The 57,671-nt window shown below is 60.5% G+C and carries 49 protein-coding genes, 2 pseudogenes and 1 riboswitch (1 of these 52 cut by a window edge); of the genes and pseudogenes, 20 read left to right on the top strand and 31 right to left on the bottom strand.

Annotated features, from left to right (window positions below):
• The first annotated feature begins 245 nt into the window (after positions 1-245).
• Positions 246-428 (top strand): hypothetical protein, encoded by a 183-nt coding sequence (locus tag F4U94_RS02465; RefSeq protein WP_120252926.1) that lies wholly within the window; start codon positions 246-248, stop codon positions 426-428.
• Positions 429-490: 62 nt separating this feature from the next.
• Here the strand turns inward: F4U94_RS02465 and F4U94_RS02460 are convergent, their stop codons facing one another.
• The 3 genes from F4U94_RS02460 to F4U94_RS02450 form a co-directional block, all read right to left on the bottom strand.
• Positions 491-679: a helix-hairpin-helix domain-containing protein gene (locus F4U94_RS02460; protein ID WP_120252927.1), complete on the bottom strand. Its 189-nt coding sequence runs from the start codon at positions 677-679 to the stop codon at positions 491-493.
• Positions 676-1,170: a nucleoside deaminase gene (locus F4U94_RS02455; protein WP_120252928.1), complete on the bottom strand. Its 495-nt coding sequence runs from the start codon at positions 1,168-1,170 to the stop codon at positions 676-678. The genes F4U94_RS02460 and F4U94_RS02455 overlap by 4 nt, the downstream gene beginning before the upstream one ends.
• Positions 1,171-1,249: 79 nt before the next feature.
• Positions 1,250-1,591, bottom strand: coding sequence for a PilZ domain-containing protein (locus F4U94_RS02450; protein ID WP_161600433.1), 342 nt, complete (start codon positions 1,589-1,591; stop codon positions 1,250-1,252).
• 460 nt (positions 1,592-2,051) lie between these two features.
• Here F4U94_RS02450 and F4U94_RS02445 point away from each other — a divergent pair, with 460 nt between their 5' ends.
• On the top strand, positions 2,052-2,459 hold the full coding sequence (locus F4U94_RS02445) for a BLUF domain-containing protein (RefSeq protein WP_120252930.1): 408 nt from the start codon (positions 2,052-2,054) through the stop codon (positions 2,457-2,459).
• Between the two features lie 425 nt (positions 2,460-2,884).
• On the opposite strand, the gene F4U94_RS24725 is transcribed toward F4U94_RS02445, so the two are convergent.
• Positions 2,885-3,085: a hypothetical protein gene (locus F4U94_RS24725; RefSeq protein WP_211363291.1), complete on the bottom strand. Its 201-nt coding sequence runs from the start codon at positions 3,083-3,085 to the stop codon at positions 2,885-2,887.
• 437 nt (positions 3,086-3,522) lie between these two features.
• On the opposite strand from F4U94_RS24725, the gene F4U94_RS02440 reads away from it, so the two are divergent.
• Entirely contained in the window at positions 3,523-4,644 is a 1,122-nt protein-coding gene (locus F4U94_RS02440; RefSeq protein ID WP_161600432.1) for a sensor domain-containing diguanylate cyclase, read from the top strand.
• A gap of 74 nt (positions 4,645-4,718) precedes the next feature.
• Positions 4,719-4,925 (top strand): hypothetical protein, encoded by a 207-nt coding sequence (locus F4U94_RS02435; RefSeq protein WP_120252932.1) that lies wholly within the window; start codon positions 4,719-4,721, stop codon positions 4,923-4,925.
• 60 nt (positions 4,926-4,985) lie between these two features.
• Here the strand turns inward: F4U94_RS02435 and F4U94_RS02430 are convergent, their stop codons facing one another.
• The 5 genes and pseudogenes from F4U94_RS02430 to F4U94_RS02405 all read right to left on the bottom strand — a co-directional run bounded on the left by F4U94_RS02430 (position 4,986) and on the right by F4U94_RS02405 (position 8,467).
• Complete coding sequence (locus F4U94_RS02430; protein WP_120252933.1) at positions 4,986-5,537, bottom strand: opacity protein; 552 nt, start codon at positions 5,535-5,537, stop codon at positions 4,986-4,988.
• A gap of 377 nt (positions 5,538-5,914) precedes the next feature.
• A complete protein-coding gene (locus F4U94_RS02425; protein ID WP_145986301.1) occupies positions 5,915-6,286 on the bottom strand; it encodes a PilZ domain-containing protein in 372 nt (123 codons plus the stop codon).
• A 544-nt stretch (positions 6,287-6,830) separates the two neighbouring features.
• The gene (locus tag F4U94_RS02415; RefSeq protein ID WP_161600431.1) at positions 6,831-7,184 is read right to left on the bottom strand and encodes a helix-turn-helix domain-containing protein; all 354 of its coding nucleotides are present in this window, start codon (positions 7,182-7,184) and stop codon (positions 6,831-6,833) included.
• Positions 7,185-7,414: 230 nt separating this feature from the next.
• On the bottom strand, positions 7,415-7,750 hold the full coding sequence (locus F4U94_RS25305) for a Fic/DOC family N-terminal domain-containing protein (protein WP_281347247.1): 336 nt from the start codon (positions 7,748-7,750) through the stop codon (positions 7,415-7,417).
• Positions 7,734-8,467, bottom strand: a pseudogene (locus F4U94_RS02405) (IS5 family transposase). Before F4U94_RS02405 ends, F4U94_RS25305 begins: the two are co-directional and overlap by 17 nt.
• 162 nt (positions 8,468-8,629) lie before the next feature.
• On the opposite strand from F4U94_RS02405, the gene F4U94_RS02400 reads away from it, so the two are divergent.
• The gene (locus tag F4U94_RS02400) at positions 8,630-8,836 is read left to right on the top strand and encodes a hypothetical protein (RefSeq protein WP_120252936.1); all 207 of its coding nucleotides are present in this window, start codon (positions 8,630-8,632) and stop codon (positions 8,834-8,836) included.
• Positions 8,837-8,876: 40 nt separating this feature from the next.
• On the opposite strand, the gene F4U94_RS02395 is transcribed toward F4U94_RS02400, so the two are convergent.
• Complete coding sequence (locus tag F4U94_RS02395) at positions 8,877-9,707, bottom strand: MBL fold metallo-hydrolase (RefSeq protein WP_232016207.1); 831 nt, start codon at positions 9,705-9,707, stop codon at positions 8,877-8,879.
• Between the two features lie 286 nt (positions 9,708-9,993).
• Positions 9,994-10,749 carry an SDR family oxidoreductase gene (locus tag F4U94_RS02390; protein ID WP_120252938.1) on the bottom strand — a complete coding sequence of 252 codons (756 nt, stop codon included), beginning with the start codon at positions 10,747-10,749 and terminating at the stop codon, positions 9,994-9,996.
• Positions 10,750-10,820: 71 nt separating this feature from the next.
• On the opposite strand from F4U94_RS02390, the gene F4U94_RS02385 reads away from it, so the two are divergent.
• A complete protein-coding gene (locus tag F4U94_RS02385) occupies positions 10,821-11,462 on the top strand; it encodes a TetR/AcrR family transcriptional regulator (RefSeq protein ID WP_120252939.1) in 642 nt (213 codons plus the stop codon).
• Positions 11,463-11,498: 36 nt separating this feature from the next.
• On the opposite strand, the gene F4U94_RS02380 is transcribed toward F4U94_RS02385, so the two are convergent.
• Together F4U94_RS02380 and F4U94_RS02375 are read right to left on the bottom strand one after the other, a co-directional pair.
• Entirely contained in the window at positions 11,499-11,960 is a 462-nt protein-coding gene (locus F4U94_RS02380; RefSeq protein ID WP_120253531.1) for a GNAT family N-acetyltransferase, read from the bottom strand.
• Positions 11,961-12,014: 54 nt separating this feature from the next.
• Complete coding sequence (locus F4U94_RS02375) at positions 12,015-12,353, bottom strand: hypothetical protein (RefSeq protein ID WP_120252940.1); 339 nt, start codon at positions 12,351-12,353, stop codon at positions 12,015-12,017.
• Between the two features lie 132 nt (positions 12,354-12,485).
• Here F4U94_RS02375 and F4U94_RS02370 point away from each other — a divergent pair, with 132 nt between their 5' ends.
• Positions 12,486-12,845, top strand: coding sequence for a hypothetical protein (locus F4U94_RS02370; RefSeq protein WP_120252941.1), 360 nt, complete (start codon positions 12,486-12,488; stop codon positions 12,843-12,845).
• 250 nt (positions 12,846-13,095) lie between these two features.
• Here the strand turns inward: F4U94_RS02370 and F4U94_RS02365 are convergent, their stop codons facing one another.
• Positions 13,096-14,676 (bottom strand): prolyl oligopeptidase family serine peptidase, encoded by a 1,581-nt coding sequence (locus F4U94_RS02365; RefSeq protein WP_120252942.1) that lies wholly within the window; start codon positions 14,674-14,676, stop codon positions 13,096-13,098.
• Between the two features lie 482 nt (positions 14,677-15,158).
• On the opposite strand from F4U94_RS02365, the gene F4U94_RS02360 reads away from it, so the two are divergent.
• The gene (locus F4U94_RS02360; protein ID WP_197716505.1) at positions 15,159-15,608 is read left to right on the top strand and encodes an SDR family oxidoreductase; all 450 of its coding nucleotides are present in this window, start codon (positions 15,159-15,161) and stop codon (positions 15,606-15,608) included.
• 72 nt (positions 15,609-15,680) lie between these two features.
• Here the strand turns inward: F4U94_RS02360 and F4U94_RS02355 are convergent, their stop codons facing one another.
• The 3 genes from F4U94_RS02355 to F4U94_RS02345 all read right to left on the bottom strand — a co-directional run bounded on the left by F4U94_RS02355 (position 15,681) and on the right by F4U94_RS02345 (position 20,496).
• On the bottom strand, positions 15,681-16,901 hold the full coding sequence (locus tag F4U94_RS02355; protein WP_120252943.1) for a Ca2+-dependent phosphoinositide-specific phospholipase C: 1,221 nt from the start codon (positions 16,899-16,901) through the stop codon (positions 15,681-15,683).
• A 23-nt stretch (positions 16,902-16,924) separates the two neighbouring features.
• Positions 16,925-19,204: a TonB-dependent receptor gene (locus tag F4U94_RS02350; protein ID WP_150411828.1), complete on the bottom strand. Its 2,280-nt coding sequence runs from the start codon at positions 19,202-19,204 to the stop codon at positions 16,925-16,927.
• Between the two features lie 119 nt (positions 19,205-19,323).
• Positions 19,324-20,496: a TetR family transcriptional regulator gene (locus F4U94_RS02345; protein ID WP_120252945.1), complete on the bottom strand. Its 1,173-nt coding sequence runs from the start codon at positions 20,494-20,496 to the stop codon at positions 19,324-19,326.
• Positions 20,497-20,533: 37 nt separating this feature from the next.
• Here F4U94_RS02345 and F4U94_RS02340 point away from each other — a divergent pair, with 37 nt between their 5' ends.
• The gene (locus F4U94_RS02340) at positions 20,534-21,856 is read left to right on the top strand and encodes an MFS transporter (protein WP_170271894.1); all 1,323 of its coding nucleotides are present in this window, start codon (positions 20,534-20,536) and stop codon (positions 21,854-21,856) included.
• A gap of 58 nt (positions 21,857-21,914) precedes the next feature.
• On the opposite strand, the gene F4U94_RS02335 is transcribed toward F4U94_RS02340, so the two are convergent.
• Positions 21,915-22,643, bottom strand: coding sequence for a FadR/GntR family transcriptional regulator (locus tag F4U94_RS02335; protein WP_120252947.1), 729 nt, complete (start codon positions 22,641-22,643; stop codon positions 21,915-21,917).
• Positions 22,644-22,840: 197 nt separating this feature from the next.
• On the opposite strand from F4U94_RS02335, the gene F4U94_RS02330 reads away from it, so the two are divergent.
• The 9 genes and pseudogenes from F4U94_RS02330 to F4U94_RS02290 all read left to right on the top strand — a co-directional run bounded on the left by F4U94_RS02330 (position 22,841) and on the right by F4U94_RS02290 (position 36,244).
• A complete protein-coding gene (locus tag F4U94_RS02330) occupies positions 22,841-25,513 on the top strand; it encodes a TonB-dependent receptor (RefSeq protein WP_120252948.1) in 2,673 nt (890 codons plus the stop codon).
• Positions 25,514-25,536: 23 nt separating this feature from the next.
• Positions 25,537-27,216 (top strand): GH39 family glycosyl hydrolase, encoded by a 1,680-nt coding sequence (locus F4U94_RS02325; RefSeq protein ID WP_150411827.1) that lies wholly within the window; start codon positions 25,537-25,539, stop codon positions 27,214-27,216.
• Between the two features lie 18 nt (positions 27,217-27,234).
• On the top strand, positions 27,235-28,500 hold the full coding sequence (locus F4U94_RS02320) for an MFS transporter (RefSeq protein WP_232016211.1): 1,266 nt from the start codon (positions 27,235-27,237) through the stop codon (positions 28,498-28,500).
• Positions 28,497-29,675, top strand: a complete 1,179-nt coding sequence (locus tag F4U94_RS02315; RefSeq protein WP_120252950.1) for an L-rhamnonate dehydratase — start codon at positions 28,497-28,499, stop codon at positions 29,673-29,675. Before F4U94_RS02320 ends, F4U94_RS02315 begins: the two co-directional genes overlap by 4 nt.
• Positions 29,672-30,544, top strand: a complete 873-nt coding sequence (locus tag F4U94_RS02310) for an NAD(P)-dependent oxidoreductase (protein ID WP_120252951.1) — start codon at positions 29,672-29,674, stop codon at positions 30,542-30,544. Before F4U94_RS02315 ends, F4U94_RS02310 begins: the two co-directional genes overlap by 4 nt.
• 41 nt (positions 30,545-30,585) lie before the next feature.
• On the top strand, positions 30,586-32,163 hold the full coding sequence (locus tag F4U94_RS02305) for an alpha-N-arabinofuranosidase (RefSeq protein ID WP_120252952.1): 1,578 nt from the start codon (positions 30,586-30,588) through the stop codon (positions 32,161-32,163).
• 606 nt (positions 32,164-32,769) lie between these two features.
• The gene (locus F4U94_RS02300; RefSeq protein ID WP_170271893.1) at positions 32,770-33,498 is read left to right on the top strand and encodes an energy transducer TonB; all 729 of its coding nucleotides are present in this window, start codon (positions 32,770-32,772) and stop codon (positions 33,496-33,498) included.
• A gap of 113 nt (positions 33,499-33,611) precedes the next feature.
• A riboswitch (cobalamin riboswitch) is annotated at positions 33,612-33,833 on the top strand.
• A gap of 289 nt (positions 33,834-34,122) precedes the next feature.
• A pseudogene (locus F4U94_RS02295) lies at positions 34,123-35,151 on the top strand (DUF1852 domain-containing protein); the annotation flags it as partial.
• Positions 35,152-35,215: 64 nt separating this feature from the next.
• Positions 35,216-36,244 carry a methionine synthase gene (locus F4U94_RS02290; RefSeq protein ID WP_120252954.1) on the top strand — a complete coding sequence of 343 codons (1,029 nt, stop codon included), beginning with the start codon at positions 35,216-35,218 and terminating at the stop codon, positions 36,242-36,244.
• 303 nt (positions 36,245-36,547) lie between these two features.
• On the opposite strand, the gene F4U94_RS02285 is transcribed toward F4U94_RS02290, so the two are convergent.
• The 3 genes from F4U94_RS02285 to F4U94_RS02275 form a co-directional block, all read right to left on the bottom strand.
• The gene (locus F4U94_RS02285; protein ID WP_120252955.1) at positions 36,548-37,438 is read right to left on the bottom strand and encodes a tetratricopeptide repeat protein; all 891 of its coding nucleotides are present in this window, start codon (positions 37,436-37,438) and stop codon (positions 36,548-36,550) included.
• The gene (locus tag F4U94_RS02280; RefSeq protein ID WP_120252956.1) at positions 37,435-38,316 is read right to left on the bottom strand and encodes a hypothetical protein; all 882 of its coding nucleotides are present in this window, start codon (positions 38,314-38,316) and stop codon (positions 37,435-37,437) included. Before F4U94_RS02280 ends, F4U94_RS02285 begins: the two co-directional genes overlap by 4 nt.
• Positions 38,317-38,534: 218 nt before the next feature.
• Positions 38,535-39,560, bottom strand: coding sequence for an extracellular catalytic domain type 1 short-chain-length polyhydroxyalkanoate depolymerase (locus F4U94_RS02275; RefSeq protein WP_120252957.1), 1,026 nt, complete (start codon positions 39,558-39,560; stop codon positions 38,535-38,537).
• 139 nt (positions 39,561-39,699) lie between these two features.
• Between F4U94_RS02275 and F4U94_RS02270 the strand changes: the two genes are divergently transcribed.
• Both F4U94_RS02270 and F4U94_RS02265 read left to right on the top strand, forming a co-directional pair.
• Complete coding sequence (locus F4U94_RS02270) at positions 39,700-40,533, top strand: diacylglycerol/lipid kinase family protein (RefSeq protein WP_120252958.1); 834 nt, start codon at positions 39,700-39,702, stop codon at positions 40,531-40,533.
• A complete protein-coding gene (locus F4U94_RS02265) occupies positions 40,530-41,255 on the top strand; it encodes a metallophosphoesterase family protein (RefSeq protein WP_120252959.1) in 726 nt (241 codons plus the stop codon). Before F4U94_RS02270 ends, F4U94_RS02265 begins: the two co-directional genes overlap by 4 nt.
• 22 nt (positions 41,256-41,277) lie before the next feature.
• On the opposite strand, the gene F4U94_RS02260 is transcribed toward F4U94_RS02265, so the two are convergent.
• The 10 genes from F4U94_RS02260 to F4U94_RS02215 form a co-directional block, all read right to left on the bottom strand.
• Positions 41,278-41,673, bottom strand: coding sequence for a barstar family protein (locus tag F4U94_RS02260; RefSeq protein WP_197716461.1), 396 nt, complete (start codon positions 41,671-41,673; stop codon positions 41,278-41,280).
• Positions 41,674-41,863: 190 nt separating this feature from the next.
• A complete protein-coding gene (locus F4U94_RS02255) occupies positions 41,864-42,823 on the bottom strand; it encodes an alpha/beta hydrolase (RefSeq protein WP_120252960.1) in 960 nt (319 codons plus the stop codon).
• Positions 42,824-42,865: 42 nt separating this feature from the next.
• Positions 42,866-44,434 carry an alpha-N-arabinofuranosidase gene (locus F4U94_RS02250; RefSeq protein WP_120252961.1) on the bottom strand — a complete coding sequence of 523 codons (1,569 nt, stop codon included), beginning with the start codon at positions 44,432-44,434 and terminating at the stop codon, positions 42,866-42,868.
• Between the two features lie 32 nt (positions 44,435-44,466).
• A complete protein-coding gene (locus tag F4U94_RS02245; RefSeq protein ID WP_120252962.1) occupies positions 44,467-47,106 on the bottom strand; it encodes a glycoside hydrolase family 3 C-terminal domain-containing protein in 2,640 nt (879 codons plus the stop codon).
• Positions 47,107-47,226: 120 nt separating this feature from the next.
• Complete coding sequence (locus F4U94_RS02240) at positions 47,227-48,354, bottom strand: glycoside hydrolase family 43 protein (protein ID WP_120253534.1); 1,128 nt, start codon at positions 48,352-48,354, stop codon at positions 47,227-47,229.
• Between the two features lie 271 nt (positions 48,355-48,625).
• Positions 48,626-50,950, bottom strand: a complete 2,325-nt coding sequence (locus tag F4U94_RS02235; protein ID WP_120252963.1) for a glycoside hydrolase family 127 protein — start codon at positions 50,948-50,950, stop codon at positions 48,626-48,628.
• A 16-nt stretch (positions 50,951-50,966) separates the two neighbouring features.
• The gene (locus tag F4U94_RS02230) at positions 50,967-52,880 is read right to left on the bottom strand and encodes an NPCBM/NEW2 domain-containing protein (protein ID WP_120252964.1); all 1,914 of its coding nucleotides are present in this window, start codon (positions 52,878-52,880) and stop codon (positions 50,967-50,969) included.
• Complete coding sequence (locus tag F4U94_RS02225) at positions 52,877-55,219, bottom strand: glycoside hydrolase family 95 protein (RefSeq protein WP_120252965.1); 2,343 nt, start codon at positions 55,217-55,219, stop codon at positions 52,877-52,879. Before F4U94_RS02225 ends, F4U94_RS02230 begins: the two co-directional genes overlap by 4 nt.
• Entirely contained in the window at positions 55,216-56,784 is a 1,569-nt protein-coding gene (locus F4U94_RS02220) for a glycoside hydrolase family 43 protein (RefSeq protein ID WP_120252966.1), read from the bottom strand. Before F4U94_RS02220 ends, F4U94_RS02225 begins: the two co-directional genes overlap by 4 nt.
• An 11-nt stretch (positions 56,785-56,795) precedes the next feature.
• Positions 56,796-57,671: the 3' portion of a glycoside hydrolase family 43 protein gene (locus F4U94_RS02215; protein ID WP_120252967.1), read on the bottom strand. Its footprint extends 795 nt past the window's final position; 876 of the gene's 1,671 nt are visible here — the last part of the coding sequence; its start codon lies beyond the right edge, outside the window — the gene reads right to left on this strand; it ends in the stop codon at positions 56,796-56,798.

Here is a 57,671-nt window from a genome sequence, read left to right as displayed (position 1 = left end):
TGCAAACACCGGCGCTTGCACCGGTGCCATCTCGAAATATCAGCCGATCACCGCAAGGCGGCCCTCACCGGAGCGATACGTCGAAGCCGACGAGGGTATCACTGATTTTGGCAAGCCGTTCATCAAGGCAGCGGCAACCCGCGTCTGGGCACGCGAACCAAGCGTGCGCATGCTGGCATAAGTGCGTTCGGGAACACTGCTCACAGCCACGTGTTCTACAAATATTCCAATTGTAGGAGAGCATCATGAGCATCGAAGGCAAAGCCAAGGAAGCTGCCGGTTTCGTCAAGGAAGAGCTGAACGAGCACGGCGATACCCCTGAAGCGAAGAAGAAGGCTCAGGAAGGCCGTGATCTGCGCAATGAAGGTCGCATCGAGGACGGCAAGGCCCCCAAGACGACCGAGCCGGGCACCGGCGCCAAGGAATAAGGCTCATTCGAGCTTCAGGACGCCGCCCTTAACAGGGCGGCGTTTTTGCATCCAGTGATCGGCTAGATCGTCAGAACGCCCTTAAGCCCTTCGGCATTGCCTGCCATTCCCGGTACTTCCTCAAGCTGCCGCAGCGCTTTGAAGGCGCCGCGATCGTCTCGATAGCGGAAAATCTCGAAACCATGCCCCTTGAGCTGCGGAATGGTATCCAGCTCCTCGGCCGTTGCCATATTCAAGTTTATCGGTGTCATAGGTTGGCCTGTTCTTCGAGAGGCAGATCAGCATCTGGCGGGTAATAGAGGGCAGCACATTTCTCTCGCAGGCATCCCCCTTCGATCATGATATCGTCGCGGTAGGCGTCAGCGATAAAGGCCAGCGTATCGACATGCTTGGCCTCGAAATACATCGCATGCACGTCGTCGCGCCCTGCGCCATAAACGACCCTGCCCACCTTCGACCAGATCAAGGCCATCGTACACATGCCGCAGGGCTGAAGCGTCGAATAGAGCGTCGCGCCGCGCAGCTCCATTTCGCCTGTGCCTTCGCAGCCTCGCCGGATCGCCATCATTTCGGCATGGGCGGTCGCGTCGGGAAGTTCTTCAGTCTGGTTACGCTCGCCAGCTATGATCTTGCCGTCGAGCACGATCACGCACCCCAAGGGTGACGTGGAAGGATCGGAGCCTTTGGACCGCGCAATCTCGATCGCCTTGCGCATCCACGCTTCGTCTTCAGCTTGTGGCATGGGCAGTCTCCTAGGAAAAGATGACGATTGTCGACAGCATGAAGGCACCTATTGGAGGCCTTGCAATCCTGCCAGCCGGTCACGACCTATCGGACTGGGCAGATGAAAGAGGCGGCTCCTCCATCATATTGCCCTTCACATCCCCTCCATTGGCAGCGATTACAGCGAAGGGATCGACCGGCTTGGAAAAGGCGACGCCACAGAGGCGATCATTTCTCCATCGGATCTCGCCGTTCACGTCCAGATTTCTCGCCTTGAGTGAAAGCTTGCAGCCTGGCCAAAGATCATTTTGAGCTTCAAGCATCGCTCCGCCTGCTGAGATATCTCCAACAACGACGACCCTGCTCCCGGTGTCCAAAGTGAGCGTGGCTCTAAAGGACGTGGCGAACCGTGCATCGCGACGTCGGTCAGCTTTGCGCATTCGTTCATATAGCGATGGTAGCATGGTCTTCACTCTCGAAAGGAGGGGCGTCCCGACGCCATCACCTGAGCAGAAACAATTTCCGGGTTAAGAATTTAGGCGATGGATGTGCGTGCATGAGCCCGAAAGGCCGCAGGTTAAACCTGGCTGGTGACCAAATGGTTAACCTGAGACAATAATGAGCGTATATTGCCCGTCTAACTCATCATGAATCTTGGCATTGTCCCGCGATCTTTTCCGCCTGGCTACCTCGGATACATATCAGCAGTCGTTTTTGTTGGTGCTTTGCCACGGTGACCAATCTAGCCCATGCGTTGTCAGTGGATTGCCAGCTGGTTGCATCGAATTTTCGGACGCTGCAAGCCAATAACTGGCATGAGGTTCAACCTAAGTTAAACAGGCTGTTAATCCTTTTTTTTATGTCCTTCCATAGATTTGCCTCCATTATGCGGAGATCGAAATGAAACGGTTGCTCTATATCAGCACAGCTCGCTCCATTCTGGACGCATCAGAACTTGAAGAGCTGCTCTCTAAGTCGCGTGCGGCGAACACCAAGGCAGACCTTACGGGATTGCTAGTCGTAGGCGGGCGACGGTTCTTACAAGTGCTTGAAGGCCCCGACGAGGCAGTGATCCGGACATATGAACGGATCAAAAGTGATCCTCGCCATTTTGCTCTAGTCAAGCTTCACGACAAGGCGGTCGAAGGAAGGGCTTTCGGTTCATGGTCAATGGGATATGAGCAAGGCGGCGAAGCCGCAGCTTCAGCTTCGCTAGCAGATCAAGTGAACGCTATGGTAGCGTCAATAGCCGATCCCACGCTGCGCGCCTACTTTATCGGTTTTGCTGAAACCCACGCCGGAACATAGCTAAATGTCGGCGTTTCAAAATGAAAACCGCACATGATCTAAGTCGGCAGGTGGGGCATCCTGGTCGACTAGAACGGTTCTTTGGAGAAACATCGGGGCTTTCGCGAAGCGCTAAATGAAAGGTCGCTAGGTGCCGATCAGGATACTGCAACATCGGCACTCGACCCTGGGATGATTGATGCGCTCAGTAGAGCGCCAATAGACTGCTTGGCGTGCGACTTGGTGCGACGACATTGGGTCGCCCTTATCAAAAAAAGGCCCCGCCTCGGGGTCACAAGGTAGGGCAATATGCGTTGGGGACGCAGCCTTAATACGATATTTGTTGGGTGATGGTTCCGATCGCGTGCTTGGGATTTCCAAGCCATTTCCGCATCATCCAATGTCTTAAAACTATCGCCCTTTGCGCCCGCTTCCTGGAGCTTCTTTCAAAGATTATCGGGGGTCATTGCGGCGCGGAAACGGAGGTCCACCTTGGCCTGCTTGGCGAGTGTACCGATCCAGTCATCCCGCCCTATTTGCTTCAATAGCCATGCGCCAAACGCCTCGCCCTGTTCGTTCGGTTCCATTATAATCTCGCATCGTCGCGCGATATTAGGCCGGAACGTTACTTCAGCAAACTGACGCATGTATCTCTGCCAATGTGACCGGCTCCCATGAGCGCTACGCAGCACATCGGGCAATTGCCGCCATGTGCTTCACATCTCCCAAGCGATATCTTCGATCACCCGATTGCGCTCACTGGCCCTGCGCATCCTGCAGCGCATCATTTCAAGCCTCGCATTCACAACGGGTCGGGATATAGGTTATCATCCTGCGCCGCACATCGGGTTCACCCATTTTAGGCCTCTAGCGAAGTACGACATCGCGCCCTTCGTCTTCCGAATATATGATGTCCGTCCTCAGAGCTTTTATCATAGTCGGAGGTGGCACAAAGACACGTCGATCAGCCGCAGGGAGAAGCTCTACCCACCCAGAAAATTTGGGTTTTGCGACAAATAGTCTACAGCTCGTCCCGGCATTAAGGAATCTTCAAAAGGCGCGCATTAGCTGGCGGTTGACGGCTATGCTTCATTCCCTTGATCTCTTCACGCTGCAAATGGCCAGCATTCTGGCAAGTACTGCATTCGGCCTCGTTTTCGCGGGCCTATGGCGGGGCCGCCTGGACGACAAGAATCTGCTATATTGGTCAGCTAGCTCGTTGTTGTACGCGGCGGATCTGATCGCTTTTATGGCCGTAGATCTTTTGCCGCTACCTGTTGGCTGTTGCCTTTATGGCCTCCTCACCGTCTCAAATATCCTTGGCCTCTCAGGCCTGAGGCTTATCGAGAGACGCAAGCCATTCGCCTTGTGGATGTTAGGGTTGGTCGCCATTACGATGACTGCCTATGCGGCCCCGGTTTTCGCCCAGGCCTATTGGCCCACGATCCCATCATCATGTATTCCCATCTCCAGAGCAGTCGGATTAATCATATCCATGACCGTGGTGGGGACAGCTTGTATCCGAAGCGGGCGGCGCTGCGCGTCACGAGGCGGCGCGATCGCTGGAATTGCGACCCTCGGCTATATTCCCGGCTACCTCGTCTCCATCGCTGCGGAGTTGGGCTGGCCTATGGGCAATGATTGGCTGGCTCTCATCCCCATGATCTCGGACCAGTTGCTGCTCGGCCTTCTTAACTTGGGCCTTCTGGCTATCCCTATCGAGCGCGCCCAAGCCCGACTGCGTGAGATGGCGCTGCGTGACCCACTAACCGGCTGTTGGAATCGTGCAGGCTATGAGAATCTCTCATCCCGGAAGTCCGATAACGATGGAATGATCGTTGCGATCGACATCGACCATTTCAAACAGATCAACGACCACTGGGGTCATGCAGCCGGGGACGACGCCTTGGTTGCGCTGGCCCGCGCCGCCAGGACGTTAGCCGAGCCGTTGGGCGGCGACGTCGCGCGCATGGGAGGAGACGAATTCCTTATCCTGCTGCCCAACCGTTCGGAACTCGATGCACGAGGCTTCGCAAATCAGCTTCGCAAAGCGCTGGCCAAGACTCCTGCAAGCGAGCCATGGACGATCAGCCTCGGCCTCGCCCGGTTCAATGCCGGAGAAGCAGATTATGCAGCAGCAGCGCGCAGAGCGGACGCATCGCTTTATCAGGCAAAGCATCAGGGGCGCGATCGTGTCGCTGCATAAACGCACATCCTGTGCGGACGGAACATGCTCCCCCCTCACCGGTTGGCTTAGTTCATAGCTGATAGGAGAGAGCCATGATCCCCGAACAAATTCCAGGCGAGAATGACCAGGCTGACATGCAGGGTACATCGATGGATGATCTGCCCGGCACCGACGATGGTACGGACGAGGACGTTGATGTCGACGTTGATGCCGACGAAGAAGACCAGGACGCCGATGCGCTGGAAGATGCGCAAAAGGATGCCGCAGAGCAGCGCGAGCAGGAAGGCGGCTATCAATAGACATAATGAACCCCGCCAGCGATGGTCGCTGACGGGGTTCATTTTGGTCACATCACATTTTTAGAAGTGGAAGATGACACCAGCCATCGGGCGGAAGCTGTCCCAGTCATAGGTGTCGACCTGCACGCGCAGGCGAACGCCGCTGTTACCGGTGACGCCGCCAAGACCAATTTCCTTGGGTCCTACTTCAACGCCGGCGCCGTACATCCAGTCCTTGCGGTCGGGCCAGCCGCCCTTGCCATTCACCCACTGATAGCCGGCCGACGCATAGATCAGGCCGCTTTCACCAGCACGCGCACCGAAGCGGCCCTTGACGCCATATTCCCAGTCGATGTCGCTAAAGCCCTTGGTGGCGTTGCCTTCAACACCAACAAAGACCGGGCCGAGCGGAACATTGACACCGGCGATGCCGCTGATCAGAGCGCCATTCATGATGGTTTCGCCAGGGATGGCGCCGAATTCGGAGCCACGGTCAAAGGTGTGATAGCCGCCAAGCACGCCGACATAGGGCTCGACGCCAAAAGCGTCGGTGCCATCAGGCGCGGTTTCCTGCGCAGAAGCGATGGCAGGCAAGGCAGCCAGAATGGCTGCGGCGGCGAGAAACTTCTTCATATGAACCCCTGTTAGTGTCGATTAGGTCGACGGCAGAACAAGCCGGTTCGTGTCGAGTTTCACAGAAATGTCATTAAACTGAGAGAGTTGCATATATGCAACGGCAGTTTGAGGGGAACCCGGGGCGTATAGCATCGTATTATGGGAGCAAGCGGCTCCCCCTCCCTTGCAGTCTTCATGACTGCCCACCCCCGGCCTGCCGGGGGTGGGCTTCTTGATAAGCGTAGCGGCGCGTAACGAAGATTTCACCTTGTCGCGGCAGTCAGGGTGCGGACGAAGCATCGTCGCGAGGGGCTGCACCCTGATGAGCTTCGTTCAACCGTCGCTTGCCAGCGTATCTTTTCAGACAGGAACGGTGAAGAGGCTCGTCCGGCCCTTCAGCAAACACCACGCGGTAGAAGATGCGTGATCGTGCAGGCGGGTGGCAGGTCATGCCCCAAAGGCCGGATGGAATGTTCACGGATAAAGGCGGCAGGATCGACATCATGTTCCAGCAGCACGCCGCACTTCTCGCCGTCAGCCCAGATTATCGACGCGCAGAGTTCGACCTGATTGACGACGATCGTTACGGGCGTTCCTGCTCGCGGAAACACGAAACCTTCCAACTGCGCGCCGTAGATCGACATGTTCTTGATCGTGGCAAATTCATAAAGACCAGACCAATTGACCGTGCAAGGCACGTTGGCGGCCTCGCGTGGCTGGTGGCGGCGCTCCGGGGTGCGGGCAAGTGCGTTCAGCATCATTGTCATCCTGTTGTCCCCATATGTAGACCAACCTGCGCGTGAATTGTTCCCCACTCGCTGCTACCAGAGTGACCGGCATCGGATGATCGAAACTGTGAACTGATTCCAGTCGGGCAATATCAAGATCATGAATATCGAGTGAGCGACCCTCATCCCGATCGAAAGTCTGCAGAAATAGCCCTGTCGCGACCGGCTTTGATTGCGCAGTCCGGCACCGCACTATCTTGTTACGCAGTGCCGCAACTGTGCTTTATCGCGGTCTGCATCCGCCCCGGCCTGATCGCTGAAAGTCGATCATAATTGAGACAAAAACGTGGCGCTTGATGGCTGGAATGCGCTAAGGATGGGCGAGGCACATATCTTGTCCGGGTGGAAGAACAAGGTGCAGGCGTCGTCGCGCATGTTACGCCGGCCTCGGTGCTGCCGGAACGGAATCGTGAGATGGCGGAACCGGGGTCGGCCGACGAGTCGAGGAAGCGTAGGCCAAAAAAATCTCGGCCGCCCTGGCAGCATTGCGCCGCTTGGAAGCCGTTCTGATACAGCGCTTGGATCAATTGGCGAACCTGACCAGCGCGGAAACACCGGCACGGGCTGTCGACTCTCCATTGTAGATTTCAGCAAGGCGATCCAGCAGGGACTCGATCAGGCCTTCGCCGTTATCGGTCAGCGTAACCACTACGCCGCGACGATCGCGATAGGCCGTGTTTCGCCTGACAAGGCCAATTTCTTCCATCTCGGTGACTTTGCGACAAGCCGTCGAGAACGGGACATTGGCAAAGCTGCACAGGGACCAGAGATAGACGACCCGTCTCTCTCGTTCGGCAATATAGAGTTCCATGAGCATGTCCCATATTGGGTTGGCACAGTGGCGATAGCCCAAGGCATCGCCAAGTGCCTTGCGCATTGTCACCAGCTTCCGGCAGATTTCCATACGAGCGAACGAGCGATGGGGCACAGCATATCTCCCTATGCTTGAACGGCGCGGCGCGCGGCTCAACCTGCCGTTCGCGCGCGATTTGGCTTACAAAAGTCCCTGTCTACGGAAGCTCAGGCTGCCCTCTTGGGCGATCAGGATATGGTCAGCAGTCCGCCTAGTCGGCGCTGTTCATTGAAACCATGGTGAAGCGCATCGCGTTAGAGAGCCAATTCCTTTGTCGCAGGTGGTCCCGGATTTTCAGGAAAGGCGTTCATCTGGAATATCTCGTCCTGGGTGGTTACGATATTCTCGATTTCGGAGCTGGCCTTCGCTTCCTGAAGTGACAGTGTATCGATTAAAATTCCTTGGTTGGGAATTGTCCTGGCTCGGCCTTTCAGTTCGGCCAGATAGCGATGAGCGCGGGTTAGCGCCTTGAGAACCGCAGCTGTTTCGATCGCTCCGGGGGGAGGCAGATCGGGCAGGGCGTAGCTGGGTCGGAGCAAGTCGGTCGCCTTGAGTAAAGAAATCGTCTGATCCTTAGGCCGCGTGGACAAATTTGAGCCAGTATCTGACGGTGGCGATGTGCACCATGCCGAGGAAGCTGTTGGCCAGTTGATCGTAGCGGGTAGCGATGGCGCGGTTGATCTTGAGGTGACCGAACATCCGCTCGATGCGATTGCGCTGTTTATAAAGCGCACGGTCATGCTCGATCTTCACGCGGCGGTTTGATCTGCCGGGGATGACGGCCTCGATTTTCCGCACGGCAAGGTCGGCGCGGATGGCGTCGGCGTCATAGCCCTTGTCGGCGAGCAACGCGTCAGGTGCACGCTCGGGCAGGTCGATCAAATCCTCATAAGCTTTGCAGTCCGCCGCTTCGCCAACTGTCAGATGGAAAGCGAGCGGTCGTCCGAGGGCATCAGCCAGGCAGTGAAGCTTACGGGTGAACCCGCCCCGCGAGCGGCCAAGAGCGCGTCGATGAGTCCCCCTTTTCCGCCCGCTGCCGAGACGTGGGCGCGGACTGTGGTGCTGTCGATGCTGTAATGGCCGTTGTCCGCCATGATCTCGGCCAGCGTTACCGCCACGGTCTCCCATACCCCAGCTTCGCTCCATCGCCGGAATCGACGATAGATCGTGTTCCAACTGCCGTATTTGGGCGGGACGTCACGCCACGGAGCACCGCATCGAAGCCGCCAGAGGATGCCGTTGATGATGAAGCGGTTCTGCTCGGGACGCCTGCCTCGGCCACGGTTCTCGGGCTCGATTGGCAGCAAGCCCTTCAGAATACGCCATTCCCCCTCGGTGAGATCGCCTCTGCACAAGCCTGCCTCCAAAAAGCAGCCTTGAATCAAGCGATATGCTCCACGTCAATCATCTCAACGCAAGTGGTTGTCGAAGCCGGCTGACATTGCAATCATGTCCGCCTGGAGGATTCGATGGCTTTGGTGGAAGTGCTTGAGGGCGAGGATTTGGAAAAGCTGCTGTTCGTGGCTGAGTTCGACTTCCTGCCGCGTGTTGGCGAACACCTTGCCCGAGATATAGATGGCTATTTTCGCTATTATCACATCGTCAAAATCTGGCACCGGCAAGACGCAACGGACGGCGTGTTTCGGGCATGTCTGCTCGTCACGCTCGACGATTGATGATCCCGAATTTGTCCACGTCGCCTAGTCTCGATCCGAATTAGCCAAACTCCTTTGTCTCAGCAGGGCGCATCGCGACGAACTTGCCCGCTTCGATACCGCGCGCCTTCATGCCGGCCGCAAGCCGCATAGCGGGATCTTCCCAGTGTTCGTCCGTCAGCTTGAACGTACCCCAATGCATGCCGATGGCAGCCTGTGCGTCAAGGTCGACCATGATCTGGATAGCGTCTTCGGGATCGGTATGCTGCGCCGCCATGAACCAGCGGGGATCATAGGCGCCGATGGGAAGAAGGGCGAGATCGACCGGCCCGAAACGCGCCCGCAGATCGCGAAAGATCGCGCCCGTACCATAGCCTGTGTCCCCGGCGAAATAGACCAGCCTGCCACCGGCTCGCACCATGAAGCCACCCCACAAGGCCATGCGTCGGTCCCGCGGCCCGCGAGAGGACCAGTGTAGCGCGGGAACGATATGGGCCTGTGCACCCTCTGCTATCTCGAAGCGGTCGAACCAGTCGCCCGTCTCGACACGGGCATTTGGAATATGCCGATGAATGATGCTGTCATTGCCCAGAGGCGTGATGATCCTGGGATCATGCCGTGCGTGCAGCGCCCGAAGCGTCGCGATGTCGAGATGATCATAATGATTGTGGGACAACAGGATCGCATCGATCGGCGGCAGGTCGTCCATCGCTATGCCCGGGGCGGTCACGCGGCGCGGACCGGCAAAGGCGATAGGGCTGGCGCGGTTGGACCAGACCGGATCCGTCAGGATGTTGAGCCCGCCGGTCTGGATCAGCACGGAGGCGTGGCCGACCATGGTGATCCGCAACCCCTCGACCCTGGCGGCTGGCACGATGGGGGATACCGGCACATGTTTCGGCCATGGCGTTTTGGGTGCCGTGCGATACCAGCGAAATATCTCACGCAGGGACCGATCCGTTTCCGGCTCACCCTCCACGTTTTGAAATCGATGCCCGTCGAAATGGGAGGTGACGGGGCCGTGATAGTAGCGATTGTTCGATGACATTATGGCCAATACCAGATTTGGGTGCGGTCGATGCCCGCTACGCCGATGATATAGTGGGCACCCGGAGCGGTTGAAGGGCTAGGTCACCATCGGCGCATTACAAGGAAAACTCCGCCGCTGATCGCCGTCGTTACCTACCCACCGCCCAAGCGATCGCATCTTCGCCGGCTGGCAGGACCGTGGGGCAATTCGGATCGGTCGCCGCGCGGAAGATGGCCTCTGCCACGTCCTGTGCGCTAGTGACCGGACCGGCCTCGGCGCTTTGCATCATGGCCATCGTCTGTTTCGCAAATTCGGCATAGGGGGCGGGAAAGCCGCCAGCCTCCATGATATGCCCCTGGGCCGTGGAGGCAAAGCTGGTCGATGGCGCCATGCCCGGCACGACCACACGGGCCTTGATACCGAATTGCGCAAGTTCAAGCGCCGCCGACTCCGTCAGTGCGGTCATGGCGGCCTTGCTCGCGCGATAGACTGACAGCAGGGGTAATGGCTTGTAGGTCGAACTGGAACTGATGTTCACGATCGTCCCTGCACGCCGCTCACGCATGCCGGGCAGAACTGCCTGCATCATCGCGATGGTGCCGAAAAGATTGGCTTCGAAGATGCCCCGCACCGTTTCCATGGGCGTGCCCTCAATAGCGTTCAGCCAGCCGATGCCGGCATTGTTGACGAGGACGTCGATGGGGCCGGACTCGGCAACGGCCGCAGCGACGCTTTCGGCAACCGTCACGTCGAGCGGCAATATCCGCATCCGATCCGAAATCGGCAGGCTGCTGGCAGCGGGATTGCGCATGGTCGCAATGACGTTCCAGCCGCCTTCCAGGAAATGAAGCGCGGTATCGCGGCCGAAGCCGGTCGAACAGCCGGTGATGAGAACGCTACTCATGGTGAAACTCCTTGCGAGGCATCGTTGAGGTCGCCAAGATATGAATAATCCTTCAGTTTTGGAATTCGCATATGAACCGGCCCGCCCCATCGCTTCTCAAGCCCCGCAAAGCGCCGCAACAGGCGCGCTCTACCGCAACGATCGAGGCGATACATATCGCCACCATTCAGGTTTTGCTGGCCGATGGCGTTGGGCGGCTCACGACCACGCGCGTGGCTGAGCGGGCGGGCGTGTCGGTCGGCACGATGTATCAATATTATCCGCACAAACAGGCACTGTTGTTCGCGCTGGTCGAGCGCCAGTTCGATCTGATCGAAAGCGCAATGCGGGACGCTTCCGATCGCCTCATGGGCTGTAATCTGGAGGCGATTGCCAAAGGGCTGGCCATGGCCTGGCTGGATGCCAAGATGGCAGACGTTGTCGCCTCTCGCGCCATCTATGGCATCGCTGCCGAATTCGATCTTTCGGAGCTGATGAGCAGGGCAGCGCGATGCATGACGCAGATGATCGAGGGTCTGCTTGCCGATGCGCCCGGCACCGACTTTGCCGATCGAAGATCAGTCGCCTTCATGCTGGCGGCTTTGCTCGGAGGCTCGGTGCGTGTGGTTATGGAAGCAGAGGCGTCTGAAGAGAATTTTGCATGTCTGCGCCGTGAACTGCCGAAGGCATGTCACGCTTACCTCACCGCAACCAATCGGAGCGTTGTGCGATAAAGGCACCATCGGCTCCAGTGCAATGAAAATTGGCCCCTAAGCGAGCGACAGGTCGAGCCTGAAAAACTGGTTGTGGAGGCTCGGCCGATAATCGGCAAATGCGTCGCACGACAGGAATCCCGCGCTGCGATAAAGCGCGATAGCCGGCGCATGGAGCGTCGCTGTGCCCGTTTCCAGGCTGAGCCAGCGATAGCCGCGCTTTCGGGCCTCGGCTATAATGTGCCTGAGCATCGCTCGGCCCACTCCCGTTCCGCGCGCTGCGGGAGCCGCGCGCATTGACTTGACTTCACCATGCTCGGGATCGAGCTCCTTCATCGCGCCGAAGCCTGCAAGAACATCGTTGTTCCATGCGGTCCAGAATGTGACGCCGGGCACGGACAGGCCAGATGCATCAAGCGCGAAGGCATGTTGCGCCATCACCTCTTGAAGCTCGCGCAGATGATGCGTCAGCAACTCGGTGACATGGGCTCCCTTCGGATCATCCTGTCTGATTTCCATCACGCGCCCTTTCGCTTCCATACGGCTGCCGAGCCGGCTGCCCCATCACCGCAATCAGCGTTGCTTTTTTACGATAGTCGCCGTGAAGTCCGGATCCTTGTTTGCGACCCAGTCGACGAATTTGCGAATATTCGGATTTTCCAGCAGGCCAGCCACGACCATGCCGTGGCGCTGCAACTCGGAATTGGTGAAATTGGTGATCAGCGTCTGCTGGCAGATGGAGTGCATCGGCACGACATCGCGACCGCCACGGCTCTTGGGTATGGGGTGATGCCAAACGATGGTCTTGCCGGTCGGGCGGCCGCATAGCCAGCAGGCCACCGGTTCTTCTGAAGCTTGGTCTTCCTGCGGAAGATGATCATAGGGATCGTGTTTCGAACGTTTGCGGGCCATAAATCGATTTAACTGCCTTGATTTCGGTTCGGCTATAGCGATGCGATCGCCGCTGTCATATTGGCAAGTTAATAAACCGGCCCCTTGTCGAAAATCGGACTCCTTATAAAAAAATCGAGACGGAAAACAGCAATGACAAACGCATTGAAACCATGGGATGGCGAACGAGTCCGCACATGGCTGGAACGCCGGTTCGAGGTATCCCGGCTGGATCAGGCTGCGGCGGACCGGCGCGGCTATGAGGCGCGGGACGATTATGACAAGGCTGCTGCCGAAGAGTGGGTTTGCCGCATGCTCAAGGCTGCCGATTGCACGAACGAACAGGCCGCGTTCGCCGGACGCCTTAAAGAACTGATCGGCCAAGACGAATATCCGGCGACGAGCATCCATGACGATGTCCGGTTCGAACGGCATGTTCGCAGCCACCTCAGGAAGCTCGTCAAGATGACGAAGGGAAATGAGGGGTTCGAGAAGATGCTACACCATCAGTGAAAATGATGAAGCATTGCCTTGTAAATCAATGATTGTTAATTGTGATAAATGTTCAATATTATCATGATTAGCGCAGAGAATTTACGAGATTTATAAATTTAAAATTAGATGTCTATTGGTTTTGTAAAATAAGCGTGCGAATTTTCTCTTCCAATCGATCGGCAAGCGATGATCGAACGGGAGCGCCGGTTCGCAATTTTCGCCAGCTATTGTACGGTCTTTAGCATATGATCGAGAACCATCGGATCGATCACACGCATGGCACGACGTGGACGTCGTTGAAGCTGTTCTGCTTGAGCTTCATCCGGCCCTGTTCGAACCAGGGCGTGCCAAATTCGCCCCCGCCGCGAAAATGGCCAAGCACGACTACGCCCCCTGCCTCGATCCAGGCCGCCCATTGGGTGCCCAGCCAGCCGGGCGCCATGGCGAGGTTGAAACCGCCATAGCCGGTGATCACGGACGGCTGCGGCGTGGACAGGTCTAGGTCGGCGCGGGCGACGACATGATAGACGACGCGTGCGCCATCCGCGCTGCGGCAGTCGAGATCCAGCACTTGCGCGTCGAGCCGATATTTCGGTTCCGTCAGTCGTGTGACTTCACGGGTGGCGAGGTTGGCGGTGCAGAGCGCGGCAGCCCGGTCGAAGGTCGAAAAGACGAAGACTATTTCGCCATCTGCTGCGCGGACGATCGGGTCGATCATTGTGGGCAGCACGGCGTTCGGGCCGAAGGCATTGACCATCCCGCGTCCGGGTAGTGCAATTTCGCCTTCGATGCGGCCATCTCCGCCGATCGTGCGCAGGCGGGAATAGGTGTCGATCCAGTCGAGCAGGACGGCGCGCCCGCCAGTCACGGCGACAAAGGCGAGCACATCGTCGGACGCCGGGACGAGTTCTGTCCAGCTGTCCCGCTGCGTCGGCGTGGCGAGCGGGATCGACACCAACCGTCCGCGCGGCGCGCCGTCGTCGGTGATGGCGACGAAATTATCGCCGAGTATGTCGCCGCGGAAGATGCCCGGAACGTCTTTCAGAAAGGGTTGCCACCCATCCTCGCCCTGCGTGTCCAGGATGAAGGCGGGGCAGGGGGCAAGATGGTCGGCCATCAGGATGATGTGCCGCTTATCTGCGGCCAGCACCGGGCGTATGACCGGGTGGCCTGGCTTCACATCCTCCGGCGTCACGGCCGATGGGTTGTCGAGATACAGGCGATGGAGGGGCGGTTCACCAGCGATGGAGGCATCGAGCGCCGCATAGATGAAGCCGTCGCTGTCGGGCAGCCAGGCAAAGTTGATCGGTTTTTTGTGCGGAATGCCATCGACCAGGATCGCGCCGGTATCGATGTCCAGCACACGGAGCGCAGGTTCTTCGCGACCGCCCGCCGTCCAGGTGAAGATGATCTTCCTGCCGTCTGGCGATGGGCTGAGACTCGAGAGGCTGAGCGGCTCGTCGGTCCGCATCGCATTGAGATCGATCAATCGGCGGCCCGGCTCGGTTGGACCGGCGCAAACCTCTACCACGGTCAGATCCTGGCCTTCGGGCACATGGCGCCTGAACCAGCGTCCACCCGCGAAGGTGGGGGCGATGACGTCGTCCGTTTCGCCGATGGTGCGCACGCGGTCGGCGAAGTCGCCCAGGGTGGGAAGGGCGTCGAGATAATTTTGGGTCAGATCGTCTTGCGCGCTTTGCCACGCGATGACGGCGGGATCATCGTCTTCTTCCAGCCAGCGATAGGGATCGTCATAAGCCAATTCCCCGAAGCTGACGCGCTCGGGGCGGATGTCGCTTTGGGGATAGTCCAGGCGCGATGGGTGCAGCCCGGCGAGAATATCGGTCATCGATTACGATCCTGTTCGTCAATGATGTGGGTGATCGGATGTCGGCTACGGCGCGATCGGCAGCCCATTTTTTCAGACTGTCATTCAGCACCGGAAAGGGCAGCGCCCTTCGTTCGAGAATGGCGTCGGCCGCTGCGCTATCGGCCTCGACCGGGGCGACCGGCGCTACATGGATCGCACATTATAGCCGCGTGCCAGACCTGCCCGAACATGTCGTCGAGTGATGGGTTTGCGCCCTGGATCGCCATTCTATGCTCCTGCCTGATGAAAATTCAGAGAGAGGATCAGTAGCCAGGGTTTGTTTCGGCAGCTTAGTCGAGCATGCGAAACTGTTAGGAAACCGTCGAAAAGCATCGACGCTCAGCTGAGTGCGCGCTCCGTCCGACCGCCTTCCAGCCAATGCAATGGAGGGAGCAGATCGCCGCTGAATGAATATAATTCATCTCCGATGAAAAAGTGCCGTTTGCTCCTGTAACAAGCACCTGTTTAATCCGGCCTTCCTCTACGATGCGCGCCCAAGGGCGCGCCGTGCGGCACTGCCGTTCCTCAAGCAGTCCAGCGCGGCGTCGATCGTCCTGATCTCCAGCGTGTCAGGTCGCGAAGTGGACATGTTCGCCGAACCCTATGGCGTTCTGAAGGCCGCCCTGATCCATTATGGCAAGACGCTCTCGGTGCGTCATGCGCCTGATGGCATCCGCGTCAACAGTGTGTCGCCGGGCAACGTCTATTTCGCCGATGGTGTATGGGGAGAGATCGAACGCGAGACACCGGAGCTGTTTGCCGAATGTCTGGCACGCAATCCGCTGGGACGGATGGCGACGCCGGCCGAGGTTGCGCAAGCGGTGTTGTTTGTCGCCAGTCCGGCAGCCAGCTTCATCACCGGGACGAACCTTCTGATCGATGGCGGCTTGACGCAGGGCGTGCAGTTCTAACGGACGCATCATCTTCGCAAGAGCCGATACTATTGTATCGGCTCTTGCTTTGGTTGCCGGATAGAGGTCGCTTTATTGGGGCGCTGCACAGCGCGCGGTGAGCGCATTGCATCGCCAGCCCTTGACGAAGGGCGCCAAGTGATAACCATTGGCGTATATATTAGGCGCGGTCAGATAGTCGGTTGAAATGATCTGCGCGCCGCTGGCCAATGCCGCATCCCGGCGAGTGCCGTCATTCCGACGTGCATCTGCCGTATCGATGTCGGCGCGGGTCCGGACCAGATAGCCCTTTTGCACGGCGGCGCGAATGTCGGCGGCCCGTGTCCGCGCATTGTCGAACAACATGAAGGCCGTATGCGCCATGCCGGCCTTGCCCTGAACGAAGGCCATGCGCCCCTGTAATGAAGGCCGTCCGTCGAGATAAGGGGCGAAGGCAGGCAGATTCATGCCCGGCACCAGATAGAGGAACAGGAACTTGCCGCGAGCCTGCGCGACGGTAGGCCAGCGTTTGGCGAGTACCGCGGCCTCCAGTGTCGGCATGTCGTCCCGCAGATCGTCAGGCGTAAAGACCTTGTCCCGGCCCAATATCGTGCGGATGCTGTCATCCACTTCCTCGAAGGCAGCCTTGTCGAAGGGCGACACGACCGCAGCGCCCGGAATGACCTTGTCCAATCCCGACAATTTCGGTTCCAGCAGGATGAAGACCGGGCTGTGGTTCGGTTCCGAATCCGACCATTGTTTCAGGATCGTCAGGCAGGATTTGAGCGTCGGGCACTGGCTGCGAAAATCGAGGTCCGCGACATGGAAGACCTTCATGCCCGGCTTGGCCATTTCTTCGCGATAGATGGGCGCCAGATCGGTCGCGCCCTGTTCGCGCAACTGCCGATACGGCAACGGATCGGCATAGGCGCCGCCCTTGGGATCGGGCTGCATGTCGATCTCCACGCTACGCACACCACTGCGCAACTGCGCCTGAAGCGGCATTTGCACATAATCGAGCGTCTTGGCCATGTCGGTTATGCCGCCGGGATGTTCGTCCTGCATCGCGGCGGCCTTGTCGGGCGACAGGGTCTTGACCATCGACTGCATCAGCGAGGCGAGGCGAGGCGCCATCAGGGTCATGACGCGCGGGTCGGCGGGCATGGCGTAGCTGTTATGGGTGCCGACGACCTGGATCTGGTTGATCCGCAGGGAGTCTTCGGCCGACGCGGCGACAGGGTGCGGGGCCTGCGCCACCGCCACGCCCGCAAGGAGCGCAGCGGCAGCCAGGCTACCGATGATGGACATTTTCATGATGCGTGTCTCCGGTCCGACGATCAGAAGCTGACGTTGACGAAGCCGCCGACCGTGCGGCGGGCATTGGGCGAGGTATAGTGGAGCAGGCCAAGTGCACCGTAATTCTGCCAGCCGGTCGAAAAATAGGTGTCGAACAGGTTGCGCGCATAGACGCCGAACTCGACCTTCTTGCTGGGCAGCGCAAAGGTCAGGCGGGTGTTGACCAGCCCATAGCTCGGTACGTTGGAATAAGCGGGCTGGCCCACGACGGTCCAATATTCGCTGCGATAGGCATAGTCGGCATGGGCGCGCACGCCGAAGCCGGAGTCGAACGCGGTTTCATAGTCTATCGCCGCCGTGCCGGACCATTTGGGGGAGTTGGTCAGGCGCGATCCGGTATAGTCGGTCGTGGCATTATAGACATAGTCGGTGAACTTGGCATCGGTATAGCTGAGTGCGCCCGACAGGGTCAGGCCGCGAACCGGCTGCACCGCGACATTGCCTTCCACGCCCTGCGTCCGCAGGCCGCCGGCATTGCCGATCACCGTCGCGTCCAGCAGGCCGCCATTGCCGTCCGGGATCTTGGTCAGGATCGTCGCCTGGAAATCCTTGAAGTCGGACCGGAAGATATCGAGGTTCACACGCAAGCGGCGACCGAACCATTCGGACTTGATGCCCGCTTCCCACGCCTTGACCGTTTCGTCGCGATAGGGCGCATATTTGTTGCCGACAAACGCGATGCCGGCCGGTTTGTAACCGGTCGAATAGCTCGCATAGAGCATCACATTGTCGGTGACCTGGAACTGCGGGGCGATGCGGTAGGAGAAGTTATTGCCCGAAGCCTTGCCATAGTCGATGGCGGGCGCGGCGCTCGAACCGACGAAGATCGGGGTGTAGCCCGCGATCGGCACCGGATCGACCGTGATGAAGTCCAGTCCCTGCGAATTATTGTCATGGGTGTAGCGGCCGCCCAGCGTCAGGCTGAGGCGATCCGAGATGTTGAACTTCAACTGGCCGAAGGCGGCCATCGTCTCGTTCTGTGCATCGAAGCGCGAGGCATTGGCGTTCACCCCGATCGCGCCGGTCAGCGCGAACAGCGTCCGGGCCGGCACGCCATTGGTATAAAGCGGGGTACCCAGCGTACCCCATTGCAATTGCACCTGACGGGCGCGCAGATCATTGTAGAAACCGCCGACCAGCCACTCGACGAACCCGCCGGTGGGGGAGGCGAGGTGGACTTCCTGGCTGACCTTCTCGGTATCCAGATAGCCGTTGTTGAACGGAATATAGGCGTAGCGATCGACGGGCACCAGGCTGGCGGGCGTCGCATTGTCATAGCGGGTCCGGCGATAGGCCGTGATCGACGTCAGGTCGAGATCGCCCAGCTTCGCATTCAGGCGCAGCGAGGTGCCCCATTCCTCGGTGGTGATCTGGCCGAAGGAGGAGTCGGCCGTGTCGGCGCTTTCCGGGCCTGGGAAGACGCCCAGTTCTTTGAGGATCGCGGTGACGGCGGCGGGCTGACCCGATACCGGCGTACGGACGCTGCTGTCCCAATGATAGGCATAGTCGCCCGACAGCATCAGGTTGAAGCTGTCCGACGGTTCCAGATAGAGCTTGGCGCGGCCGCCATATTCATGCTGCGATCCGACCTTGCGGTTCAGCGTCACGTTACGGCCGAAGCCATCGAACGCCTGATCGAACCCCGACACGCGCAACGCCGCGATCGGCCCCAAAGGGATGTTCACCGTGCCATTCAGAATACGCTCTTCATGCTCGCCGAAGCTGGCGCTGGCCTTTGCCGACGTGTCGCCGATCTTGGGCTTGCCGGTCGTCACCGCGATGACGCCCGATGTGGCGTTCTTGCCGAACAACGTGCCCTGTGGTCCCATCAGCACGTCGACGCGCTCGATATCGACCAATCCGGTCAGGCCGTTGGCGCGCTGGCCATCCATCACGACATCGTCGACGACGACGCTGACGGATTTGGCATTGGAAAAGTCGAACGACGTGCTGCCGACGCCGCGGATCTGGAAGGCGGCACCCTGCGTCGGGTCATATTGCACGCCCGGCATGGTATATTGAAGGTCGGTAACGGAGGTATAGCCGGTCTTGGCCAGCGTCTCGCCGCTGATCGACTGGATCGCCAACGGCACCTTCTGGCTGCTTTCAGCGCGCCGCTCTGCCGTCACCACGATTTCCGTGAGGCCCGTGTCGTCCGCAGCTTCCTGTGCATAGGCGATTCCCGCGCCGACCGGCGCAGCGGCGCCCATCAGCATCGTGGAAATCAGGTAAAAGCGGCGCTTTCCCTTGAGAATCGACATGATTGTTGTTCCGTCCCTGTGAATGTCGGGCCGGCCCTAGAAGGAGTTGGTGACGGTTTTAAGACGATCGTTCGGCTATTTATTCCCAAAAAAAAGGCATTGTAAAACGGTTGTACCGTTCAGCTGAACAGTTTCATGGCTTCGGGTGCCGATGGTGGCGCTTCTCCTATGGCCAACATGCGCAGGCCGTTGCCGATGAGCGCCATGACCATCGCCTGCACACGTGCGCGGTCGGATCCGGGGACGATATCCAGCCATTGCGCAATCTGGACATGCACATTTTCCGCGCGTCGCCGCCGCATGTCGATCGCAAAGGGGATGAGGTCGGGGTTCCACAACGCCGTCAACGCGCTGTCATGGGTCAGGCGGATCACATCGCCGCTGCCGGGCGCCACGGCATTGGATGCGCGTATATCGGCGCGCATCCGCCGATAGATCGCCTCTACCCCGGCGAACAGAATGTCCCGCTGGGTCGGATAATGGTGCGCCACGCTGGATGCGGCCATGGCGCAGGCCTGGCCGACGACGCGGTGCGAAAGCGCGCCCACGCCCTGCGCGATGATCACGTCGGCGATATGTTCGGCAATGACGGCCTTTGCGCCCTCGGGTGTTTCGGCCGCCTTGCCGAGCGCGGCGGCAGCCGGCACCGCCAGCCGATCGACCAGTTGCATATGCCATCTGTTCCGATCGTCCGGGATCGGTGGGCTGTCGTCGCGCAACAGGGCGCGCACCGTGGAATGGCGCAACAGCCGATAATCGACATTATCGGCCAGCAGCAGCGAAAAGGGCTGCTCATCCAGGCAATAGCGCGCGACCCTGCGGCTCAGGGCTTGCGGGTCTGGCGCGGCGTGCAGCAGGTCGCTCCAGAGTTGTTCGCCATGGTCGAGCAAGACCTTCACGTCCGGTATCGCTTGGGGGTCGCGACTGGCGAGGAGCGCAAGTTCGCAGGTCACGATCGCCGACGTCCGCCTTTCGGCCAGATCCAGCCATTCGCAGATCAGGTCGGGCAGGATGTGCGCCGCGACCGGATCGACACCGACGAACCGTTGCTGCCAGCTTTGTGCGACCGCGCAGAGCAGTTCGATTTCCCGTGCCACGATCGCGCTGACCAACGCCGCGCGGTCGCCGATACGGTAGCTGATCGAACCTACCGATATGCTTGCCTGATCGGCAACGGTGCGCAGGCTCATACCGGACAATCCCCGCTGGGCGATCACGGTTCGGGCGGCATCCAGAATGGCTGCATTGCCTTCAAGGCTGCGAGTGGGGCTTCGATCGAGAGAACGGGTCATGCGCCATTGCATATCGCCTGGTGGCGAACAGTCCAGCATGACAGGTCGTCGCGGTCAGATTGTCGCCAGCCTGTCATGCATCGCGCCTATCGGGCCGGACGTGACCCAACGCCGCCTGCTCCCGATCATCTTCGGCATGACCCATGCGGGCAAGAGCCTGCTCTGGGCGGGCGCGGACGCCTTCACCCTGTTCATCCTCATCAAGGTGCTGGACATTCCGCCGGTCATGGCGGGCACCTTGTTCGTCTTATCCTCCTTTTGGAATGCGATGGTCGATGGCATCTGGGGGCATATCGTCAATCGCCGCATGGCAATCCGCGCGATGTTACCGGGCGTGTGCGGTCTGGCGGCTGGACTGGGCTGCCTTTCCTTTGCCATTCTGCCCTGGTTGCCGGCCGGGATCATGCCCGGGACGATTTTTGCCCTGTTCCTGTTCAGAACGACCTTCTCGCTCATCGACGTGCCCCATAATGCCACTGCGGCTGCGCTCGCCAATATCCATGGTCACTTGTCCGTTGCCCGGTGGCGCTCGATCCTGAGCGCGCTGACCGCGATCATGGTGGCGGCCGCTGCTTTGCCGATGACCGGCGCGGCAACCATGGTGCCGCACATGGCGCGCATGATATTCCCGGCCATTGCCCTCATGGCCTGCCTGTTGCTTGCGCCGCTGCCCTGGCTGATCCGCATGACGCGTCAGGCGACACCCGTTTCCCGCGCCGGGCGCTTGGACCGCGCCAAGAGGGTGCCGATGCGCGGACTTGGCCTGTTCTGCCTCTCCCAGATGCTCGGTTTCGCAGCGCTGGCCTGCATGGGAAAGGCGATGCTGCACACAGGCGCGCTGGAAGGTTGGCTGTTGGATTATGCCCTTTTGATCCTTACGATCGTCCGGCTGGCAGCCGTCGGCCTGTGGTCGCCGATCGCCGCGCATATCGGGTCGGCAAAGGCGCTCAGCCTGGCCTATATATGCAGCGCGCTTTCAGCCATCACTCTTCCCGCAGCGATCGGCCAAGGCGGATTGAGCGCGGCAATCATCCTCGGCCTGCTGGGATTGTCCCTGGGCGGCGTGATCCTGCTGGCCTGGTCCAGTTTTTCCGAACAACTGCCCCGTTGGGGGATGGCGGACGATCCGGCCGCCGCCGTCCGGGCCTATGGTTGGTTCACGGCGACAGCCAAGGTCGGTCTGGGCTTTTCCGGCCTGTTCACCGGTGCCTGGCTGGGTCAGGTCGGTGGTGGCTCGATCTGGGCGTTGTGGCTACTTGTCATGCCCGTCGCCCTATTATGCGTCGCAAGCGCCTCGATGGCCTGGTGCGGTTGGCGTTTTAGGATGCCTTTGGCTTCGCATCGCCTCGAACCGGCCTGAATTGGTAAGTGCGACGCGTGATGGCTAAATCTAGTATGAGAAATTAATCCGCTGCTGCTTATAACATGCCTGCATCGGTCGATGCGTTGCGGATCAACGCCAACATCTTCAGCCGGGCTTCCTCACCTTCGCCGCGCATGATCGCGTCGAATACGGCGTCATGGTCAGGCATGGGATCGCGCGATTCCTTGCGCTCGTCGCGCGCGAACCGGGTGGTCCAGGCGACTACGGCCGTGACGGACGTGGCTAGCGTGATGAGCGATTCGTTGCGTGTCGCGTGCAGGATCAGGCGATGGAAACTTTGATCCGCCGCACGGCCTTCGGCGGTTTGCAGGCCGAAACGGCGCATTTCCTCCAGGGCATGGCCCATGCGGGAAATATCCTGCCCATCGCGGCGCAAGGCTGCGAACTGCGCGGCAGCGGGTTCCACCACGATACGCAGCTCGAAGATGTCGCGCAGAAATTCGGCCGTCGGTCCGGCCTCGAACATCCAGGCGAGTACGTCCAGATCCAGCATGTTCCACCGCAGCCTGTCGGTAATGCGGGTGCCGCTCTTGGTCCGGCTATAGACCAGCCCCTTGGCCGACAGGACGCGGACAGCCTCGCGATAGGCGGTGCGCGACACGCCCTGTTCGGCGCTATAACGCTCTTCGCCTGGCAATATGTCGCCCGGCTGATAGCGCCCGCCGACGATCGCTACGCCCAGATCGTGGGCGATGCGGTCATGCACCGCCCGCTGTGTCGTGCTGGAAGGGCGGGAAAGCGGGTGATCGTCTGCTTGCGTCATGCTGCCTTCGTCAGCCTTGCCGTCCCAGCCGTCAAGGCTGATCCTGTCAAAATGCCATAATTGGTATGAGGAAAATTGGCATTTCCAGATGTAATCTGATTACTCCGTCAAATTATGGCTTGAATCCGTTTTGAACACGCGTCATCTAGTACGAGAAATAAAAATGACTCGGAGGGGATGCCATAATGAAAAGCGGAATGAAGCTGTCCATCTCGTTGTTCGCGCTGCTGGCTGCGCAATCGGCCTTTGCCCAAGCAGGCGAAGATCAAGGCGCCAAGGATGTGAGCAATGGCGACATCATCGTCACCGGCATGCGCGCCAGTCTGTCGTCGGCGCAGAATATCAAGCGCAACGCTCAGCAACTGGTCGACTCTGTCGTGGCCGAGGATATCGGCAAGCTGCCCGACAATAATGTGGTGGAGGCATTGCAGCGGGTACCCGGCATTCAGGTGTCGCCCCGTGCCCGCGGCGAATCCGCCACCGTGTTGATCCGCGGCCTTCCAGACGTGGTAACCTTGGTCAACGGGCGCAATATCTTCAGCACCACCGGCCGCTCGCTCTCGCTGGCGGACGTGCCGGCCGATCTCGTCGCGGGGGTGGACGTCTACAAATCCCGCTCGGCCGATCAGCTGGAAGGTGGCATCGCCGGCCTCATCAACGTCCGCACCCGCCGCCCTTTCGATTTCAAGGGCTTCGAATTCGCGCTAGCGGGCCGCGAAGTCTATAGTGAGCAGCCGGACAAGATCGACCCCTATGCCAGCGCGCTGATCAGCAACCGCTGGTCGACCGGCATCGGTGAGATCGGGGCGCTGGTCAGCGTCTCCTACCACAAGACCCGCTACCGCGACGAAACCATCTATAGCGGCGGCTATTTCGGCTATAATCTCGATAATAGCCGCGCGCCTTACACGCCCGGCGTTCCGCTGGACCCGCGCGGCACCAATCCGACCGACCCCAAGGTGTTCAGGACCGACGTCATCGGCGCTTTCGACCGGATTGGCACGCGCACTCGTCCGGCGGTCAACGCCACGCTGCAATGGGCGCCCGACGATCGGCTCACCATCCACGCCGACGGCCTGTTCTACGGCTATCGCGAACGCGGCAACAGCAATCAGAATTTCACGTCGATGAACGGCACTCTGCTCTCGCCGCTGGTCTTCGTGGACGATACCAAGCTGGTCCAGTCGCTCAGCATCGCCAATGGCCGCGTCGCCAATTTCGGTGGCGCTTACCAGAATAAGGCCGATCGCTGGCAAGGCGCGCTGGGCGCCGACTGGGCGAGCGGCGATTGGAAGGCGTCCACCGAATTTTCCTATACCCGGTCGAAAGCCACCGATGCCGGCAATAATCTGGACGTGGATTTCATTGCCTCGCGCACCGACGCAGTGTTCAACGATGGATCGGGCGCCCCGCATTTCACCCTGCCCAATGACGACATGGCCGATCCGTCGCGCTATTATCTCTCGCGCCTGTCCACCACCCGCACGATCGGCGATGGCAAGGAACTGGCCTGGCGCGGCGACTTGTCCTGGCGCGCGCCCTTCCTCATCTTCTCCGGGCTCGACGCCGGCGTGCGCCTCAGTAAACGCGATGCCAAATCGGACAGCTTCACCCAGACAATCAATTGCGCCGCGACCGGCGCAGTCAAATGCTACAGCATCAAGGCCGCGAGCCTACCCGGCCTGATGACGGTAACGCCTGGCGACTTCTACAGCGGTACGCGCGAATATGTGCGCCAATGGGCAACGCCGACCACCGATTATCTGCTGAACAATATCGGCTCGCTGCGTCAATTGTTCGGCCTCGCGCCCGGCGACCCGGCCTTTCAGGACACGCAGCATTTCGATATCGAAGAGAAGAATTACGCCGGCTATGGCCAGGCCAATGTCGAAATCGGCCGGCTGGATGGTCAGATCGGCGTACGCGTCATCCGCACCGACATCACCTCCAACGCTTTTCTTGTCCTGCGCGGCGCGACATCGCCTGTTTCCATCCGGAACAAGAGCACGGATATCCTCCCCAGCCTGGCGCTGCGCTACAAGCTGAAGGACAATCTCTTCCTGCGCTTCGCCGCCAGCAAGACGATCACCCGGCCCAGCTTCGCCCAGCTTAATCCGGCTCTCACCCTGACCCCACCTGTACCGGGGCAACAGCCTTTCGGTCGCGGCTCCAGCGGCAACGCCGATCTGAAGCCGGTGCGATCGGACAATTACGACCTGTCGCTCGAATGGTATATCGACCGATCCAGTTCGATCACCGCGACGATCTTCCGCCGGGACGTCACCGGCTTCATCCAGTCCGTCACCAGCAATTTCGACATCGACTATCTGGGCGCGGACAATGGCGTCTATCAGATCACCAGGCCGGAAAATTCCGGGTCGGGCAAGTTGCAGGGCATTGAGGGCGGCTTCACCTTCTTCCCCAAGGAGCTGCCGACATGGCTGGATGGCATCGGCATCAGCGCCAACGGCACCTATATCGACGGAAAGAACAAGGCGCTCTCGCCACTGCCCGGCGTCACCGGCTATATGGACATTCCGTTCCAGAATGTGTCCAAATATTCCGCGACCGGCACGTTCATTTATGAAAAGGGCGGCTTCTCCGCCCGCGCCTCCTATGTCTGGCGCGACACCTATAATGCCGGGCTGCATTTTACCGGCGTCAATCCCAACTTCATCACCAATGGGCAGATCAGCAATCTTGACCTGTCCGTCTCTTATGAGATCAATCCCAACTTCACCATCGTCGCCGACGCGACCAACATATTGAAGAATCTCTACCAGACCTCGTTCAACGACCCAGGCCTCTACCCGCGCGATACCGTTCTCTACACGCGCACGTTCGCCGTCGGGTTCCGGGCGAAGATCTAATGTTCCTATCGAGAGGATACCATATGACGATTTCGAGGGTGATCGCTTCACTGTCCGTGCTGATGGCGCTGCCATTAGGCGCTGAAGCGCAGGACGCAAGGCAGGTCGCGATCGGCGTGGACGCAGCCAAGGCGGTGGGCAAACTGCCGCCGGTCTGGCGCTTCTTCGGTGCGGACGAGCCCAATTATGCGACGATGAAGGACGGCCGCAAATTGCTCGTGGAACTGGGCGAACTGAAGAAGGGCCAGGTCTATTTCCGCGCTCACAACCTGCTGAGCAGTGGGGATGGCACCGCCGCCTTCAAATGGGGCAGCACCAACGCCTATACCGAAACCAAGGACGGCAAGCCGGTCTATAACTGGGCTATCGTCGATGGCATCCTCGACGCCTATCTGGCGGAGGGCATCCGTCCCTATCTCCAGATCGGCTTCACCCCCGAAGCGATGGCCAATGCCACGGCGGGTACACCTTATCGCCATAGCTGGCGCCCCGGCTTCGCCTATAATCTGATCGCCACCGGCTGGACCTATCCGCCCAAGGATTATGAAAAATGGGCGGAGCTGATCCATCAATGGACGCTCCACAATATCGAACGCTATGGCCGGGCCGAAGTCGAAAAATGGTATTTCGAGGTCTGGAACGAGCCGAACTCGCCCTTCTACTGGACCGCCAGTCCGGAAGAATTCTACAAGCTGCATGATTATGCCATCGCCGCCGTGCGCAAGGCGTTGCCGACCGCGCGCGTCGGTGGACCGGACGTCGCCGGGCCGGGCGGCACCTTCATGGACGGCTTCCTGAAGCACGTTTCCTCCGGCAAAAATTATGCGACCGGCCAGACCGGTACGCCGACCGATTTCCTGTCCTTCCACGCCAAGGGCAAGCCGACCTTCGTCGACGGTCATGTCCGCATGGGCATCGCCACCCATCTGCGCGAAACCGATGGCGGCTTTACCAAAGTCCTGTCGATCCCCTCGCTCGCAAGCAAGCCGGTCGTGATCGGTGAAAGCGACCCCGAGGGCTGCGCCGCCTGTCCGGGGCCGGCCAACGCCTACCGCAACGGCACCATGTATAGCAGCTACACCGCCGCCAGCTTCGCGCGCATCTGGGAACTGGCCGAAAAGCGGAAGGTCAATCTGGAAGGTGTCGTGTCCTGGTCTTTCGAATTTGAGGACCAGCCCTGGTTCGCAGGCTATCGTCAGCTATCGACCAACGGCGTCGATCTGCCGGTGCTGAACGTTTTCCGCTTGTTCGCGCAATTGGGCGAAACGAAGCTGGCGACCACGAACACTGCGCAGGTGCCGCTCGACACGCTGATGAAGAATGGCGTGCAGGGGGATGCCGATATCGGCTCCATCGCCACCCGCACCGCCGATGGCAAGGTCGCACTGCTCGTCTGGCATTATCATGACGACGACGTCGCCGGGCCGGATGCCCAGATCAAGCTCAGCCTGAACGGCATCAAGGGCAAGCCTGCACAGGCCAAGCTGTGGCGGGTCGATGGCGATCATGCCAACGCCTTTAGCGCCTGGAAAAAAATGGGTTCGCCCCAATCGCCCGATCAGGACCAATATAAGCAGCTGGAAGCCGCATCGGTCATGCACGCGGAAACCCTGTCGATAGCGACAGGCCAGCGCGGCGGCGCCAGCATCGACCTGCGCCTGCCGCGTCAGGGCGTCGCCCTGATCGTCCTCGACGGTCAGTAAGGGCAAAAAATGGAGGCCATGACATCGGCAGGGGCGCGGCTTTACGCGGGGCGCTGGGCGATCGCGGCGATGATCACCGTCGCCATCGCCATCAGCTATCTCGATCGCCAGACCCTGCCCTGGGCGATCAAATATATTGAGGCCGACATCCCGATCGGCAACCAGACCAAGGCCTTCCTCGATTCCGCATTCCTCGCCACCTATGGCCTCATGTATCTGGGTGGCGGCTGGCTGCTGGATCGGGTGGGCACCCGGCGTGGTTTTCTGGCCATCATGATCTTCTGGTCGCTCGCCTGCGCCAGCCATGGCGTGGCGGGCGGCATCGCCGCGCTGGTGGTCAGCCGACTCCTGTTGGGCGTGGGGGAGGGCGGCGGCTTTCCGGCGGCCACCCGCGCCATTGCCGAATGGTTCCCGCCGCAGCGCCGCGCCGCCGCCATGGGCCTTGTCAATGCCGGGACGGCGGTGGGCGCAGTCATCGCGCCGCCGCTGATCGCGGGCATCCTTGCCTATGGTCACTGGTTCGACCTGGCCAGCTGGCGCTGGGTCTTCTTCATCACCGGCGGGTTCGGCCTGCTCTGGGCGCTCTGGTGGTTCCTGACCTATCGCACGCCCCCGCATGAACAGGCCCATGGCGAAGCGGATGCAGGACCGGCTCCGACCATCGCCATGCTCCTGTCCCGCCGCGAAGTGCGCGGCCTTGTCGCCGCCAAGTTCATGAGCGACGGGGCCTGGTATTTCTACCTCTTCTGGCTGCCCAAATATCTGTTCGAAGCGCATGGCTTCGACCTGAAACAGGCCGCGACCATCGGCTGGATACCCTATGCCGCATCGGGCGTGGGCAGCCTGTGCGGCGGTTGGCTTTCCAGCCGACTGCTCTCCACCGGCCGATCCGTCGACGCCGCGCGCAAGATTGCGCTGGGTTTGAGCGCTGCCTGCATGCCTTGGGTCATGCTCGCACCGTCGGCGGCTTCGGTCGCAGCGGTCATTACGATCTTCAGCCTCGCCTTCTTCGGGCAGCAAAGCTGGTCCACCCTCGTGATGACCCTGCCGACCGACCTTGCCCCGCGGAGCGCGCTCGGCCGTCTGGCTGGCCTCGTCGGCCTTGGCGGCGCGTTCGGCGGCATCGTCATGGGGCAGGCGGCAGGCTGGGCGCTCGACGCCGGGCTTGGCTACACGCCGGTACTGACGCTGGCCGCGACGCTGCACCTGATCGCCTTCGGGCTGATCTGCCTTTGCATCCCCCGCATTTCACAACTCACCTTCATTCGAAAGGCCGTTCCTTGAAAATCACCGAAATCCGCACCCGCGTCGTTCAGTGGGAAGGCGAAACCGTACCGCTGCCGCCGCATTTCTGCACCAATCCCATGGATCTGGTGTCGCCGATGCTGTCGCCCGAAACAATGGGCACCTTCACCTTTCACGGCTGGCTGATCGTCGAAATCTTCACCGACGCCGGGCTGGTCGGCATCGGCAATGCCGCACTGGCGCCTCTCGTCACCAAACAGCTCATCGACCAGTATCTCAGCCCCCTGCTGATCGGTCAGGACCCTTGGGATAGCGAGTTTCTGTGGCAGCATATGTACCGCAAGACGATGGCCTTCGGGCGCAAGGGCGTGGCGCTGGTCGCCATCTCCGCGCTCGACATCGCGATCTGGGACCTGATGGGGAAGGCCGCGAAACAGCCCGTCTTCCGCCTGCTGGGCGGCCGGACCAAGGCGAAGATCCCGGTCTATGCCAGCCGCCTCTATTCGATCCCGCTGGACGAACTGGCGCAGGAAGCCGCCGCCTACAAGGCGCAGGGTTATAAGGCGATGAAACTGCGTTTTGGCTGGGGGCCGATCGACGGCGCGGCGGGCATGGCCCGCAATGTCGAACTGATCCGCACCGTGCGCGAAACCGTGGGTGACGAAATCGACATCATGGCCGACGCCTATATGGGCTGGAGCCTCGACTATGCCAAACGCATGATGCGCCTGATCGAACCGTTCAACCTGCGCTGGCTGGAAGAAGCGATCATCCCTGACGACATTAACGGCTATCATGAGCTGCGCCGGTTCGGCACCACGCCGATCGCGGCGGGCGAGCATGAATTTACCAGCTATGGCTTCCGCCAGATGATAGAGGCGAAATCGCTCGACTATTTCCAGTTCGACACCAACCGCGTCGGCGGCATCACCGCCGCCCGGAAAATTCAGTCGCTGGCCGAAGCCTATTCCATTCCCGTCGTCCCCCATGCCGGGCAAATGCACAATTACCATGTCGTCATGGCCAGCCTGAACAGCCCCATCGCCGAATATTTCCCGATGGTCGATGTGGAAGTCGGCAACGAACTTTTCTGGTACATCTTCAAGGGCGAACCGCAGGCGGTAGACGGCCATATCGATCTGGACGACAATCTGCCCGGACTGGGCCTCGAAATCGACGAGGCCGCTCTCTCTCGCTTCAAGGTGATCGGATGACGAACAGGAAAATAGCGGTTCTGGGCCTTGGCCTGATGGGCGGCGGCATGGCGCGCCAGTTGCTGGCGGCCGGGTTCGACGTGACGGTATGGAACCGCAGCACGGACAAGGCGACGGCGTTGGGGCAAGCGGGCGCACGGATCGCCGCGACCCCCGCTGATGCCGCGACGGGCGCGGACGTCGTCGTTGCCATGCTGGCGGACGACGACGTGTCGCGCAACGTCTGGACCGGCGAAAACGGCGCGCTGGCGGCGATGGCGCCCGGCGCGATCGCGATCGAATCCAGCACCCTGACCGGCGACTGGGTGTTTGACCTTGCGCGGCAGGCCGCCGCGCAGGGCGTCGGCTTTCTGGAAGCGCCCGTCACCGGCAGTCGCGATCAGGCAGCGCAGGGAACGCTGCGCTTTCTGGTCGGCGGCGAAGCGGACAGCATCGCCACCGCCCGTCCGGCCTTCGACGCGATGGGCAGCGCGCTGGTCCATCTCGGCCCGGTCGGCAGCGCGGCGACGGTGAAGCTCGCCAATAATTTCCTGTGCGGCGTGCAGGCCGCCAGCCTTGCCGAGGCCATCGCCCTGTTCGAAAAACATGGCCTCGACGTCGAACAGGCCGTCTCCATCCTGTTCGACGGGGCGCCTGCCAGCCCGATGGTGAAGGGCGTTGGCCGCCGCATGCTCGACCGCGACTATGCGCCCCATTTCCTCGTGCCGCTGATGGCGAAGGATCTGGGCTATGCGGCGCAGGCGCTGTCGGACGTGGGCATCCGCCCATCCATTGCGCAGGCGGCGCGGCAACGCTTCCTGGATGCGGACGGCGCGGGGGAGGGGCAACGCGATATCGCCGCGATCGTCGAACCACTCAGAAAAGTCTGAAAATTCAATATTATAGATAAATATCAAAGGGATAGGGTGATATGGAAAAGCGCATAATACTGTCCATCTCGTTGTTCGCGGCGACCCTCCTGTCGCCGCTATCCCCTGTCGCTGCGCAGGACAGCGTTCCTGCCGCAACCGCGTTGACGGCGAGCGCCACGCTGCACGCGGACAAACCCGGCGCGACGATCGACCGCCGCATCTTCAGCCAGTTCGCCGAACATCTGGGCTATGGCATCTATGGCGGCCTGTGGGTCGGGCCGGGGTCGAAAATCCCCAACACGCGTGGCTATCGCAACGATGTGGTGGCCGCGCTCAAGGCGCTGGCCGTGCCGCTGGTGCGCTGGCCCGGCGGCTGTTTCGCCGACGAATATCACTGGCGCGAAGGGATCGGCCCGCGCAACCAGCGCCCGACCAAGATCAACACCCATTGGGGCGGCGTGACCGAACCCAACAGTTTTGGCACCCATGAATTTATGGACTTTGCCGAATTGATCGGGGCGGAAGCCTATGTGTCGGGCAATGTGGGCAACGGCACGCCGGCGGAAATGGCCGAATGGGTCGAATATATGACCGCCCCGGCCGGCACGCTGGCGGACGAGCGGGCGAAGAACGGCCGCAAGCAACCGTGGAAGCTGCCCTATGTCGGCATCGGCAACGAACTCTGGGGTTGCGGCGGCAATATGCGCGCTGAATATGCCGCCGACGTCACCCGCCGCTATGCGACCTTCGTCAAGTCGCCACGCGGCACCAAAATCCTAAAGATCGCGAGCGGCGCCAATAGCCGCGACTATGACTGGACCGATGTGATGATGCGCGTCGCGGGCAAGTCCATCGACGGCGTCGGCCTGCATTATTACACCCATCCCACTCGCGGGAAGGTGAAGGGATCTGCCACCGATTTCACCGAAACCGACTATGCCCGCACCCTTGTCAGCACGATGGTCATGGAAGAGCTGCTGGCAAAGCATGGCGCGATCATGGATAAATATGACCCGGAAAAACGGGTCAATCTGGCGGTCGACGAATGGGGCATCTGGACCGATGTGGAACCGGGCACCAATCCGGGTTTCCTCTATCAGCAGAACAGCATGCGCGACGCGATCATCGCCGCGCTCAACATCAACCTGTTCGCCCGTCACGCCGACCGGGTGCGCATGACCAACATCGCCCAGATGATCAACGTCCTTCAGGCTATGATCTTGACGAAGGATGATAAAATGGTGCTGACCCCGACCTATCACGTGTTCGAAATGTATAAGCCATTTCAGGACGCGACCTTCCTGCCGCTGGACCTGAAATCCCCCTGGTATAACAAGGATCAATGGACCGTCCCGGCGGTCAGCGCAGCGGCGGCGCGGAGCAAGGCGGGGCAGGTATATATTTCCCTGACCAACACCGATCCCAACCGATCTGCGACCGTGACGGCTAAACTCGAAGGTGTGCAAGCCGCCAGCGTGGATGGACGTATTCTCACAGCGCCCGATATCCAGTCGCATAATGATTTCGGGTCGCCGGACGTCGTGCGCCCAGTGGCGTTTGGCGGCGCGACAGTTTCGCCCGATGGCCTATCGGTAACCTTGCCGCCGCATAGCGTGGTAGTCCTCGCGCTGCATTGAAGGGGAGGGCCTAGTGCACAGCCGCAACGGCAGTGGATTTCGCTCGCCACGATTGATGAAAGCGATGCCGACAGGCGCGGGAAATGCGCCACAAATAATCTTCACGATGCGGTGGACCATGGCCACTGTCATAGCGTGTCATGGTCTACCCAGCAGATTTTGAAGGTTTGAACAGAAAAATTGTTTGTGCGGGCAAGCGGATACGGAGCCGGCGGACAAAATGACGTGGACGCTTCGATCCGATCGGGTGAAGAGGCCATGGATCGCTCCACTACTGGCCGATAGGCTACACAAACCCGCTTTCGGTGGAACCAGTCTCAGGCAGATAGCCGCATGGCCAGTAGCATGCTGGGGCACATTTGATGCGGCGAAAGTGGCGGCGGCGATGGGTATGACCGCGGGCTTCGCTCTCTTTTGGCTGCATGTCCGGCCGGATTGGCCGTTGGCAGCCGGTGTCGCCGCCATCCTGCTGCTATGGCTGAGCTGGATCGTGCGCCGGCCCGAGCCGAGAAAAGGGCAATGAGCCGACATATCGGCCATTCCGCGCGGCAAAGAGAATATGGCACGGACCGACGGCCAGAGCCATGGCCCGCGTCCCCGAGATGTGTGACGAGCCAATCGCCCACGCGATATTGCGATCAGCCGCTGGACTGGCGAACGCGCCTGTCTGGTGTGTCCGGCATTGCCTTGATCCTCCTCTGCATAGGATGCGCAACGCTGGTCACTCGGCACGATCTCGCGCCTAACAGGCCCCCGCCAGTTCCTGCTCTATTTCGTCTGGAAAGCCTTAAAGCGCCTGCGGAACCTCCCAAAGAGGTGCCGGACGGCGCCCGCAAGGTCGAACAGCGCCAACAGGCCCCCACGGAAAAAACGCAGGTCGAAATCCCGCCGATGCTTCTCCCGCGGCAAGCGCAGCCGGTAGAACCTGCTAGGAAATCATCCGAATCCGCGCAAGCCAAGGAAGCGGTTCTCGAAACCTCCGCTCCCAAGTCGTTGCCGGCTCCCCCGGCACCGCAAGCCTCGACCGACAGGAAAGCGAGTTGGGAGGATATCCTTCTGGCCCATCTCGAAAAACATCGCCGCTATCCTGCCGCAGCGCGTGCGTCAGGTCGCCAAGGCGTGGCTCAAGTCCTTTTCCGTATGAACCGGGCAGGCCAACTGCTTTCTCTGCGGGTGCTCAATTCGTCCGGTTCAAGCATATTGGACCGCGCCGCACTCGATACGGTGCGCTGTGCGCAACCATTGCCCCCTATTCCGGACGATCGCCCGGACAGGATGGAAATTGTCGTCCCAATCGAATTTTTCATCGATAATGTCGGGATGAGGAGCGATTAAATCTCTTGCCGAAATTGTGTCGATCCGATGGTGGCGTCATCATCGAGACAATCGCCTGAAACTATCATATAAAGATATCTTTATATCGTCCTTGACAATGATGCTTCTATGGTGTTGAAAGACCCTGTCGAGGTTCCCCACCTCAGGCGTGACGGTGGGGCTAAGACGGGAAGCCGGTGGTGCCCTTCGGGGCAGAGTCCGGCGCTGCCCCCGCAACTGTAAGCGGCGAGCGGCGGTTCCATTTCGTGTCACTGGGCTTTGCACAAGGCTCGGGAAGGCCGGAACCACCGCGATGACCCGTAAGCCAGGAGACCTGCCTTCGGCGCCAAAACGTTCCTCGGACGGGGGTTCCTCCGGTGGATCGCGCCTGAAGCGTGTCCCTTGGCGTAACCGCCGTCCGGGCCACTCATGCCGTGCGCGTTCTTCCATTGACCCTTCCGCCCGATCAAAGCAGGTGACCGGTCGATGTTTGCAATCCTGTTACGCCCCTTCGCATATCGACGAATGCGCCCGCGCGCCGTGCGATCGGGGTGAACCCCCTCTGACGCGGCGCGCCGCAAATCCAGACCCATATCCGAACCTCAACGACGGACGGCGCATGCGCCGGACCGAAGGAAATTTCGCATGCCCGCAACTCGCGCCACCTCCTCCCTTCCACACATGGTTTCCGCCGCGCCGTCAGGACGACCGGCCATGTCGGACGACGATCTCAGCTTCTCCATCAGGAGCTTGCGCTTCGACGAGAACTATCAGCCCTCCGAAAAAACGCGCATCACGACGAACTTCGCCAATCTGGCCAGAGGCGAGCACTGCCAGGACAATCTTCGCGGCGCCCTCAGGATGATCGACAACCGCTTCAACGACCTTGCGGATTGGGACAATCCCGACGGCGATCGCTACAGCATCGAACTCGATATCATTTCAGTCGAGATGCATATTGCCGCCGCTGGTGGCACCAATGCCTTCCCGATGATCGAGATACTGAAGACGAGTATCGTCGATCGGAAAAGCGATACGCGCATCAACGGCATCGTCGGGAACAACTTCTCGTCCTACGTGCGCGATTACGACTTCAGCGTGCTGCTGGCAGAGCACAACAAGGGACGAGCAGGGTTCGAGGCACCGGACGGCTTTGGCGATCTGCATGGTAACTTGTTCCGGCATTTCCTGAACTCGCGTGCATACACGGACAATTTCAAGAAGCCGCCGGTCATCTGTCTGAGCGTATCGAGCAGCAAGATCTATCATCGTACAGGCAACCGCCATCCTGTTCTGGGTGTCGAATATCGGCAGAGCGCGTTTTCCTCCACCGACGCATATTTTGCCAAGATGGGCCTGAATGCGCGCTATTTCATGCCGAGAGGGAGCGTAGCCCCGATGGCCTTCTATTTCACCGGCGATCTGGCGAGCGATTACACCAGCCTCGAACTCATCGGCACGATCAGCACGATGGAATCCTTCCAGAGAATTTATCGGCCGGAAATCTACAACGCCAATTCCGCTGCCGGACTGTGCTTCCGGCCCAGCCTGGATCATGAGGACTTCTCGTCCACCCGGATTGTCTATGATCGCGAGGAGCGCAGTCGCCTCGCCATCGAACAGGGCAAGTTCGTACAGGAGCAACTCATCAGGCCCTACCAAGCCGATCTGGACCGATGGTCCGCCAGCTACGCCCCCAGCCAGCCCTTTGACCAGACAGAATATAAGGCCACCCATCATGAAAAAATTGTTGCCCACGTCGACCGCCGGCAGCCTCCCCAAGCCTGGCTGGCTTGCCGAACCAGAGAAACTCTGGTCGCCCTGGAAGCTGGAGGGCGAAGACCTCGTCGCCGGCAAGCAGGATGCCCTGCGCCTCGCCGTGGAGGATCAGCGGCAAGCGGGCATCGACATCATCGGCGACGGCGAACAGACCCGCCAGCATTTCGTCACGACCTTTATCGAGCATCTGAGCGGAGTCGATTTCGAAAAGCGCGAAACAGTTAGAATCCGCAATCGTTACGATGCGAGCGTGCCGACGGTGGTCGGCGCAGTGGCGCGCCCCAAGCCGGTCTTTGTCGATGATGCGCGTTATCTGCGCGCGCAGACCGATCAGCCGATCAAATGGACACTGCCGGGCCCGATGACGATGATCGATACGCTCTACGATGCCCATTATCGCAGCCGCGAGAAGCTCGCCTGGGAATTCGCCACGATCCTCAACCAGGAAGCCAGGGAACTGGAGGCGGCGGGCGTCGACATCATTCAGTTCGACGAACCTGCGTTCAACGTCTTCTTCGAAGAGGCGAACGACTGGGGGATCGCCACACTGGAAAAGGCTGCCGAAGGGCTGAAATGCGAAACGGCCGTCCACATCTGTTACGGATACGGCATCAAGGCGAATACCGACTGGAAGAAGAGCCTGGGATCGGAATGGAGGCAGTATGAGCAGACCTTCCCCAATCTGCAGAAGTCCATCATCGATATCATCTCGCTGGAATGCCATCACTCCCGCGTACCCATGGACCTGATCGAACTTATTCGGGGCAAGAAAGTAATGGTCGGCGCCATCGACGTCGCGAGCGACACCATCGAAACGCCGGAAGAGGTTGCCGATACCCTGCGCAGAGCCCTGCAGTTCGTGGATGCCGACAAGCTATACCCTTCCACCAACTGCGGCATGGCGCCGCTATCCCGCAGCGTGGCTAGGGGGAAGTTGAACGCGCTAGGTGCTGGCGCTCAGATCGTGCGGGATGAACTGGCGGCCTGACAACCTGCAGGAGGCGCGTCCCGCGCATGGCGAAAGGGCCTGTCCGGGGATTGCGGACAGGTCCTTTGGCGTTTTGGTCTGTGCTGCATCGGCAACATTCGCGAACCGGTAACGCACTGGGACCGACGGGTGGCGTCCGAAATTTTGGCAGAGGAAACGACGTCATTCGCGCATCGTTCGCGCACCGGGCCATCTGTTGGGTCGTTCCAGATCGTCCGCGATATGCAGCTGTGATGGATCGGTGCCATCTGGGCCGAACGTTTCTTTTACTCCCAACTATGCGTGACCAAATTTGGAATTATCTCATCTCATTTTTGCCAAGGCCCGTTGTGCTGGTCTATAATGAGGATCGATCGCAATGGCGCGGCGGATGAATTGTTCGGCTTGCACCCGGTCCGTTTGGACGCCGGAGCCACGCAAATATGCCTTGCCCAGATTGACGCAGCTTTCGGCATGGGCAACGCTACAGCCCCGACGGAACAATCCCACCGCCTGCACATGGTCCCGTACGCCGACCTTACCCTTGTCATGCAAGAGGCCCAAATTGCCACAGCCTGCGCCTTCATCCTGATCGCAGGCTTGTTGGTAATAGCGCGCTGCTTGCGCGATCTCTCGCGTCACGCCCCAACCTTTTTCGTGCAGGACACCCAGATTGAAGCAGGCATTGGCGTCCCCGTTTCCGCAGGCCGGTTCATAGAGCGACGCAGCCCTGTTCCGATCCTTTCGCACGCCGATGCCTTTCACATAGGCCGTGGCGAGATTGGAGCATCCGCCATTGTCGCCCGCGTCGCATGCGCGCCTAAAATAGCTAGCCGCACGACGTTCATCCTTCATCACGCCCTTGCCCATTGCGTAGGACAGGCCGATATTCGAGCATCCGGTCGGACTATCCAGGTCGCAGGCTTTTTGAAAATAGAAGGACGCAGAAGCCGCATTTTTTTCGACACCTTGCCCTTTGTCATGTGCAAGACCCAGCCGGATGCAACTTGGCGCATTTTGGGCCGAGCATCCCACGCCGTAAAGGCTGGTTGCGCGCGCCCAATCCTGCGGCACCTTTTCCCCTTGAGCATAGGCTAAGCCGGCTTCTTCGCAGCTATCGCCATCTGTTACGGTGCAGGTTGAGGCCAGTTCATTGACGGTCGCTTCGCCTGTACTGGCGGATCCCATCATAAGTAGCAACGCTTCCAGGATCATTGGTCGGCGATCGGAAACGGGTCGGAATCCGCCTTCTTGCGTTCAATGGAATAGCGCAATTTTTCAGGTGTCACCTCCAATATCGTGATGGAAAGATCGCCGATCTGCTCGGTTTTCGCGTTGCGTGGCGTTCGTATCATCTGTCCGCTGCCCGGACGGGCGAGGTCGCTGATCGCATAGCCGCGCAATTCGAAGAGGATTTCGCCATCCTCAATGCCTTGATAGGCAATGTCGTAGATTCTGCCCGTCTCGTCGGCATCATAATCGAGTGACGCTGGCAGATCGACGCCTATGGCATAATCGCGTGGCGGTACGATGGGTTGGCCCTTACGCTGCTCCTGCTCCGTGCCGAAACTATCGGGCGAGGGGGCCGCAGACCGGATCACCGGTGTCATCGGATCGGCTTTCATCCGGGCATGGATGGCCGCCGGAGTTTGCGACGGATCATTGTCGGCGATCAGTGCGTGGGCGAATGCGACATCGTCGATTTCGAGCGGAAAGCCGCCGGTCGCGGCACGGTCGGCCGCGCAGACAAAGTTCAGTTCCGCTTCCCCCAGGCTACCTGCTTCGACACGCTGCACCTCATCATAGCCAAGCGCGCTTTGATCCAACGGTTGATCATTGGCATCATAGCGCATGACCATGATCCATTGCTGCGTCTTTTTTACGCAATCTGTCTTCATGAAGGCGCGCCGGGTCAGCATTTCGCTGCTTGGCGCGAAGATCTGGCTGGAGGAATGGCGGACGATGTCGCCCTCTCGTTCGATGGATTTCTCATCCACGAACAGAACGCGATCGGCGCCCGCCGCGACAAACCACCATTGCGACTGGCGAGCCTGCGCCACAGTGGGCACCAGTCCCACCAAAAGGATCGCCATGGAAGCGCTCGTCGCGAGACGGGAAGGAAGGTGCGGCCACCCTCTGACGATCGTGTCCCAGACTGTTTCGCTCACATAACCTCCCTATGATCCGCGAAACGGGATCAACATCTCATTTTAAAAAATGTTCCGAATTCGAAATGACTTGCCGCGGGATATTCGCGGCCGTCGGGATCGGTCAGTCCTGCCGCCTCAGGACGACAAGCGGTCGGACCAGGTCATGGTCGCCGGGGCACGGACAGGAAGAAATCCATCATCGCCCGCGATGCATCTGGGCCTGCCGGGTCAGTATAGGAACCCCCTTGGCCGCCCGACCAGCCATGGCCGCTTCCATGGACAGTCCAATCTTCCAACAGCAGGTCGCCGGACTTCGATTTGTAAATCCTTCGTGTGAAATCCCGCCCGTTATCGGAGCGGCCGGTAACGGATCGCGCAACGAGCGGACCGGGGTGCGCCTGCTCCAGTTGGTGGAGGAATGCGCCTGCATTGGACGGATGCACGACCCGATCCTGATCCCCATGGAAGACAATTGTAGGCAGAGGACGCCTTGGCTTCCCGGCCAGACGAGGCCGCGCATCGCCACGCATCGCAGACATTGCCGCGCTTATCGACCGGATATCGCCATGGGAAACGCCGGAATGGACCCCCACTGCGGCAAAGATGCCGGAATAGGCCGCACCGATGATGGCGGCGGCCGCTCCTCCCGCAGATAGTCCGGCGATATAGACCCGCGCCGGATTGGCGCGGCCTAGGATGATCGCGTGGCGGGTAAGGGCGGCGATGACGGCAGGCTCTCCGCTGCGCCCCTGATGCGCGGGATTGTGCCAATTCCAGCAGCGGGCAAGGTTCGCATTCTTTGATTGCTGCGGATATAAAACGAGAAAGCCTAGTTCGTCGGCGAGCCGGTTCATACCGGTGCCGGCGGCGAAATCCGCCGCCGTTTGCGAACAGCCGTGCAGCATTACGACGAGCGGCATGCGCCGCCGGGCCGAACCGTGCGGGGTGTAGAATTTGTAGGTCAGGCTTCCTTGCGCGCAGCGAAACTCATCCGAGAGGAAGCTTCCCGGCTCCGGGCGTGGCGGTCGAGACGACGAGGTCTTGCGTTTTGCTCCGATGGAGGCCGGCTTGCGCCCTGCATGGCCCGGGGGAGCGATCGCATCGCCGATTGCGAAGGCCGCGGACATAGGTCGCCCTTTGCGCGCCAGACGAGCGGCCTTGAACAAGGTCTTTACAAGATTGGCCATAATGTCCCCGCGCTTGGCTCTCCATCGAAGAACGACCGGCGGACCGCATTGATCCTGCCAGAAATAACTGTCCTGTCATAAAGGTTGAACGATCAGCCGTTCAGATCGCAGCATCCGACGGGAGGCATGACGTTCGACGATGGACCGACTTTGGCTGATTTCGAACGCGCAGTCTGGCTCGACCAGTGATTCCGGATGTGCGGCGATCGAGGCGATCTGCCATGAACGTGGCCTGGACCTCGTCCGGCACAGCGGTTTCCCGGATGAGGATATACCCGATGAAGCGGATCTTGCGGCCGAGAGGATCGACACGGTGGTCCTGTTCGCGGGCGATGGGACGATCAACGCTTGCCTTTGCGCTCTCGCCAACTGGCAGGGAGCGATATTGATCCTGCCGGGCGGCACGATGAACCTGCTCGCAAAGGCCTTGCACGGGGATCGGGAACCGGCGGAGATCGTCCATGCCGCCCATGCTGCTCCCGTTCGCGTGGCACGCCCCTATATCGAGGCCGGGTCATCGCGTGCCTTCGTCGCGGTGATATTAGGCCCCGCCGCGCATTGGGCCGAGGTGCGTGAGGCAGCGCGCAAAGGCGTATATAATCGGTTGTTCCGTTTCGCTGTCCGGGCTTGGCGACGAACCTTCGGGCAGGCGGTTCGTGTCACTGGCGTCGCCGGGATGCAGCGGGGCTATCAGGCCATCTTCGTATCGCCCGAGGAGACGGGCATGACGGTCACAGCAGTCGATGCGCGCGACTGGCGCACGATCCTCGACCTTGGCTGGGAATGGTTGCGCGGCGACTGGGTGGCGGCGCGCGCAGTGAAGGAGAGGCCCGCCAAAAGCTTCAGGACGAGCGGCAAGCGCCCCGTTCTCGCGCTGTTCGATGGTGAGAGCATTACGATAGAGCCGGGGACTCGCTTCACCTGCGGACGCTCCGCGAAGGTTTTCCTTGCCACAAGGCCAGAGGCGGCATGATCCGGCTCTTCCATGTCAGCGATCTCCATTTCGGGGCCGAAGACCCGCAGGCGCTGCATTGGTTCGCAGATATTGTCGCCATGGAACAGCCCGACCTCATCGTGGTGACGGGCGACCTGACGCAACAGGCGCGCCCGAGCGAGTTTGAAGCGGCGGCGCAGTGGCTCCGGGCGTTGGGGCAGCCCATCACTGTCGAGGTCGGCAACCACGACCTTCCGCTATTCCCGCTGGCGCGTTTCCTGAGGCCCTATGGCCGCTACGAAGCCTTGGAGCGCTTGGTCGAGCGGCCGTTTGATTTGCCCGGCGTCAGGATCGTGCCGCTTAGGACGACGGCGCGGTTCCAATGGCGCTTGAACTGGTCGAAGGGTGTTGTCAGCGATGCCAGTATAAACCGGACGCTGGGCATGATCCGGGCGGGCTCGGGAAGGGGCTTGACGCTGGTGGCGTGCCATCATCCCTTGGTGGAAGGCGACACGCGCATGTCCTCCCGGACGCGCGGGGGCACGGCGGCGCTTGCGGCATTGGCCAAGGCGGGCGTCGATGCGGTGCTGAGCGGTCATGTCCATGATCCGTTCGACATGTCGCTGAACCTTGCTGGTCGCACGATCAGGCTGATTGGAGCAGGCACCCTGTCCGAGCGTGTGCGGGCGTCCCCGCCATCCTTCAATTGCCTCCATATCGATGACGGCAGGATGGAAGTCGTTGTGCGGTCGATGCCGTAGACGCCGTGACGGCAAAGCTGCCCTAGGCGGAGACGATCTCGATGGATGGATGGTCCGCGAAAACTTCCATCACGATATCAAAATAGGTCTTGCCGGTGCCCGCGCGCAGTGCCTCCAACTGACGCACAATGGTTTGGCCATTGAAGTTCTGCCGGATTGCCAGGCGCTCTTCCAGAAACTGTAACGTCGTTTCGACGCCCAGCGACGCGCGGCTGAAGGCCATATCCTGCCAGAGGATTGTCGCATGATTGGCGCCCAACAGGACGCCGTAGCCGCCGAACAGCATGTCGTTCAGCGCGTCAAGGCTTTCCCCCAACTCCCATGTCTCCCCCGTCATGAAGACCCGATTGATCTCCGCATAGAAGGAGGGAATATCGACGATTGACGCACCATTTAGAATAAGTTGCATGAGGCGCATGATGGGCAGTCCAGCGCGATAAGTATAGGATCATTGGATTGCGCTGCGGTTTCCCGGTCCGCAACGCGATTTTAAGGTGCGTCCAGGACCGGCAGATTCCTCTGCCGGTTTCAGCGGTTCCAGGTCGGCAAGCGGTTCGGCCGCATCCGATGACAGAAACTGCTTCACTGAGCGAAGTGCGACGGCTTCCTCAATTGCCCGGTTTAAGCATGCCGTGCATGTCGAGCCATCCGACGAAAGCGTCGAACCATCCGGTGCTCGTCGTCGCTTTGCGGTACATGCCGAAGCCGTGACCGCCTCGCTCATAAAGATGAAATTCGACCGGTCGCCTGGCTGCGCGCCAATCGTCGATCAGCTTGAAATCGCGGTTGCCGAACAATGGATCATCCGCAGCGATCGCAGCGAACATCGGCGGGGCGTCTTGCGGCACCGTCATGCTACCAAGTGGCCCGTAGATGTTGCCTATGAAAGCCGGCTTGGCGTCCTTCGTGGCCAAGGTCGTCGCCATCGTCAGCATCGCGCCTGCCGAAAAGCCGATCATGCCGATGCGATCGGGATCGACATGCCATTGCGTAGCACGGCTGCGGATCAAGCGAAAAGCGGCGATGGAATCTGCGAGTTGAGGCGCCAGGTCTGTTGCAGCGTTATTGGCCGCCGGGAGAGGCGCCCGAGCGGCGCCGGAGAACATGTCCTGCATCGACTTTTCAAAACCCGCCATATCTGCCGGTGTTTGCCGCAGGCGATATTTGATGACGAAGGCGGCAATGCCCTTGGCCGCTAGGGCGCGGGCAACGTCATAACCTTCATTGTCCATCGACAGGGTTCGAAATCCGCCACCCGGCGCTACCACGATTGCGGCACCTGACGCTTTGGCCGGGTCGGGCAGGAATGGCGTCAGCGTGGCGATAGTAACGTTGCGGGCGAATTGGCTGCCATATTGGCGGTGCCAGCTTTCCTTTGCTTTCGCTCCCGGCAGGGGACCGGTGCCAAGTTCGATCGCGTCCCGTTGGGCCGGCACCGCGATGGATGTCATCTTATCCTTGTCCTCCTGCGCCTGGGCACAGATGGGGCTGCACCAGACGGCACAAGCAATGGCCGCCAGGTGTCCAAGTCGAAATGGCAGAGCGGACGTCTTATTTGCCTCTTTCATGATAATTTCCTCTCCCAACTGACGATTGTTGCTTTCCGAACGTCATTGCAGATCAAGCACCACTACGGATTTTGGCGGCAGCGTGACGGTCAGTAAGTCGTTGCTGACCCGTGCCCCGCTAAAGGGTTCGGGGTGGACGGTTTCGGCCGCATCGAAACTATTGTACGCGTTGATCGTCGCAGCCGTCAGGACACGGCCTGAAACGGTCGTGACATGCAGGCCCGCCAGCTTCATGGTGACCGTATTGGACTGATTGGGATCGAGATTGGAGAGGCCGACATGGACTTTGCCGTCCTTGCCCCGCACCGCCGATCCGCTGACCGCGGGCATCACGAACTTGTCCTTGTTGTACCATGGCGTGGTCAGATCCAATGGCAGAACAGTCGCATCCTGCCAGGGCTTGTACATTTCGAACACATGATAGGTGGGCGTGAGCACCATCTTGGGGCCATCGGTCAATATCATCGCCTGTAGCACATTCACCATCTGGGCGATGGCGGACATGCGAACCCGGTCGGCATGTTTGGCGAAGATATCGAGATTGACCGAGGCTACAAGCGCATCGCGCAACGTGTTCTGCTGTCGCAGGAAACCGGGGTTGGTGCCGGGGTCGGGTGCATACCAGGTGCCCCATTCATCGACCGCCAGAAAGACGCGCTTTTGTGGATCATATTTGTCCATCACTTTGGCGTGGCCTGTGATGAGTTCATCCATCTTCCACGTCGCGGCAAGCGTATCAGCCCAGGCCGTTTCATCGAAATTGACCGGATCGGCCCTGGGCGGCCAGCCGCCTTGAGGGATGGTGTAATAATGCAGCGACAATGCATCGAGATGCTTGCCCGCCTCGCGCATCATCACTTCTGTCCAATTATAGTCCGCGCCGTTGGCGCCGGATGCTATCCTTGTCATCGTCTTGCCGGCGGGCACCTTCAGGAAGGTGGCGTATCGCTTCGTAACGTCGGCGCCATATTCCGCCCGCATGTTGCCGCCGCAGCCCCATAGTTCGTTGCCAATGCCAAAGGCAGGGAGCGACCATGGCGCCTTCTGCCCGTTTCGCCCGCGTTCCTCGGCCAAGGTTCCGGCCGGAGCGGTTATATATTCCACCCATTCGGCCATCTCTTGCGGACTGCCATTGCCGACATTGCCGGAAATATAGGCCTCTGCGCCGACCTGTCGCAGCAACTCGAAAAACTCGTGCGTGCCGACGGTGTTCGGCTCCGTCACGCCGCCCCAGTTGGTGTTGACCTTTACGGGCCGTTTTGCCTTCGGCCCGATCCCTTCCCGCCAATGATATTCGTCGGCAAAACAGCCGCCGGGCCATCTTATCATCGGCACGGCAAGATTTCGCAGCGCGCCGATGACATCGTTGCGAAACCCATTGCTATTGGGGATCGACCTGTCATTGCCGACCCATAGGCCGCCATAGATGCCGGTGCCCAGATGCTCGGCGAACTGGGTGAATATCCGTTTGTCATAGACGGGGCCGGGCCGATCTGCATGGATCGTCGCGGTGGTCGGCTTGTCATCCGTATTGGCAAAGGCAGTGCTGCATGCAAGCGCGCTGGCGCACATCAGCAGCATAGCGGTAGTGCGGCGCAGGGTCTTGATCATCGAATATCCTCTTGGAAAGGAGCGGCATCGCCTTATTTGGGCAATGGGACCGATCGGGAAATATGATAACTGCCGGTTTCAACCGGGATGTCTGTGCTCGGCTGCCCGCTGCCGATAGTGAGACGATAGTCACCAGGAATAAGGGCCCGTTCGCCCGCCATGGTGACGAAGCTCAGGTCACGGGGAGACAAAGTGAATTCGATCGCCCGACTTTCTCCGGGCTTGAGCGAAACACGCTGGAAGCCGCGCAGCGCTGTGCGCGGCGCCCCGTCGAACGCAGGAGGCGTGATATAAAGTTGAGCTACGTCGTCGCCAGCGCGTTGTCCGCTGTTGGTGATCTGGGTGCGGACCGTGATACCGTTTTCCACTACGCCGCCGATGGGTTCGATGACTGGCGGGGTGTAGGTGAAACGTGTGTAGCTGAGGCCATAGCCGAACGGATAGACGGGCTTGCCCTTGAAATAGCGATAGGTCCGGCCGCCCATGCCATATTCGTTGAACGGAGGAAGATCGCCTACACTCCTGTAGAAGGTAAGTGGCAGCCGGCCGCCCGGATCGACCTTCCCGGACAGGACATTGCCCACGGCCCTGCCCCCCGACTGGCCGGGGTACCAAGCCTCCAATATGGCTGAGGCATTTTCCTTTGCCCAAGACAGATCGATCGCGCTGCCATTCATGGCGATGACGACGAGGGGCTTGCCCAACGCCTTTGCCTTTTCCAGAAAAGCGCGCTGGTCGGCTGGCAGATCGAGCGTCGTCTTGTCACCGCCCTCGAAGCCGTCGACCTTCACCGGCATTTCCTCGCCCTCCAAATCGGAGGTGAGGCCGACGACGGCGACGATGACGGCGGCATCCTTCGCCCCCATCATCATATCGCGATCCAGATCGTCGGTGACGCGCTTCCAGAAGATGGCAGGGGCGGCGGGAACGCCGCTCTGACCCTGAAGCCGGATGGCGTAGCGTTCGCCCTTGGTCATCGACACATCGGTCAGCTTGAGCGGTTCGGCCCAGCGCGAATAGTCTGTCGCGGTGACGATCGTCTTGCCGTTGAGAGAGACTTCACCCTTCACCCCGGTGAGCGCCAACCTGTAGATGCTGGTCTCGGGCGCGACGAGATAGCCGGTCCAGACGATCTTGTGATCGGTTGCCACCTGCTTGAATTCGGCCGCGCGGGACGTGATGCTGTCCTGCGTGCGCGTAAGCACGGGCTTGCTGCCAAACCGGTCCTTGGCGATGGCATTATAATATTCCGCCTTGATACCGGGCTTGCCATCGGGCGTGCGCAGCGCCGTGCCGGGGACAAGGTCGCCGTCGGTGATGGACGGTGAAAATGGAACGAGCGTGATGGCCGATCCGGGCATCGCCTGTTTAAGGCCATCGGCAACCGAGATGGGTGGCGCGCTTTTGGCCGAACTGTAATTGCCACGCAGCACGCGGGTAGCGTCCGCCAAAGGCCCCATGAGCGCAATCCTTGCGCCGGGTTTCAGCGGCAGGACACCGTCATTCTTGAGTAGAACCAAGCTTTTTTCCGCTGTGTCGAGCGCGAGAGCCTGATGCTCGGCCATGCCGATCATTTCGACCGGAATGTTGTTTTGCTTGCGACCTGACAGGCCGGGCAGATCGCCGTTGCGCAGGCGCGCTGAAAAGAGGCGCACGAGCGCGGTATCGATATCCTCGATGCTGATATGGCCCTTGGCCAGGGCTTCCTTGTAGCGCTCGCCAAGGCCGGCCTTCCCGCCCAGCGTGGCATTATTGCATTCGCTATCGACACCGCGGCGCAGCGCAACGGCTACGCCGGTTGCAGCGTCGGGCGCATATTTGTGATGATCGTAGATATCGACCACGGCGTCGCAGTCCGACACAACATAGCCTTTAAAGCCCCACGCGTCGCGCAGATAGTCGGTCAGCAGCATCGGGCTGCCGCAAGCCGGTTCGCCGTCCACCCGATTATATGCGCACATGATGGAGCCGGCTTTGCCCTCTACGATGGCAGCGCGAAAGGCGGGAAGGTAAGTATCCTCCAAATCGCGCTTCGTCGCGAAAATATTGTCGGTGTGGCGGCTCGGTTCGGGACCGGAATGCACGGCATAATGTTTGGGGGTGGCGACGACATCGGGCAGGTCCGGATTGTCGCCCTGCATCCCTTGAATGAAGGCGACGCCGATATGGGCGGTCAGGAACGGATCCTCGCCATAGGTTTCCTGGCCGCGGCCCCAACGCGGATCGCGGAAAATATTGATATTGGGCGACCATGTGTCGAGCCCGGTGCCGATCCGGCCCAAATGGCCGGTTTGACGCCCAAATGTGTGCAAAGCGCGCACTTCAGTGCTGATGGCGGAGGCTACGGATTTTATCAGTGGTGCGTCGAAGGTGGCGGCAAGGCCGATGGGTTCGGGGAAATTGGTGGTGGGTACGGCCCCGATCGCGCCGTGCAGCGATTCCGTCCACCAATTATAGGCGGGAATGTCGAGGCGCGGGATGGCGGGCGCCGTGTTCAACAGCTGATCGACCTTTTCATCCAGCGTCAGCTTGTCGACGATGGCGCGCGCCTTGCCCTCTGCCTCGTTCCACACATCGCTTTGCGCTATTGCGGTCGCCTGCGCATGGGCAAGGCAGGAGGTTGAAAGGACGAGCATTGCAGCGACGACGCGCGGGCAGAAAGCGGTCTTCATAATCTCTCCCATGGAATGGCGCGCCGTTTTCCGGCGTCGCCTTATTGCGGGGAGGGAACCTCGCCCGGATTGTATGAGAAATGGCGCGGAGGAGGGCACTTCCCCCGCGCCTGTCGCGCCCTAACGGGCGGCGCCATCTTTCGCGCTTTGGGCGACGAAAGGATTCATGGTCTGGATGGTGCCGTCCGGATTGTAGCGCAGTTCGGTCACCTTGACGTTACGCAATCTGGTCTGGCCTGACAGTTGGGAGTCGGCGTAGAACAACCACCAGCGGCCGTTCCATTCGACGATCGAATGATGCGTGGTCCATCCTTCCACTGGTTCCAGGATGCGGCCCTTGTAGGTGAAGGGACCATAAGGCGAGTTTCCTATCGCATAAGCGAGATAATGGGTGTCGCCGGTCGAATAGCTGAAATAATATTTGCCCTTATATTTATGCATCCAGGATGCTTCGAAGAAGCGACGATCATGGTCGCCACCTAGAATGGGCTTGCCCTTCTCATCGAGTATCTGGACCGCGCGGGGCGTTTCGGTGAATTCCAGCATGTCGCCGGTCATCTTGGCCACGCGCGGCGCAATTGCGGGCTTATCGTCCTGGCCCAGGTCCGTCTTGGACCCATTGGCGTCATATTTGCCGTCGATATTGCGTTGCAGTTGTCCGCCCCAGATGCCGCCGAAATACATATAGCTGGCACCATCATCGTCGGTGAAAACGGACGGATCGATCGAATAGCTGCCCTTGATCGGCTGCGGCTGGGCCTTGAACGGCCCCATCGGATTTTTGGAGGTGGCGACGCCGATGCGGAACGCGCCTTCTTTGTCCTTGGCCGGGAAGTAGAGATAATAGGTGCCGTTCTTGCGCGCAGCGTCGGGCGCCCACATCTGCTTTTCGGCCCAGGGCACGTCCTTGACGTCCAGCGCCACCGGTCCGACCGTCACCGGCCCGCCGATCTTGTCAATCGACAGCACATGATAGTCGCGCATTTCGAAATGCGCGCCCAGATCGTCCTCGGGCGTCGGGCCATCGATATCGTGACTGGGATAAACATAGATTTTGCCGTCCCACACATGGGCGGACGGGTCGGCCGTATACATGTCCGTCACCAAAGGCTGGGACAAATATTCTGACGCGGCGCGTTTGTCCGCCTTGGTCTGCTGGGCTTGATTTTCCGGCTGGGCGTTCGGACCGCATGCCGTGGCAAGCAGGACCATGGCGAGCGGTAAGGCGCTCAGTCTGCGCGATGGCATCAACATGGCTATCCCTCCTGTTATATGACAATCATTTTATGAACGATGTAGATAGCGCTATCATGATTATGGTGCAATCCCCTCTTTCGACGGCGATGCCGAATTCAGCATGGCGGGAAACCATCATAATTACGCATCATTTCCCGTTTGATAGCGCAAACATTAATGATGAATATTGCGATACTGTCCTGCCGCGCCAACGGGCCATGATGGCGCCGGACGAATGCGCGGGGAGCCTGAGTGGCAGGCGCTATTTCGCGCATCTTCACTATCACTCCGCCTCGAGGCTTCGGACGCCGTAAATGGTGCTTTTGCCCTTAATGCCTGTGAGCGTGACGGTAGACCGCGCGGCCTTCGTCGGCGCGAGTGGATAGTCGACGAGCAGCCACTCATTCTGTTTGCGCCGTTCGCGCCGCTCGATCGCGACTTCCCGGCCATCCACCACGATCCGCATTTCACGGCCGGTATCATTGCCCCAATAGGTGATCTGGAGCATGGCGGGGCCGGGGCGACGCTGGATGGTGAAACTGGCCTGCGCGCCTTCCGGCAGGGAGCGATTCTTCTTCCCATAGAATTCGGCGCTTTGGCCGCCCGTGGCGCTGAAGCCATGATCCCGTTCGGGCTGCATCTCGCCAATATGGAAAATATCGATGGTGCGGCGTGCAAGATCGACGCGCGCGGCCTCCGCGGCGAGATAGGCCGTCCGCTCGCTGCGCCAGCTTTGCGGTGTGAAGGTGCGGAAATAGACGGCAGTGCGGCGGTCGTAGAGCGGATAGAATGGGACGATGTCATGCTGTTGGCCCAGTATGTCGGTCGCGCGATAATGATGCGGACGGTCGGCAAGAGCGGTCAGCGCGCTAGCGGCGTCATTCTGGATCAGCAGAGCGGGGGCAGGACCATCGAAGCGCTGATCCGCCGGGGCAAGATCGGCGGCGAGGACCAGAGGGCCGCTTAGATAGGCATAAGTGTCGGACGCGCCGGGCAGCGGCTCCGATCGCAATGTCATCGGCATGGCGATGGCGATGCGATCGCCCGCACGCCAACGGCGAGCGACACGCCAATAGCCGTCCTGCGGCTCCGTGGTGAGCGGCTGGTCGTTCAGCATGATGCTCGCCCCGTCCGCCCAGACAGGGCGACGGATGGCCAGCGCCATTGCGCGGCGCGGCGCGCGCGTGACCGTCAGCATCACCTGACCGTCCTGTGGATAGCGCGTGTCCATGTCCAACGTCAGACCGTCGGGCAGATCCAGCGTCGAAGGGATGAAGAGATTGACGAACAGAGTCGATCCGTCGCGCCAGTAAATGGAATCGGCATGTTTGGCGTGGCTTTCCATCCCTGAACCCACGCAGCACCAGAAACTATCTTCCGGCGTGGAGTAATCACGCTTGGCCCCGGCCTCCATCGGCATGAAATAGACGAACTGGCCGGTGTCGGGGCGCTGATGAGCGAGGATATGATTGATCTGGATGCGTTCATACAGGTCGAACCAGTCCGCGCTGGGCGACCAGCCGTAAAGATGACGGGTGAGCTTGAGCATATTATAGCTGTTGCACGCTTCGCAGGTGGCCGTGGTCAGTTGCTCGCCCTGCCGGTCCGGCTGACCGAAATGTTCGCGTTCCGAATTGCCGCCGATGACATAGCTGTGATGGTCGGTAACGCTTTGGTGGAAGAAACGGGCGGCGTTGGCGTCTGCCACGTCGCCATCCACTTCGTACAGGCGGGCCAGTCCGACGATCTTGGGTATTTGCGTATTGGCGTGCAGGCCGGGGAGCCTGTCTTCACTATGCATCAGCGGATCGACCACGGCGTGGTGGCGCAACCGTCGCGCGATATCGAGCCAGCGGGGCGTGCCGGTCAGCGCGTAAAGTGCGGCATAGCTTTCCAATATGCCGCCATGCTCGACTGACAGGACCTTTTGCAACTGATCGTCGTCCAGCCCTTCCACGATAGTCGCAAAATACTTGCCCACGCCAATCGCGATCGGCAACGCATCCTTGCGCTCTGCCAGTTGATAGGCATCGATCAGGCCGGCCAAAATCTTGTGCAGAGCATAAATCGGCACCCAGGCACCGTTAAGTTCCCAAGTAACGCGAATATCGCCGCGACGAATTTCCTCGAATACGACCTTGGCCGGTACCGACTGGCCCTCGCGCAACACCGTCATGCCGCCCAGATAGCCGTCTTTTCCTGCTGCCTGGATGCGCTGCATAGCCGATAGCGTTCGATCCAGAACAGCGACCAGTTCGGGGTCGCCGCCATTGGCGATGGTCAGCGACATGGCCGACATCCAATGACCCATCGTGTGGCCAGCGATGCTTTCGCTTTCCCATCCGCGGTAAATCGGTGCGGGTGCCGTTAGTCCTGCGGTAAGATAGAAATTGTGCAGCAACCGTTCCGGGTCGAGCGAAAGAAGATAGCGGCGATTGGCCGCCATCGCATCGGCGAAGGGCGAGGGCTTGAGCGTCACATGACGGCTGGAGATCGGTTCGGCCCGTACTGAGCGGCGTGCCGTTGCGGCGCGCAGCATAGCGGGCGAGATGGAGAAAAGCAGGCTGGCCGACGTGAGCAAAGTGCGGCGGGCGATAGGGTAGCGCATGATATTGTCTCTCCTTTCAGCGCCGCAGCGCGGCGTCGCCCCATGTTACCGGAACGGCGTTGTCCTTCACGCCATCGGCGCGGGCCACCAGTTCAAGGATGGCGATCCCCTTGACGTTCGCTTCCATCGATTGCGCAGGCATGCCTCGGCGTAATGGCGGCGTGCTCGCAAGTGCCTTGCCGTCGCCAAAGAGGAAGAAGCGCACAGGCTGATCGCCATCCAAAGCGCTGTCGTCAACGCCGACCGACGCGGTGAAGCGGGCAAAGCCCTTGTTGCGCACTTCTAGCCGCGAGTTGGCGAGGATCCCCACACCCGAGGCGAAGGATTGACCCGCAACGACGAGCGCCTGATTATAGGGCGTCGCATCGGCCATCGCGCCGCCCCATCCGGCGTACATGGGGCGCTCGCCGATCCCGCGTGTGCCCCGCCAGCCCGGTATCGAACGATAGATGGTAGGATCAGGTTCGGGCTGCACGACGCCGTCAGCTGCCGGGTTCACGACGCCGGGCTGTTCCGATAGATACAGGCCATCTGCCAAGATGCGGCGGCCATTTGCACGGAAAACCAGCGTTTCGCGCGGTTCGACATGCAACTTCACTTCCTTGGTGAAATCGCTCTTTGCGCCGGTCCAAAGGTTCGACAAGGCAATGGGATAGTCGGCGCGAAGTTTCAGATGATCGGCGGTCAGTACCGCATCGACCGGAGACGATCCTCGATTGAACAAGGCCACGGCCTTGTCCCCGTTCGCGAGCGTCTTGACGAGGATCTGGAACCCATCGCTGTCGAAAGCGACGGTCGCCTGATTGCCGGCGGGATCCTGGTTGAGCGCGATCAGGTCTGCATTGCCGAAAATATCGAGCAGCGGTTGCGGCGTGGTCCGCAAATCCGCGCCGATCAGAAGCGGTGCGTTCATCATCGCCCATAATGCGAAATGCGACCGGGCTTCGGTCAGATGATCGGCATCGAAATCCCCCTTGCCGATGAAAAGCATATCCGGATCGTTCCAACTGCCAGGATGAGCATAGAGGGCGCGGCGTACGGCGCTGTCATAATTGGTGAGCATCCGATGCCAATCGGGAGAGATATCATCACTGGTGCGTGATATGCTGCCGACATCCTTGCCCCAGGAGCGGACATTGGCGCTGCCCCAGATGCAGAGCGAGAGCATATAGTCGCCATCGGGATTATATTTGGCGAGAGACTGGTTGATGTCTGCAAAGAGCGCCTTGACGGCGGGAATGTCCGACCGGGCGATGCTGTGCTGATCGATGATCGGGGGGAGCGCGCGGAACTGGCCGTTGCGGACGCGTTCCGCATCGGCGGCGAACGCCCGGATGCCGCAGCCGTCGACCTTTATCGCGTCGAAACCCCAGTCCGCGAAAAACAGCCGGATATCCCGATCGCTATGCCCGTACAGGCCGACTTCACGTTCGGCCACCGTGCCTTCGGGCAGTTGCGCCGGTCCGTCGGAATAGGCCTGGGAACAGCTGTTGCGGCCGAGGTCGGAATAGATGCCCGCCTTGAAGCCCATGGCGTGAAGCTTGTCGGTAAGGGGACGGAAAGAGGGATCACCCTTGACGCTGCGGGCCGAGGGGAATTTGTCCGCGCGGATGATGAGCTTGTTGTCGTTGGTACGACGTTTCAGCCACCAGCCGTCGTCGATATTGATGAAGCGATAGCCCTTCTTCGCAAGGCCGGTATCGATAATCCGCTTGGCGGAACCCAGCAGTTTTTCCTCGTCAATCTCAGTGAAAAAGGCGTTCCAACTGTTCCAGCCCATCGGCGGCAGTTGTGCACTGCCGACCTGATAGGCGCTCCAGCGTCCGGTGGCGGCCAGCGGATCGAGCGCGTTGGCCGGCGCGGTTTGCGCCCAGAGGCTGGGGCTGGCGCACAGCGCGATCATCGGCAGAATATAACGGCGAATGGTCATGCAAAATCCTTGGGAGTCAGGGAAACCGGCATACCGGTCTTGAGCGTCAACACGCGGCGTTTATCTGCGAGGCGGATAGTGCGGGTTCCAGACAGTTCGGGCCGCAGAACGGCGCGGTCTAGTCGGCCGTCCCGCCAGTGGAGGTCGATGCGGCACCGGCCCCGCGCGCGCAGGCCGGTGACGCTACCGGTCGGCCACGCCTTGGGCAGCGCGGGGAGCAGGTCGATGACGTCGCCATGGCTGCCCATCAGCATTTCCACGATGCCCGCCGCGCCACCGAAATTGCCGTCGATCTGGAAGGGCGGGTGGGCATCGAACATGTTGGGATAGGTCCGTTCCGGCCCGAGAAGGAAACGCAGGATATCATGGGCATGGTCGCCATCCTTCAGCCGCGCCCACAGGTTGATGCGCCAGGCTGTCGCCCACCCGGTGGCGCGGTCGCCCCGTATCTCCAGCGTGCGACGCGCGGCAGCGGCAAGTGTGGGGGTGTCGTCGGGCATAATCTGGCGCGACGGATGCAGGCCGTAGAGGTGGGACACATGTCGGTGATCCTGCTCCGGCGCGTCGGCGTCCCAATCCTGCTGCCATTCCTGAAGCTGGCCGTTGCGCCCGATTTTATAGGGCGCGAGTGCGTCTCGCGCGGCGCGCATTTCGCCGACAAGGGCGACGTCGGCCTGCAAGATCGTCGCAGCCTCTATCGTCTGGGTAAAGAGATCGCGCAAAATCGCCATGTCCATCGTTGGCCCCGCGCAAAGGGTGCCACCATGGCCATGCGGGTTTTCGGGACTCATCGACGGATTGGTGACGAGGAAGCCGGTCGAGGGATCGCGCTGGAGCGTGTCCAGGAAGAACCGCGCCGCCCCCGCCATCAGCGGATAGATGGACATCAGATAGGCATGGTCGCGCCCATAGTCATAATGGTCCCACAAATGGGTACAGAGCCATGCGCCGCCGGTGGGCCAAAGGCCGAATTGTGCGCCATCGATCGGTGCGGTGGCGCGCCAAAGGTCGGTATTATGATGGGCGACCCAACCGCGCGCGCCATACATGGTGCGGGCGGTGCGTTCGCCGGTGATGGCCAGTTCGCGCACCATATCCACTAGGGGCGCGACACATTCGCCCAGTGCCGTCGGCTCTGCCGGCCAATAATTCATCTGCGTGTTGATGTTGATGGTATATTTGGAACCCCAGGGTGGATTGAGACTGTCGTTCCAGAGACCCTGCAAATTGGCGGGCTGACCGCCGGGGCGGGACGCGCAGATCATCAGGTAGCGGGCAAAATGGAAATAGAGGGCCGCAAGCGCAGGATCGTCGCTGGTCTGGGAGGCTGCGATGCGCTGATCGGTGGGCAGTTGCGCAGCCGCCGTGGTGCCCAGATCGAGGGCGACGCGGCGGAACAAGCGCTGATGCGCAGCGGCGGTATCGGCGGCGATGCGCGCGAAGGTGCGCCCCCTGACCCTGGCGATCGTCGCGGCGGTCGCTGCTATCGGATCGCCGCCGACATCATCGAAGCGCCGATAGCTGGTCGCCATGGCGATATACAAAGTGATGGCTTTGGCGTTGCGGATGTTGAGGCGGCCGTCGTCAGCCTGGGTGGTGGTGCCGCCTTCCACCTCAGCCGCCAAGCGGGCGGCGAAACGGAGATTGCCCTCTACCCCCTTGGAAGCGCCGTTGCGACCGGTGAGGAGCAGACCGGCAGGGCCATCTGCGACGACCTGAACTCCACGCTGGGGGGATCGGAGAGTAATATCGACATCAAGTCCATTCTCGCCGCCGGCAGTCAGGCGGACGGCGATGATCTGGTCCGCCGGGGAAGCGATGACCTGACGGACATGAGTGACACCGTCGTTCGCCTCGAACCGGGTGGTCGCCATTGCCTTGTCGAGATCGAGATCGCGGCGATAGGCGCTGGCGTCGCCCAGGCCGGGAAAATCGAGGATCAGGTCGCCCAGTGTCTGATAGGGCATTTGGGTCAACGGTCTGGCCATCAACGTCTGGTTGGCGAGCGCTTCGGCCTCCGCGATCTTGCCTGCGAAGATCAGCTCGCGCACCTTGGGCAGCATGGTCAGCGCCTGTGGATTTACCGGATCATAGGGCTGCCCCGCCCAGAGCGTGCTTTCGTTGAGCTGTAACCTTTCCTGGCTTATGCCGCCAAACACCATCGCCCCCAAGCGTCCGTTTCCGATGGGTAACGCCTGGGTCCATTCGGTGGCGGGCTGGTGATACCATAAAGCGAGTGCGGCGTGCGGGGCGGGTACTGCGCGAGCCGGTCGGGCTGCCGCCATGGCAGCCGTCCCAGCCGCCATGGCGGCCATGGTTTCGCGACGGCTGAAGGTCATGGCCGCGCGCCGACGGAGAGAGGCGCGAGCGTGAAACTGTCGATATCGAGATAGCCGCCGGCGGGAGTAGGATTGTAGCAGGATATCGCAATCTGCTGGCCCTGAAAGGTGCCGGTGCGCCAGTCGAAAGCGAGCGGGAAGGCATCGCCGACATCCTGCCACAGGCGGTTGTCGAGGCTGTATCCGACACGGCCCTGCTTGGTATCGAAATCCATATCGCTGCGCAGCCAGAGGGTGCGACCGGTAACGGGAATGGCGGGAACTCGGACGTCCGTGCGGGGACCATCCTTCGTGCTTTCGGTCAGCTGCATCCGCAGCGATTGCGCACCCTTTTGGCCGCCGACGATCGCAAGCTGGGCATTATATTTGCCGAAACTGCCGAGGCCGCAGACATCGCCTGCCTTGATACCGGCAGTATCGATTTTCGCGATGGCACGCATCTTTGGCCCTTGCGCCTTTTGCGTCAGCGTGTTGCGTGCGGTCCAGATACCGTCCGCCTGGGTCGCATGAAGCCGCAGGAAACCAGGGCGCTGCGTCAATGACCATTTGCTGTCGTCGGGATTATGGTTCCACTGCCACTGCACCCCCAGTTTCCGGGACGAAAAATCATCCGATGAAGGCGGCTCTGCGAAAGCATGGCCCGAAATCGGCTTGGGCGACCGGTCGGGCACGACGTCGGGCTTGTCCGGCGTGCCCCACCAGGGCCAGTCATCCTTCCAGAAGATCGGGCTGATATTGGTCATGCGGCCGATCGCGCCCGCATCCACCATGACGAAGCCGTACCAGCTGCCGTCCGGCATATCGACCATCGCGCCCTGATGGCCGCCGCTCCTGTCGTCGATCGACGGCTTGGTCTCCCACGGCCCCCAAAGGCTGCGCGATCGCGATATGGTCATCGCCAGTTTGGACGGGATGGCGTTGAAAAGATAATAATAGCCATTGTGGCGGATGATTTTCGATCCTTCGGCACCCTTGTTGTAATAGGCGACTTTCGCGCCGGTGACGGCGGAAAGGTCGTTATTGAGCGTCAGCAGCGTGACCGTGCCGTCGGTGCCGACCGACGTGCCCAGATAGGCGGTCCCGTCCACGTCGATGAAGAGGGCGGGATCGAAGGCCTCGCGATCCAGTTCCTTGTAAGTCCAGGGACCGTCGATCCTGGCGGACCGATAGATGCGGGTCTTGTGCCCGACAGGGGTGACGGCGAGGTAGAACATGCCCTTGTGACGGCGCAGGCTGGCGGCATAAAAGCCGTGGCGATAGTCGCCCCCATTTTTCAGATCATAGCGCGGATCGCCGTCGAGCCGGTCGACCACATGGGTCGCGATACGCCAGTTCACCAGATCCTTGGAACGGAGGATGGTAACGCCGGGTGCGTTGGCGAAAGTGGTGGATACGAAGTAGAAATCATCTTCGACACGAATGATGTCGGGATCGGGATAGTCAGCAAACAGCACCGGATTGCGATAGGTGCCATCGCCCTGATCGGACCGCCAGACCTGCGCGGGCAGGGCGGCGGCGATCAGACCGGTGGCGATGGCGAGGCCGATGGCCGCGGTGCGGATCATGCCGTCGCTCCTCAGTTGGCCGGAGTATAGTGATAGGGACCGACGACCGTGCCGACGAAGCCGCCAGCCTTCTTCGTGCTGAGCAGCGTGGCGTCGACGCCGTCCTTCAACGTCTTCACCTTGTCCCCAACGCCATAGTCGAACGCCATGGTTCCGCCGGTTGCGCGAATGGTAAGGGTCACAGGGGCGCTGAGGGTGATGGGCGCGGAGGCGATCAGCGTATCGCTATCGGCCGCATCGCGAGTGTAGAGTGCGACGACCCGCTTGCCGGCGATCCGGGTGAGGCCGAAGAAAAGATTGCTCCGGTCGCTCTGTACGGCTGCAAGACCGGCACGATCGCCATCCCTGGCCGGGCTGTAGCGCAGCGTGGTGGAAAAGATGGCGTTGGCATGCTGTTGCCGCCGCCCAATGAAGGCTGGAACGCCGCTCAGGTCGCCGAGAGGGGCGCCGCTTTCCAGCGCAAGCGCGCCGTCCTTGAGGTGATAGAAGGGCTTTTGCGGCGTGCGGATACCGATCCATTCCATCGGCAAGGCGTTGCCGTCAAACTCTTCGACATAGGCGAAATCACCGCTGGTGGGCAAAGCGGGCTTGGGTTGTACCGGCAGATTGGGCAGATTGAGGGCATGGGGGATCGCCTGTCCGCGCGGCAGGATGACCGGCCAGCCATTCTTCCATTCCACCGGCAGCAGGAAAGTTTCGCGCCCGATATTGTAGAAGTCGTCGGCATAAGGGCGCACGGCAAGGAATGTCGCCCACCAGTCGCCATTTTGCGTCTCGACAAGTTGGGCATGGCCTGCCGATCCGATCATGTCGGGCCGCGCGGGATCGAGATCGCGCTGGGTGAGGATCGGATTGCCTTCGAAAGCGACATAGGGCCCGCGCAACGC

The sequence above is a fragment of the Sphingobium limneticum genome, from assembly GCF_008710155.1.
GTDB classification, from domain to species: Bacteria; Pseudomonadota; Alphaproteobacteria; order Sphingomonadales; family Sphingomonadaceae; genus Sphingobium; species Sphingobium limneticum.
Note: the sequence above shows the minus strand (reverse complement) of the source record. Positions and strands in the feature narration are given on the sequence as shown.

Coding starts and splice junctions, on each gene's coding strand:
- F4U94_RS02465 (WP_120252926.1), top strand. CDS start 246: ATGAGCATCGAAGGCAAAGCCAAGGAAGCTGCCGGTTTCGTCAAGGAA.
- F4U94_RS02460 (WP_120252927.1), bottom strand. CDS start 679: ATGACACCGATAAACTTGAATATGGCAACGGCCGAGGAGCTGGATACC.
- F4U94_RS02455 (WP_120252928.1), bottom strand. CDS start 1,170: ATGCCACAAGCTGAAGACGAAGCGTGGATGCGCAAGGCGATCGAGATT.
- F4U94_RS02450 (WP_161600433.1), bottom strand. CDS start 1,591: ATGCGCAAAGCTGACCGACGTCGCGATGCACGGTTCGCCACGTCCTTT.
- F4U94_RS02445 (WP_120252930.1), top strand. CDS start 2,052: ATGAAACGGTTGCTCTATATCAGCACAGCTCGCTCCATTCTGGACGCA.
- F4U94_RS24725 (WP_211363291.1), bottom strand. CDS start 3,085: ATGCGTCAGTTTGCTGAAGTAACGTTCCGGCCTAATATCGCGCGACGA.
- F4U94_RS02440 (WP_161600432.1), top strand. CDS start 3,523: ATGCTTCATTCCCTTGATCTCTTCACGCTGCAAATGGCCAGCATTCTG.
- F4U94_RS02435 (WP_120252932.1), top strand. CDS start 4,719: ATGATCCCCGAACAAATTCCAGGCGAGAATGACCAGGCTGACATGCAG.
- F4U94_RS02430 (WP_120252933.1), bottom strand. CDS start 5,537: ATGAAGAAGTTTCTCGCCGCCGCAGCCATTCTGGCTGCCTTGCCTGCC.
- F4U94_RS02425 (WP_145986301.1), bottom strand. CDS start 6,286: ATGACAATGATGCTGAACGCACTTGCCCGCACCCCGGAGCGCCGCCAC.
- F4U94_RS02415 (WP_161600431.1), bottom strand. CDS start 7,184: ATGCGCAAGGCACTTGGCGATGCCTTGGGCTATCGCCACTGTGCCAAC.
- F4U94_RS02400 (WP_120252936.1), top strand. CDS start 8,630: ATGGCTTTGGTGGAAGTGCTTGAGGGCGAGGATTTGGAAAAGCTGCTG.
- F4U94_RS02390 (WP_120252938.1), bottom strand. CDS start 10,749: ATGAGTAGCGTTCTCATCACCGGCTGTTCGACCGGCTTCGGCCGCGAT.
- F4U94_RS02385 (WP_120252939.1), top strand. CDS start 10,821: ATGAACCGGCCCGCCCCATCGCTTCTCAAGCCCCGCAAAGCGCCGCAA.
- F4U94_RS02380 (WP_120253531.1), bottom strand. CDS start 11,960: ATGGAAATCAGACAGGATGATCCGAAGGGAGCCCATGTCACCGAGTTG.
- F4U94_RS02375 (WP_120252940.1), bottom strand. CDS start 12,353: ATGGCCCGCAAACGTTCGAAACACGATCCCTATGATCATCTTCCGCAG.
- F4U94_RS02370 (WP_120252941.1), top strand. CDS start 12,486: ATGACAAACGCATTGAAACCATGGGATGGCGAACGAGTCCGCACATGG.
- F4U94_RS02365 (WP_120252942.1), bottom strand. CDS start 14,676: ATGACCGATATTCTCGCCGGGCTGCACCCATCGCGCCTGGACTATCCC.
- F4U94_RS02355 (WP_120252943.1), bottom strand. CDS start 16,901: ATGAAAATGTCCATCATCGGTAGCCTGGCTGCCGCTGCGCTCCTTGCG.
- F4U94_RS02350 (WP_150411828.1), bottom strand. CDS start 19,204: ATGTCGATTCTCAAGGGAAAGCGCCGCTTTTACCTGATTTCCACGATG.
- F4U94_RS02345 (WP_120252945.1), bottom strand. CDS start 20,496: ATGACCCGTTCTCTCGATCGAAGCCCCACTCGCAGCCTTGAAGGCAAT.
- F4U94_RS02340 (WP_170271894.1), top strand. CDS start 20,534: ATGACAGGTCGTCGCGGTCAGATTGTCGCCAGCCTGTCATGCATCGCG.
- F4U94_RS02335 (WP_120252947.1), bottom strand. CDS start 22,643: ATGACGCAAGCAGACGATCACCCGCTTTCCCGCCCTTCCAGCACGACA.
- F4U94_RS02330 (WP_120252948.1), top strand. CDS start 22,841: ATGAAGCTGTCCATCTCGTTGTTCGCGCTGCTGGCTGCGCAATCGGCC.
- F4U94_RS02325 (WP_150411827.1), top strand. CDS start 25,537: ATGACGATTTCGAGGGTGATCGCTTCACTGTCCGTGCTGATGGCGCTG.
- F4U94_RS02320 (WP_232016211.1), top strand. CDS start 27,235: ATGACATCGGCAGGGGCGCGGCTTTACGCGGGGCGCTGGGCGATCGCG.
- F4U94_RS02310 (WP_120252951.1), top strand. CDS start 29,672: ATGACGAACAGGAAAATAGCGGTTCTGGGCCTTGGCCTGATGGGCGGC.
- F4U94_RS02305 (WP_120252952.1), top strand. CDS start 30,586: ATGGAAAAGCGCATAATACTGTCCATCTCGTTGTTCGCGGCGACCCTC.
- F4U94_RS02290 (WP_120252954.1), top strand. CDS start 35,216: ATGAAAAAATTGTTGCCCACGTCGACCGCCGGCAGCCTCCCCAAGCCT.
- F4U94_RS02285 (WP_120252955.1), bottom strand. CDS start 37,438: ATGATCCTGGAAGCGTTGCTACTTATGATGGGATCCGCCAGTACAGGC.
- F4U94_RS02280 (WP_120252956.1), bottom strand. CDS start 38,316: ATGGCGATCCTTTTGGTGGGACTGGTGCCCACTGTGGCGCAGGCTCGC.
- F4U94_RS02275 (WP_120252957.1), bottom strand. CDS start 39,560: ATGGCCAATCTTGTAAAGACCTTGTTCAAGGCCGCTCGTCTGGCGCGC.
- F4U94_RS02270 (WP_120252958.1), top strand. CDS start 39,700: ATGGACCGACTTTGGCTGATTTCGAACGCGCAGTCTGGCTCGACCAGT.
- F4U94_RS02265 (WP_120252959.1), top strand. CDS start 40,530: ATGATCCGGCTCTTCCATGTCAGCGATCTCCATTTCGGGGCCGAAGAC.
- F4U94_RS02260 (WP_197716461.1), bottom strand. CDS start 41,673: ATGCGCCTCATGCAACTTATTCTAAATGGTGCGTCAATCGTCGATATT.
- F4U94_RS02255 (WP_120252960.1), bottom strand. CDS start 42,823: ATGAAAGAGGCAAATAAGACGTCCGCTCTGCCATTTCGACTTGGACAC.
- F4U94_RS02250 (WP_120252961.1), bottom strand. CDS start 44,434: ATGATCAAGACCCTGCGCCGCACTACCGCTATGCTGCTGATGTGCGCC.
- F4U94_RS02245 (WP_120252962.1), bottom strand. CDS start 47,106: ATGAAGACCGCTTTCTGCCCGCGCGTCGTCGCTGCAATGCTCGTCCTT.
- F4U94_RS02240 (WP_120253534.1), bottom strand. CDS start 48,354: ATGCCATCGCGCAGACTGAGCGCCTTACCGCTCGCCATGGTCCTGCTT.
- F4U94_RS02235 (WP_120252963.1), bottom strand. CDS start 50,950: ATGCGCTACCCTATCGCCCGCCGCACTTTGCTCACGTCGGCCAGCCTG.
- F4U94_RS02230 (WP_120252964.1), bottom strand. CDS start 52,880: ATGACCATTCGCCGTTATATTCTGCCGATGATCGCGCTGTGCGCCAGC.
- F4U94_RS02225 (WP_120252965.1), bottom strand. CDS start 55,219: ATGACCTTCAGCCGTCGCGAAACCATGGCCGCCATGGCGGCTGGGACG.
- F4U94_RS02220 (WP_120252966.1), bottom strand. CDS start 56,784: ATGATCCGCACCGCGGCCATCGGCCTCGCCATCGCCACCGGTCTGATC.